The organism is Halomonas sp. YLB-10 (genome assembly GCF_003856855.1).
Lineage (GTDB): Bacteria > Pseudomonadota > Gammaproteobacteria > Pseudomonadales > Halomonadaceae > Halomonas > Halomonas litopenaei.
On record NZ_RRCU01000011.1, the window covers coordinates 1 to 57,671 of the forward strand.

Consider the following 57,671-nt stretch of genomic DNA (forward strand, 5'->3'; position numbering starts at 1 on the left):
GCCGTTGGGGGTGTGGTGGTTTTTGTTTTTTTTGTTTGGCGCTTTTTTGTGTGGGGGTGGGGGTGGGGGGGGTTGTGGGGGGGGGGGGGGGGGGGGGTTTTTTTTTTTTTTTTTTTTTTTGGGGGGGGGGGGGGGGGGGGCCCCCCCCCCCCCCCCCGCCCCCCCCCACGGCCGCTCCTCAGGCCTTCTCCACCAGCATGCGACCGAACATTTCCATGTGCATCGCGTGGCAGAACCAGTTGCAGTAGTACCAGTGCACACCGGCGCGTTCGGCGGTGAAGGTGACGCTGGACGTCTGTTGCGGACCGATCTCCATGGACACGCCATGGTTGACCATGCAGAAGCCGTGGGTCAGGTCTTCGACGGTATCCAGGTTGGTGATCACCACCGTGACCTCGTCACCCTGCTTCACCCTGAATTCGGTGATGCCGTACTGGGGCGCGACAGAGGTCATGTAGACGCGCACCTTGTTGCCGTCGCGGATGACCTTGTTGTCGCTCTCCAGGGTGATGCCGTCGGCCGCGGCCATGGCGCGGGTGGGTGCGAAGAACGGATCCTGGCGATCCCACACCTGGATCGGGTTGAGCTGGTCGGCGCGCATCATGATGGCGTCATGGGGCTCGGCGTAGGTCGGGCCGTCGTGGACCAGCTTCATGGTGTCGCCGGAGATGTCGATCAGCTGATCGTTTTCCGGGTGCAGCGGTCCCACCGGCAGGAAGCGGTCCTTGGAGAACTTGCACAGCACCACCAGCCACTTGCCGTCGGCATCGCGGGTCTCGCACAGGCTGGCGTGGTTGTGGCCCGGCTGATAGTGCACGTCGAGCTTCTGGTGGATGTAGTTGACGTCCTCGCCGTTGTAGGCGCGGATCGCCTCCTCGATGTTCCACTTGGCCACCTGGCTGTCGATGAACAGGGTGGTGTAGGCGAAGCCGCGACCGTCGAAGGTGGTGTGCAGCGGCCCCAGGCCCAGCTCCGGCTCGGCGACCACGCTGTCGCGGGGCTCGATCTCGTCGGCGAACAGCGCCGGCAGCTTGTCGATGGCGATGATCGACACCGTCGGCGACAGCTTGCCGTTGGCGATGAAGTACTTGCCGTCGGGTGAGGTATTCAGGCCATGGGGATTCTTGGGCACCGGAATGTAGCGCGTCAGCGGTGAGCCCTTGCGTCCGTCCAGCACCGGCACCGGGGAGTCGCCCAGGGTCTCGAACTGGCCTTTCTCGACGGCGGCCTCGATGGCTTCGACGTCGTACACCACCACCCAGTCACGCTCGGCACGCATGCTGTCGGCCAGGGTCATGCCCTTCTCGGAGTTGTAGCAGGTCGAGGCAACGAAGCGGCCGGTGTAGTCGGCGTCGGTGTTGTCCAGGTTGCCATCGACGATCACCTGCCAGGCCACTTCCATGGTCTCGGCGTCGATGGCGTTGAGCATGGTGTAGTAGTTCTCGGGATGCTCCAGGTCGCGACCGTCGTTGACCTGGGGGATCGGGAACTCGGCGTTGGCGAAGACGTACTTGGTGAAGGGCACCTTCTGCAGACGCAGGCCGTGGATGGCCTGGACGTTGGGAATAGTGGTGACCTTGTCGGTCTTCATGATGTCGAGGCGGATCCGCGCCACCCGGGTATTGGCCTTGTCGTTGATGAACAGGTACTTGCCGTCATAACGACCGTCGGTGAGCGAGGCGTGGGGGTGGTGGGCGTCACCGTTGTGGAAACGCGCGGACTCGCCGAGGATATGCCGGGACTCGTTGGTGATGCCCCAGCCGGTGGCGCTCTCGGTGTTGAACACCGGAATGCGCATCAACTCGCGCATGGAGGGGATGCCCAGCACCCTCACTTCGCCGGAGTGGCCGCCGCTCCAGAAGCCGTAGTATTCGTCGAGTTCACCGGGGGCCACCATGGCATCGCCTTCACTGGCGCGGGCACTGCGGCTGCCGAGCAGGGCGCTGGTGCCAACACCGCCGACCACTCCGCTGGCAAGGCCGGCGCCGGCGACGCCGGTCACCGCACTGTTGCGTAGAAAGTGGCGTCGGGCCAGATTCTGGATACTGCGGGAATCGTCACTCACTTCAGTTCTCCTCAAGGCAGGGTATACGCCGCGGGTCGCCGTCCTGGCTTGATCCGCGGGGTTCTGCGTCACCCACGTCGCCGTGCGTCCTCGCCGCATTCCGTTCCAGGCGCTTTCTGCGCTTGACCCGGGGCGGACAGCGACGGTCGTCGTCGTAGGTGATCTGGCAGTCCAGGCAGTAGTGGCACTCCGAGGCCTCGATGCGACCGTCGGGATGGATGGCCACCAGCTCGCAGTCGTTGGCGCAGATCTGGCAGGGGGTGCCGCACTGGCCACGGTGCCGCCTTAGCCAGTCGTAAAGGCGCAGGCGACCGGCGATGGCCAGGCTCGCACCCAGCGGGCAGACGTAGCGGCAGTAGGCCTTGTGCATGAAGGCCGAGCTTGCGATCAGTGCCACGGCGTAGAGCACATAGCCCCAGTCGCGCAGGAAGTGCAGGGTGATGGCGGTCTTGAACGGCTCGACCTCGGCCAGCCGCTCCGCCTGTCCCAGGTCGTAGAAGGACACCCCGACCAGGCCAAACAGGATCAGGTACTTCACCACCCACAGCCGCCGGTGCACGGCGAAGGGCAGCGTCAGTTGCGGCACCTTCAGGTGACGGGCGAGCTGGTTGACCAGGTCCTGCAGCGCGCCGAAGGGACACAGCCAGCCGCAGAAGATGCTGCGGCCCCACAGCACCAGAGTGACCGCCACGAAGACCCACAGCACGAACATCAGCGGATCGATCAGGAAGGCCGACCAGCTGAAGCCATGGATGACGGAATGGATCAGCGCCAGCACATTGACCACCGAGAGCTGGGCCAGCGAGACCCAGCCGATATAGACCAGGGTGTAGAGCAGGAAGGCCTTGCGCAGCGGGCGCAGCAGGCGCGGACGACGCGCCAGGGCGTCCTGGAACGCCAGGATCAGTGACAGCGTCACCAGTCCAGCACCAAGCCCGATCAGCTCTAGCCGACTCTGCTGCCACATCTCGAGCCACAGCGGGGCGGGCTCCACCGGCTCGGGACGCTCGATAAAGGCCTCGGGCAGCGCCTGGTCGAGATGAAAGCGGGTGAACTCCTGGGTCAGCGGCCCCGAGGCCCGGCGCACCAGCAGGTTTAGCCGCCAGGGCGTGCCCGGGTCGAAGTGGGCGTCCTCGTGGATCACGAAGATGTCGCGTTCGCTGAGTGCGGGGGCTCCGTCGATGGCCAGGCGCGGCAGGCGGCGCTGGTCGCTGTCGTGGAAGCTGATCGAGGCGTTGCCCTGGACCAGCTCGATACGATCGAAGATGCCGCCGCGCACGTAGCCCGACCCCTTGTAGGAAAAGCTGCCGTCGGCGAGCAGGGCAACGGCGTGTTCGCCGGGGGCGAGGCTCGCCATCAACTGGTCGTAGCCGCGCTCGCCGAGCAGATTGCGGCCAACGCTCGGCGCATTGAGGTAGCCCAGGTAAAGATCGATGAAGGTGGCGTCGCGGGGCGAACGCTGGCCGCTCAGGTAGTGCTCCGCAGGGGTGCCGACGAAGGCGTCATCGACCTCTCCCTGGCGCAGGGTCAGGTGGCCCAGTGCCCCCTGGTCGAGCAGGCCCTGCCAGTCGGCGGGCGCGTAGATCTCGTCGCGCACGCGGGCGATTGGCGCTGCCGCGGGGTCCTCGATCAGCCCCAGGGCGGCGGCGACCAGGCGTCCTGCCCGCATGATGGTGTCGTTGACCACGATGACGGTCACGGTGGCGCCGGAGATGGCATCGACGTCCTCTCCCACCTCCAGGCGCGACGTCACCGAGGTACCCAGGTGCTGGCCGGCGAAGTCGTCCAGGCGCTCTGACGGGATACCGACCAGCATGATCGGCTCGGAATGATTGAGTACCTTGGCCAGGCGCAGGCTGGCGGAAGGATCGATGGCGATCAGCAGGTTGACCGGCTTGCCCGAGTAGGCGGGGATCGGCGCGACCTCGGCGCTCTCGAAGGCGTAGCCGACCAGTTCGTCGCCACGGTAGAGCGCATTGACCGGCCACGGCAGGTCGGTCACCGGCTCGACCCTGTCGGTGCCGGGAAAGGCCTGCTGAAACAGCGCGAGGTCACCCTTGGCGCTGCCAAGGTCACCGGGATACTGATCGAATTCCAGCGCCAGGGCGGGCAGGCTCAAGCACATCGCCAACAGCACGACAAGCAGGCGCAGGGGAGAAGACCAGTGGCGGGGAAAATGGCGGGGGGCTTGGGTCATGGCATGACCTCGAGGCGCAAAGCGCCCCGAGGACGCTTCGCGCACCAGGGTGGGATCAGGGCGTCAGCGACGAGAAGTAGGCGGCGATGTCGGCGATATCCTGATCCGACAGGGCCGCCGCCTGGGGCGCCATGATGGCGGACATGCCACCACCGCGCTGACCCTCGCGGTAGGCCTTGAGCGCGCTTTCCAGGTACGGAGCGTTCTGACCCGCCAGGTTGGGATAGATCGGTCCGGTGGCCTTGCCGTCAGTGCCATGGCAGGCGGCGCAGGCGCCGATCTTGGTTTCACCGGCGGCGGCGTCGCCGGCGGCCTGGGCGTTGAGACTGAACAGACAGGCGGCGCCAAGCGCGGCCAGGGGGATCCATTTCATGATGAGCGCTCCTCGGTCTTGGGGCGTGATACCTGACGCAAGCGGCGTGCGGCTTGGGTCAGGCATCACGGTTTGTGCGGGATGTCCCTTGGGACTCTCGAGTATTGGAGCGCTCAGCGACAATACCCTATGACGTTGGTCAACTTTAGGCGGGGAGAGGTACGTCTTCCGTACTATGCTTGATCGGGATCACTGGGATGGCAGGGGCATCATTGCGGTTGGCTCGCGTTTGCACTACCTCGGGCGAGAACACGCCACAGGGGCAAGCGCCGTGATGCCGCTGCCGTGATTTGATGCAGATCATGTCTGGCTTCGTCTTGCCGGGACGGGCGGATTCGACGTGCGACAATGCCGACAGATGCCGCCGTCGGGCGGTCGTGTCACGAGGGGCCTTGTCGATGTCATCCGATGTTTTGCCGTTTCAGCGTGCGCTGGTCGAGAAGTACGACCGTCCAGGGCCGCGCTACACCTCCTATCCCACCGCGCCGCACTTCCACGACGGTTTCGGTGTCGCCGACTATCGCCAGGCGGTCGAGCGCAGCCAGCAGGGGGAGCCGAAGCCGCTGTCGGTCTACGTCCATGTGCCCTTCTGCGAAAGCCTCTGCTACTACTGTGCCTGCTCCAAGATCATTACCCACAATCGCGAGCGTGCCGCTGAGTACCTGGCGCTGCTCAAGCGCGAGATCGCCCTGCAGGCGGCGCTGTTCGACGAGACCCGGGAGCTCAACCAGCTGCACCTGGGTGGGGGCACCCCGACCTTTCTGTCCAATGACCAGCTCAAGGGGCTGATCGACGCCCTGGCGCGCCACTTCCGGTTCGCCCCGGAGCAGCGCCGGGAATTCTCGCTGGAGGTGGATCCGCGTACGGTGACCCCCGCCCAGATCCATGAACTGCGCGAGATGGGCTTCAATCGTCTGAGCTTCGGCGTCCAGGACTTCGATCCGCTGGTGCAGAAGGCGGTCAACCGCGTGCAGAGCGAGGCCCAGGTGGCAGCCCTGGTGGACGCCGCCCGGGACGCCGGCTTCGCCTCGGTGTCGGTGGACCTGATCTATGGGCTGCCGCTGCAGACCCGCGACAGCTTCGACGCCACCCTGGCCAAGGTGGTGGCGCTGAGACCCGACCGCATCGCCGCCTACAGCTACGCCCACCTGCCGTCGCTGTTCAAGGCCCAGCGGCTGATCCGCGACGAGGACATGCCGCCGCCCGGGCGCAAGCTCGAGTTGCTCGAGCTGACCATCGAGCGGCTGACCCAGGCGGGCTACGTCTATATCGGCATGGACCACTTCGCCCTGCCCGAGGACGAACTCAGCAGAGCCCGTCACGACGGTACCCTGCAGCGCAATTTCCAGGGCTACTCGACCCACGCTCAGTGCGACATGATCGGGCTCGGGGTCACCTCCATCGGCAAGGTCGGCGACGCCTACAGCCAGAACGTCAAGACCACCGCCGAGCACGCCGAGCACCTCGAGGCCGGGCGGCTGCCGGTGTTGCGGGGCTATCGGTTGAGCGACGAAGACCAGCTGCGTGCCGAACTGATCACCTCGCTGATGTGTCACGGCGAGGTGCGCTTCGCCGAGTTCGAAGCCCGTCACGCTATCGACTTTCGCACGCATTTCGCCAGCGCCCTCGACCAGCTCGACGAGATGCAGGCCGACGGCTTGATCGAGATCAAGCAGCAAGCGCTCAGGGTACTGCCGGCAGGACGCCTGATGATGCGCAACGTGGCCATGGCCTTCGATGCCTACCTGGTCCCCGGCAGCGGGCGCTTCTCGCGCACCGTCTAGCCGGCTCTATCGCGGCTGCCCCGGGGCGAGACGCCCGGGGTAGGCCGCGCTACCTTTCATGCGCCAAAGCCGAATTAACGATCGGGTCTTCCATGGCCCGATTTTTCGTTTATATTGTGCCGCCGGTCGAAAATTTTACTATATCTGGTAGGGTGCCCGAGCTTATCCGGAGCGCGCATCCGCCCCTTTACGACCCCGTTTATTTGCCGGTAACTTCATCGGAGACAAGCTTTCATGACCACATCCGCCAAGGCCGCCGCCCTGTCGCAGGAGGTTCCCATGCAGGGCCCCTCGTATGACATCTGGGACGCCAAGTATCGCTTGAAGGACCGCCACGGCCAGCCCGTCGACGCCGACCTTCAGGCCACCTGGGACCGCGTGGCCAAGGCGCTGGCCGCCGTCGAGGGCGACGCCGCCGACAAGTGGCTGCCGAAGTTTCGCTGGGCGCTGGAAAACGGCGCCGTGCCGGCAGGCCGGATCACCTCCAACGCCGGAGCCGAGGGCTACAAGCCCGCGGTCAGCCTGATCAACTGCACGGTATCGCGGACCATTCGCGACTCCATGCACGACATCCTCGACAGCGTGGTGGATGCGGGCATGACCCTCAAGGCCGGCTGCGGCATCGGCTACGAGTTCTCCACCCTGCGCCACAAGGGCGCCTTCGTGTTCGGCGCCGGTGCCGGCACCAACGGCCCCCTGGCGTTCATGGATATCTACGACAAGATGTGCTTTACGGTGGCCTCCGCCGGCGGCCGTCGTGGCGCCCAGATGGGCACCTTCGACGTCGGTCATCCCGACGTGCGCGACTTTATCGAGGCCAAGCGCGAGGCCGGTCGCCTGCGCCAGTTCAACCTGAGCCTGCTGATCACCGACGAGTTCATGGAAGCGGTGAAGCAGGACGCCGACTGGCCGCTGGCCTTCCCGCTGCACGAGGGCGAGAAGGGCGACGTCGATGACAGCGAGCTGATCTACCGCGACTGGCCGGTGATCGAGGACGGCTACACCCAGGACGCCGAAGGTCGCGTGGCCTGCCGCGTGGTCGAGGTGATCAAGGCCCGCGAGCTGTGGGACACCATCATGCGTTCCACCTACGACTACGCCGAACCCGGGTTCATCCTGATCGACCAGGTCAATCGCATGAACAACAACTGGTTCTGCGAAGAGATCCGCGCCACCAACCCCTGCGGCGAGCAGCCGCTGCCGCCGGAGGGCGCCTGCCTGCTGGGGTCGGTCAACCTGACCCGCTTCGTGATCGATCCGTTCGGCGACAAGCCGCGCTTCGACTGGGACAAGTACCGTGAGGTGGTGGCGATCTTCACCCGCATGCTCGACAACGTGGTCGAGATCAGCGGCCTGCCGCTGTCCGGCCAGCGCCGCGAGATCGAGGCCAAGCGCCGCCACGGCATGGGCTTCCTCGGCCTCGGCTCGACCATGACCATGCTCAAGATGCCCTATGGCTCGGCCGAGTCGCTGGGCTTCACCGAGGAGGTCAGCCGAGTGCTGGCCGTGGAGGGCTGGAAGCAGGCGCTGGAGCTGTCCCGCGAGAAGGGCATGGCCCCGATCCTCGAGCAGGAGTTCGAGCTGACGCCGAAGATGCTTCGCGAGCGTCCCGAGCTCGGCCGCGACGGCTATGAGGTCGGCGACAAGGTGCCCGGGCGCATCCTGCACGCGCGCTACAGCCGCTATATGCAGAAGATCGCCGAGGTCGAGCCGCAGCTGGTGGCGGAGCTGGCAGAGCACGGCGCGCGCTTCACCCACCACTCGTCGATCGCCCCCACCGGGACGATCAGCCTGTCGCTGGGCAACAACGCCTCCAATGGTATCGAGCCGTCGTTCTCCCATCGCTACTTCCGTAACGTGATCCAGGCCGGCAAGAAGACCAAGGAGCAGGTCGAGGTGGTGTCCTTCGAGCTTGCCGCTTACCGTCACTTCATGCACGCCGACGCGGTGGAAAGCGACCTGCCCGAGTACTTCATCACCGCCGACGCGGTGACCCCCAAGCAGCACGTGGCGGTGCAGGCCGCGGCCCAGGCCTGGGTCGACTCGGCGATCTCCAAGACCGTCAACGTGCCCACCGACTTTGCCTTCGAGGCGTTCAAGGACCTGTACCTGGACGCCTACCAGAGCCGCCTCAAGGGCTGCACTACCTTCCGCTTCAACCCGGAGGCCTTCCAGGGCGTGCTGGTGCGCGAGGATGACCTCAAGAACACCACCTATATCTTCGAGCTGGAGAACGGCGAGACCCTCGAACTCAAGGGCGACGAGACGGTGATCTACGACGGCGAGGAACACAACGCCGCCAACCTCTACGACGGCTTGAAGGAGGGGACCTATGGCAAGTGGTAATCGGACCAGCGGCGAGCCGCAACATCATGCCTGGGTCGTGAGCGTGTCACGCCCGCATCATCTTTCTGGAGGAGCCCGCTGATGGCTGTCGAAATCAATTCCAAGATCGTGGGCTACCGCGTCAAGAGCGAGGAGGCCGCCCCCGCGCCGGCCCCGCTGCCCGAGGAAAACCCGCTGACCATGCGCATCCCCTCGCGCCCCGAGGGAACGCTGGAGGCAGTATCCGAGAAGATCTCCTACGTCGGCGCCGAAGGCCGCAAGAAGGTCTACCTGCTGGTGTCCTTCATGCCGGTGGAAGGCGTGCTCAACGGCCAGCGGGTGATTATCGAGCGCCCGGTGGAGTTCTTCTTCCCCTCCGGCCAGCTGTCCAGCGAACACCAGTGGATCACCGCCACCATGCGCAGCCTGTCGCTGGCCGCCCGCGGCGGCTACGTCACCCAGGCGGTGGCGGATCTGCGCAAGGTGGCCTGGGACAAGGGCCTGGTGCGCTGCGGCATGAACCGCTGGAACAAGCCGATGTTCCACGACTCCGAGGTCGCCGCCATCGCCTGGTCGATCCAGCAGATCCTCTATCGTCGCGGCTTCCTCGACATCGACGGCAACCAGATTCCGGTGGAGGAGCTGGTCAGCCGCTACGCCCGGCGCCAGGCCTCCGGCCACGGCTGGTACCCCGCCGAGGTCGAGGACGAGACCCCGAGCGGCGCGGTCGAGCCGCTGGATGGCAAGCCTGCCGAGTCCGCCGCCGAAGGCGCCAGCCCCGCCGTGGTCGGCAACTGCCCCGAGTGTCGCGGCGAGCTGATCATGATGGACGGCTGCCCCACCTGCTACGCCGGCTGCGGCTGGTCGAAGTGTGGCTAGTCGACGTTTGGTTGGAAAGCACGACTAGAATACGTGGCTAGAAAGCACGGCTGGCGCGCGAACAACCCAGCGTCACAACGATGGGCCCTTCGGGGCCCATCGTTGTGTCTGGAGGGGTGGTTTTCGTTCAGCCAGCGTCGTGACAGCAGGCGCTATGACGCCCCAGGCGGCTGAGCCTGGCCGGAGCGGGTGGTGTTGTAGACGGGGTGGCCGCAGGGGCAGTGGTGGTTGATGAACCGGCTGCGGAAAAAACGGATGTCGAACTCCCGGACGTAGCTGGTCTTGTGGGCGGCCAGCACGATGTCAAAGGCGTAGTCGCGGTGGGCCTCGCCCCGACTCTGGGCGTCCAGGTAGGGCGTGTAGTCGGTGGTGATATGCAACTGGAGATGGGCTTCGCACAGATGCCCGGTGAAGTAGGGCAACACACGTATCTGGCTTTCCTCCTTGGGCGCCGAGGGTTCGGGCATGCCAGTCACGTTGCCGATGATCACCTTGCGAGAATCCAGCACGAACATGCAGAGGCCGCTGCCGGTGCCAAGCAGGCTGCCAAGGTAGAGGGTTTCGGCATGGTCACCCTCTATCAGCTTGCGCATGGCGTGGACGGTGAAGCGATAGCTCTGCCAGTGGCACCACTGTGCTGCTCGTTGCAGTCGGTGATAGACACTAGCCCCGACGCTGCGACGCGCAAACCCGGCCAGGCGCTGGCGCAGACGGGATTGGCCCAGATAGAAGGCATAGTACCAGGCCACCAGTTTCGTAAACGCCAGGCAGATGATCGCAATAGTGAGGGTAACCAGCGACGTCTGAAGGAAGGGCTCGCCGAAGGGCTCGCCTTGGGTGTCTGGGTAGGCGTAAGGAGAAGCGGAGGGGGCAGAGAAAGCGTGCAGGAGGTAAAGCACAGCGAAGACCGGGAGGGCGGCCCCAAAGCCGGCGATGGCGCTGCGCAAGGTCAGCTGTTGTCCGTTGGCACGAATGACGTAGCGTCGCCAGGAAGGGATCGAATGGCATAGCAGAAAGCCGGCCACCAGCAGGACGAAAGGTGGCAGCAGCTTGATGCCGCTCATTCCGGCTTGCTGTCCCTGCGATCGAGGCTGCGGCGAAGGGCTCTGACGTTGCTCTTGACCTTGCGCGACCGCACCAGCTCGGCGCTGTCCACGGAGACGGCGCCGCGATGCGATATCTTCATGCTACGCAGGTGGCCACCCTCTTTGGCCTTGAGGTAGCCTTCGAAGCTGGTTTCGATGGACATCGTTGCTCCTTTTCCGCTTGTGAACTCAATGCTCTGCGGAACCTGGGTGAAGCCAAGGGGCCGAACCCGATGATGTCAGCAGTGTAGCAGAGTTCCCATTTCGACCCCGGCATTCGGCTGTGTCAGAGCGTTCAACGAGCGCTACACCAGAGGGCTTGATGGGCGTCATGAACCGAGGGCGACGGTATCGCTAGCATGACCCGGCGGCGTCGTGCCGCTTGACCAGGAACCCGTCATGTCGCTGTCGCCGCTCGGCTCGCTGTCGTTGCCTTCTCTTGCCCTTCCTGCCCTGCCCACCCTTCCTTCGTTGCCGTCGTCGTTGACGTCTGGCGCCTTGACCCGGGTGCCCCATCGTCTGCATCTGTCACTGATGCGCCGTCTCGGCCCGCTGCCCCTGCCGCTGTTGCGCACGAGTCTCGAGCCCTGGCTCAACCGCACCCTGGCCGAGCCACTGGCCGACGGTGAGTTCGACGTGCTTGAAGGGCGCCGGGTGTGTCTGTCCATCGATGATCTGGCGCTGGCGGTCACCCTGACCCTCACGCACGGTCGCCTGCAGGTCACCGACGCGCCCTGGGAGGTGAAGGTGGCGGGGGGCTGGCGCGAGTTCGCCTGCCTGGCCAGCCGCGAGGAAGACCCGGACAGCCTGTTCTTCCAGCGCCGGCTGTGCCTGGAGGGCGATACCGAACTGGGGCTGACGGTGAAGAACCTGCTGGATGGGCAGGAAATGGAACTGCTGCATCCCTACCTGCTCGAGGCGCTGGGCCAGCTGCAGCGCTGGCTGCCTCGCCAGGCCTAGGCGCCTGGTTACCGCCTGCTGGCTGGCGGGTTGAGCCATCTAGCGATGGAGGCCGGCGAACCGGCCTCCTGAGTGAGGTGGTGTGAGAGGGAAGGGGCTTTCAGTCTTCCAGTACCGGCGCCAGATCCATCCCCGCCTGGCCGTGCCAATAGCCATTGCACAGCTCGGCGTCCACCAGCGCCAGCGGCGAGGGCGCCGAGTAGCGTCCTTGGCGGGCCAGGTCGAAGTCCGCCACCACCTCATCCATCCCCTCTGAACGCGGACTTAGCCGGGCCGTGGTGACGCCCATTGTGGCCATCTCGGCAAGCTCGTGGCGCAGGTCCTGACAGGCCCCGGACAGGGTCTGGATACCGTTCAGGGTGAACAGTCGACGGCTGTCGTCCTGGGTGGTCAGCGACAGCCCTTCCGGATAGTCCTGGCAGACGAACTGGCAGCGATCCTTGGGGTGCTGATGGTGACGCGCGGTAAAGCAGCGCGACGACCAGGCCAGCGGCAGGTGGCCGTAGGCCAGCACCTCGCAGTCCAGCGCCAGCCCCGCCTCGCGGGCGTCAGACAGCAGCCGGGCCAGGTCGGCGCCGGGCAACTCCACCGGGGCGACGAAGCGGAACATGCCGGCGCGCTTGAGGATCTCCAGGGTCGGCACATTGTAGAGGTTGAGCGCCGGGCCGCCGACGAAGGGCAGGCCCGCCTCGGACAGCCGGTGCACCGCGCTCATGTCGTTGGCCTCGACCAGGAAGTCGCCGTTGTCGCACAGCCTGGTCAGGTCGCGCAGGTCGGCGTTGGACTCGATCAGGGTCTGCGAGCCGAGGATCACCTGCTTGCCGGCGGCGGCGAGCTGGTGGCCGATCTCCAGCCAGTCGGCGAGCTTCATGTCGCGCCGCCGGGAGCACACGGTTTCGCCCAGGGTGACGCTGGTCAGCGGCCAGTGGCAGGCCTGTTCATAAAAGGCGAAGTAGCGCTCGCGGGTCCAGTAGAAGGACACCGGGCCAAGGCTCAATTCCAGTGAAGCAGCGGTCATCTCGCCTCCTGTCATTTCCAGTCGCGCTCGTAGGCGCCGAGAGTATGGGTGGAGCCTTCGGCCAGCGGCGCCAGGGCGGCGCTCCAGTCGGCCTGGGGGCGATAGTCGTCGCCGGCCCGGTCCAGATGGTCCAGCGCCTGGCGCCACACGCGGGTGACGCTGGCCACATAGGCCGGACTGCGCTGACGACCCTCGATCTTGATCGCCTTGATGCCCAGCGCCGCCAGCTGGGGCAGCAGGTCCAGGGTGCTGAGGCTGGTCGGCGCCTCGATGGCGTGGCCGACGTCGCCCTCGACGTTGAAGCGTCCCTTGCACAGGGTCGGGTAGCCGGCCTGTTCGTCGGCGCGGTAGCGATCGATCAAGACGCCGTTCAGGCGCGATTCGCGTCCGCTGGCGGTCTCTTCCCAGCGCACGTGGGCCGCCGGCGAGCACACGCCGTGGGTGTTGGGTGATTCGCCGGTCAGGTAGGACGACAGATAGCAGCGGCCCTCGGCCATGATGCACAGGCTGCCGAAGGCGAACACCTCGAGCTCCACCGGGCTGTGGCGGGCCAGGTCGCGCACCTGGTGGATCGACAGCACCCTGGGCAGCACCGCGCGACGGATGCCGAACTCGCGGTGGTAGAAGGCCAGCGCCTCATGGCTGGTGGCGGAGCCCTGCACCGACAGGTGGCGGGGGGTGTCCGGGTGGCGCTCGGCGGCGTAGGCCAAAAGGCCCGGGTCGGCCAGGATCAGGGCGTCGACCTGAAGCGAAGCCGCCTGGTCCACCGCCGCGCGCCACTGGGCCAGGCTCGACTGCTGCGGGTAGGTATTGATCGCGCAGAACACCCGGCAGCCCCGGGCGTGGGCGTAGTCGATACCCTCGCGGGCGCGCTTGTCGGTGAAGTTCAGCCCGGCGAACTGGCGGGCGTTGGTGGCATTCTGAAAGCCGAAGTAGACCGCGTTGGCGCCCTCGTCCACGGCGCGCTTCAAAGCGGGCAGGCTACCCGCGGGACAGACCAGTTCCATGTCGATCTCCGAGCGAAGAGAGGCGCCATGCTAGCCCCGCCCGGACACCGCCGGCTTGATGCGTATCAGTGTCCGCCAATGAAGTGGGGGATGGAGCGAAGGGATGACGCGCTGCACCGGGGCCGGGTGTGGACAACCTGGCGATGGTGGGAATCCGACTTGCGGGTCAGGCGTGCAGATAAAGGTGGCGATGAGCTTGTGAGTCGTTCTGTGGATAACCCTGTGTGGCACCTTGTGAAAAGCGGTGGGCAGGCGGTGCAGGGGCTGTGGGCAGCGGTGTATAAGTCGCCTGTCAGTGGTGGATCAGCGGCTCGCTCGCTGTGGTAAACGAAAACGGGCCCCGCAGGGCCCGTGGCATTCTTGCCGGAGCCTACTGACCGCCGGAGGGGAAGTGGAACTCCGCCTGGGTGGTCTCGAAGGGCGAGGGCCAGCGCTGTGACACCGCCTTGCGACGGGTGTAGAAGCGCACCGCGTCAGGGCCGTAGGCGTGCAGGTCGCCGAACAGCGAACGCTTCCAGCCGCCGAAGCTGTGGCTGGCCACCGGCACCGGCAGCGGCACGTTGATACCCACCATGCCGACCTCGATGGCGTCGGTGAAGCGGCGCGCCGCCTCGCCGTCACGGGTGAACAGGCAGGTACCGTTGCCGTACTCGTGGGCGTTGGTCAGGGCGATGGCCTCATCGAGGCTGTCGACACGCACCACGCACAGCACCGGGCCGAAGATCTCCTCGCGGTAGATGGTCATCTCCGGGGTGACCCGGTCGAACAGGCAGCCGCCGACGAAGAAGCCGTTCTCGTGGCCCGGGACCACCAGCTCGCGGCCGTCGGCCACCAGGGTGGCCCCTTCCTGCACGCCCTTCTCGATATAGCCGAGCACCTTGTCGCGATGCTGGGCGGTGACCAGGGCGCCCATGTCCAGGCCCTTGTCGGTGCCGGGGCCGATCTTCAGCGCGGCGATCTTGGGGCCCATGGCCTCGATCAGACGGTCGGCGGTGTCATCGCCGACGCATACCGCCACCGAGATCGCCATGCAGCGCTCGCCGGCGCTGCCGTAGGCGGCCCCCATCAGGGTGTTGGCGGCGTTGTCGATATCGGCGTCGGCCAGCACCACGGCGTGGTTCTTGGCGCCACCGAGGGCCTGCACCCGCTTGCCGCTCTCGGCGCCACGTCGGTAGATGGTTTCGGCGATGGGGGTCGAGCCGACGAAGGACACGGCCTTGATCTCGGGGGCGTCGAGCAGCGCCTCGACGGTCTCGCGGCCGCCCTGGACCACGTTCATGATGCCCTGGGGCAGGCCGGCTTCCTCGAGCAGGCGGGCGACCGCCAGGGCGGCGGACGGGTCCTTCTCGGAGGGCTTGAGCACGAAGGCGTTGCCGCAGGCGATGGCCATCGGGTACATCCACAGCGGTACCATCGCCGGGAAGTTGAACGGGGTGATGCCGGCCACCACGCCCAGCGGCTGGAAGTTGGAGAAGGCGTCGATGGACGGCCCCACGTTGTGGGAGTACTCGCCCTTGAGCAGCTCCGGCACGCCGCAGGCGTACTCGACGTTCTCGATGCCGCGCTTGAGCTCGCCCATGGCGTCCTCGAGAGTCTTGCCGTGCTCTTCGCTGATCAGTCGCACCAGACGATCGGCGTCACGCTCCAGCAACGCCTTGAAGCGGTACATCACCTGGGCGCGCTTGGCCGGCGGGGTATCGCGCCAGGCCGGGAAGGCCGCCTGGGCGGCGTCGATGGCGGCCTTGACGGTGTCGGCGTCGCCGTCGGCGACCTGGCGAATGGTCTCGCCGGTGGCCGGGTTGGTGACCGGCAGATGGCGGCTGGCCTCGAGATCCTGACCATTGATCCAGTGATTGACGTTGTCCATCGAGGGTCCTCAAGTGTCGAAAGGGCGGACGGGCATGGCCCGTCCGCGCTGTGGATAACGCTGTGAACAGTGGGTGTAAAGGTTGTCCACAGGCTGTCGGTTTCAGGTGGATAAGCCGGGCGCTCGGTACCGGCAAGCGGCCCCAGGCGAGCGGACTTAGTCGAGCGGCCCCAGTCAAGCGGACTTAGTCGAGCCGGTCGAGGGTCTCGGCGACGGCGTCGAACAGGCGCTCGAGCTCGGCCTCGGTGGTGGCGAATGGAGGGCCGAACTGCAGGGTGTCGCCGCCGAAGCGCACATAGAAGCCGGCCTCCCACAGCGCCAGGTGAGCGTCGCGCGGGCGGATGGCCGGATCGCCGTCGCGCGGGGCCAGCTGGATCGCCCCGGCCAGGCCGAAGTTGCGGATGTCGACCACATGGGAGCGGCCCTTCAAGGCGTGCAGGCGATCCTCGAAGGCCGGGGCGATGGCCCTGACCTGGGCCGGGAAGTCCTCGCGCTCGAGCAGGTCCAGCGCGGCCAGGGCGGCGGCGCAGGCCACCGGATGTCCGCTGTAGGTGTAGCCGTGGGGAAATTCGATGGCGTGCCCCGGGCCGCCGGCGTGCATGAAGGTGTCATGGATCTCGCCAGAGGCGATCACCGCACCCATCGGCACGCAGCCGTTGGTGATCTGCTTGGCCACCGTCATCAGATCCGGGGTGACGCCGAAGGCCTCGGCGCCGGTGCGCGCACCGCTGCGACCGAAGGCGGTGATTACCTCGTCGAAGATCAACAGGATGTCGTGGGCCGAGCAGATCTCGCGCAGCCGCTCGAGGTAGCCCTTGGGCGGCACGATGACCCCGGCGGAGCCGGACATTGGCTCGACGATCACCGCCGCGATGTTGGAGGCGTCGTGCAGCGCGATCTGCTCGAGCAGCGCATCGGCAAGCTCGGCCCCGGTCTCGGCCTGGCCCCGGGTGAAGGCCTGGTTCGGCTGCAGGGTGTGGGGCAGGTGGCTCGAGTCCAGCAACTGACCGAAGTGCTTGCGGTTGCCGCCGATGCCGCCAAGGCTGGTGCCGCCGATGTTGACCCCGTGGTAGCCCTTGGCCCGGCCGATCATGCGGGTCTTTTCCGGGCGACCCTTGAGTCGCCAGTAGGCCTTGGCCATCTTCAGCGCGGTATCGGCGGACTCGGAGCCGGAATCGGTGAAGAACACATGGTCGAGTCCCGTCGGGGTCAGGCTCGCGACCTTCTCGGCCAGCTTGAAGGCCAGCGGATGGGACACCTGAAAGCTCGGCGCGAAGTCGAGACTGCCAAGCTGGTGGGCCACCGCCTCGCGGATCTCTTCACGGTTGTGCCCGGCGCCACTGGTCCACAGACCCGACAGCGAATCGAACACCCGGCGGCCGCGGTCGTCGATGAAGTAGCGGCCCTCGGCGCCCTGGATCATCCGCGGATGCTGGTGGAAGTCCTGGTGGGCGGTGAACGGCATCCAGTAGTGATGGTTGAGCCCGGCCCCCGCAGGTCGCTCGGCGTGGGCGTCGGGATGGGTATCGAGGGTGTCGAAGGTCAGCATGGCGATTCTCCAGTCAGGGCCGCAGGGCGGACATGGACTCAGCATGGACCGGAAGTCAGGTTAATAAAATCATGCTCTGCTTTCGTTCAGGTTGGGTTTTGCTGACGCGATTGCTGGCTCGGCACCATGGTCTCCATGACAGGGACCAGGTGCATTGTCAGTCGAGGCCCTCCAGCCTTGGCTGGGGCGACGGTGCCTGCGGGTCCTGGCGGTGCGGAGCTGCTGTCCTGGCGCGTCTAGACAAGGTCATGCTCCAGCGTGGCGGTAAAGTCTTTATCGCACTCGAGGACCGCGCCTTCTTGTGGTGCCCAGTTGATGAAGCGCCTTCTTATGGCGCCCGATGCCGCGCCGACAGACGGATATCCCTCACTAAAGTCGCATTTCGCAGTCGTCATGCTCTGGCTATCTTGGGTACACGAATACTTTGTATGATGTAATACCTTAAGTGCAAAAGCCGAAGTAGTCGTCACAAGAGCAGCAACCACAAGAGCAGCAGTCCCCACAGGAACGGCCACACCGCGTTGCGTCGGCCGTCCCCGCAAGCCAACAACAAGCACTGCCCTGACGGTGGCAAGGAGTGGATGAGATGCGCAAGTCGATGAGCATGACCCTGGGTGGCCTGGCGCTGGTCGCCAGTGCCTCGGTCGCGGCGGACTATCCGGAGCGCGACGTTCGCATGATCGTGCCCTGGGGCGCCGGCGGCGGTACCGACGGTATCGTGCGCAAGATCTCCAACCTGGCCGAGGAGCCGCTGGGGGGCACCGTCTACGTCGAGAACATCGAAGGCGGCATGAGCGCCAACGGCCTGGTGCAGGCGCTGGGCGCGCGCCCCGATGGCTACACCCTGATCGCGCTGACCTACGACAGCGTCGTCACCATCCCGTGGCAGGGAATGCTGGCCGGCTATGATATCGACAAGCTGGATCTGATCGCGCGGATCACCAGTGAGCCGGACGCCGTCGTGGTGCCGGAGGATTCGCGCTTCGATAGCCTCGAGGCATTGATCGAAGCCGCCAGGGCCGCGCCCGGGGAGATCCGCGCCGGTATTCAGAACATGGGCTCGCGGACCCACCTGACGCTGCTGCAACTGCAGGACCAGGCCGAGGTGGAGTTCAAGATCGTCTCCTATCCCGGTGGTGCGGCGCCCCAGAAGGAGGCCCTGCTCAACGGCGAGGTGGACCTGGCGCTGACCAGCCTCGGTGACTTCGAATCGCTGATCTCGGCGGGTGACGCCCGTGGCCTGGTGGAGTTCACCGACGTCCAGAGCGAGAGCTTCCCCGACGTGCCCCCGGCAACCGAGCTGGGCTACGACATCCAGATGGGCAGTTTCGTGATCCTGGCGGCGCCTGCCAATACGCCGGACGACGCCGTGACGGCCCTCGAGGCGGCCTATCAGCAGGCCTACGACAGCGAGGAATTCCAGACCTGGCTGGTCGACGTCGGTGTCACCCCCAACTGGCTGGGCACCGATGAGGTCGAGGACTGGGCCGAACAGACCCAGGGTGAGCTGTTCGCACGCATGGACGAGCTGAAGGAAGCCGGCCTGATCGGCCAGTAAGCCCGCGCCGCCACCGCGGTGGCGGCTCTTTTCCGGAGGACTCCCGATGAAATCGCTCTCCCGCCTGGGGACCTGGCTGACGGGGCCGACAGGTGTCGTCGTCTGCCTGTTGGCCCTGACCCTGATCTATCTGCTCGAGGCGTTCAAGATCGCCCCGCCCATCAAGAACGGGGCCCTGACCGCCTCCTTCTTCCCGGTGGCGCTCGCCGTGGTCATGCTGCTGGCGCTGGGTGGCGTGATCCTCGCCGATCGACGCGAGGCGGCCAGTGGCGAGGCTGGTGGCGAGGCCGGCGCCGGGGAAAGCGACGAGGGAGGCGACGACCATGGAGATGCAAAGGTGGCGGCGTGGCGAGGGCCGGTGGCGGTCACCCTGCTCACCGCCGTCTATATCGCCCTGTTTGCCCACCTTGGCTACTTCATCGCCACCTTCCTCTACGCCTTCAGCATGACGCTGGCTTTCGCCACCGGGCGGCCCTCGCCGCAGGCGCTTGGGTTCAAGGCGCTGGTGGCCGGCGTGATCACCCTGCTGGGATACGGGCTCTTCGAGCTGGTGTTCCAGGTTCGCCTGCCGACGCCCTGGATCTGACCCATGGACTATCTGATCGAACTCTCCAAGGGCCTTGCCGTGCTGATGCAGCCCGACATCCTGCCCTACCTGATCGGCGGCTACCTGATCGGCACCTTCTTTGGCGCCGTGCCGGGGCTCACCTCGATGCTGGCCATCGCCCTGCTGCTGCCGTTGACCTACAGCCTCGACATCACCGCGGCGCTGGTCGCCTGCGCCGCCATCTTCATGGCCGGCATGTGCAGTGGCAGCATCACCGCCACCACCATCAATATTCCCGGTGCCCCGGCCTCGATGATGACCGCCATAGAGGGCTACCCCATGCAGCAGCGGGGCGAGGGCGCCAAGGCGCTGGGCCATGCCGCCCTGGCGTCGATGATCGGCGGCGCCCTGGGTGCCATCATGCTGATGGTGATGGCGCCGCTGGCCACCGAGGCGGCGCTGCTGATTCGCACACCGGGCAAGTTCTCGCTGATCGCCTTCGCCCTGATCGTGATCGTCATCTCCCAACGTGGGGCCATCTCCAAGGGCCTGGTCGCCACCACCCTGGGGGTGATGGTGGCCACCGTCGGTATCGACGTGATGCAGCCGGTCACCCGCTTCACCTTCGGCACCGGCGTGCTGATGCAGGGCATCGACATCATGCCGCTGGTCATCGGCGCCTTCGCCGTCAGTGAGCTGCTGGTGCAGTCGCAGAACCGCGCCTCGCGCACCGTCGAGGTCGACGCCATCAAGGCCAGCGTCATTCGCCGCCGGGACTTTATTCCACCCTGGCACGAGGTGCGTGAAATCGGCGTCTATCGCTACGTCAAGACCGCCATCATCGGCTACAGCGTCGGCGTGCTGCCGGGCGCCGGAGGCTCCATGGCGGCCTTTGTCGCCTACGCCGAGTCCATGCGCAGCTCACGCCACCCGGAGAAGTACGGCAAGGGTTCGGTGGAAGGCATCGCGGCGGCGGAGGGCGCCAACAACGCCATGTGCAGCGGCGCCTTCGTGCCGATGCTGTCGTTCGGTATTCCCGGTGATCCCACCACCGCCATCGTGCTGGGCGTGCTGGTGATCAACGGTCTGCAGCCCGGGCCGCAGTTCCTCGACAGTCAGCTTGCGCTGGTGGCACCGATGTTCATGGCGCTGCTGGTGGCGGCCCTGGTGATGGTGCCGCTGACGCTCTACGTGCTGGGGCCCTGGTTCGTGCGGATCGTCTCGATCCGCCGCGATGTGCTCTACGCCAGCATCGCGGTGATCGCGCTGGTCGGCTGTTACGTGGCTACCTACTCGATCTTCCAGATGGGACTGGCGCTGGTGTTCGGGGTGCTCCCCTTCCTGCTGCGGCGCCAGGGCTATCCGGTGGCCTGCCTGCTGCTCGGCTTCGTGCTCGGCCCGAGCCTGGAGGAATACTGCCGACGCTCGCTGTCGCTGTCCGACGGCAACCCGCTGATCTTCCTCACCAGTCCCGACAGCCTGTTCTTCCTGGCGCTGACCGGGGTGTTCTACTACTTCATGGTGGTGAGAAAGCCCGAGGCGCGACAGCACGCCTGAGCCTCTGGTTGGTGAAAGACCGCCGCAAGACACGACAAGGCCGCGCCCTCGGGCGCGGCCTTGTCGTGGTGGGCTGAGTGGAACGCGACGGTCAGACGTGCTTGTCAGGCGACGCTACTGGTGTTGCTGAGCGGACGCGAGGGACCGAAGTTTTCATGACGGCGGCGCAGCGCAGACACGTCGAACAAGATAGCCAGCTGCGGCTCAGGCGACGCTACTGCTGTTGCTGAGCGGACGCGAGGGACCGAAGTGCTCGTAGTGACGGCGCTGCTCGGGGATACCCAGTTCTGCCAGATGGCTGTCGATGGCGCTCATGAAGGGCGGCGGGCCGACGAAGTAGCACTGAGCGTCGCCGCCGGGCAGCAGGCGGGCCAGCAGCTCACGCTCGAGGCGGCCCTTGATGTCGCCGCCGTCGCCTTCCTCGTAGGCGCAGACCCGGGTCAGCAGTTGCGGATAGTCTCGGGCAAGGGCCTCGACCTCGCCACGGAAGGCGTGGTGGTCGATGTTCCGGGCAGCGTGGACGTAGCAGACCCGGCGTCCCTGGGCCAGGGCCTGGCGCGCCAGCGGCAGCATCGGTGTCTGGCCGACACCGCCGCTGATCAGCATCACCGGCGCGTCGCCATCGTCCAGGGTCAGCTCACCGGCGGGGGGCAGCAGTTCCAGGGTGTCGCCGACGCGCATCTGCTGGTGCAGGAAGTTGCTGACCAGACCGCCCGGCTCCTGTTTCACCGAGATACGATAGCTACGGCCGTTGGGGCTGCCGGACAGGCTGTAGTGGCGATGCACGATTGCCTCGTCCACCGCCAGACGCAGGCCGATGTACTGGCCGGGCTCGGCGTCGGCCACCGGCTGGCCGTCGACCGGCTCCAGGGTGAAGGAGCGAATCACCTCGCACTCGCGCTGGATCTGGGCGACACGGAACTCGCGCAGTCCACGCCAGCCGCCGGGGCGATCGGCGAAGGCCTGGTAGCGCTCGGCTTCGGCAGCGATCAACAGCGCGGCCAGGTCGTTGTACAGGGCCGCCCAGGCGTCGGCGATCTCCGGCGTCACCACCTCGCCCAGCACCTCGCCGATGGCGGCCATCAGGCATTCGCCGACGATGGGGTACTGCTCGGGCTGGATGCCCAGCGAGACGTGCTTGCTGATCACCGTCTGCATCGAGTCGATGACCTCCTGGGGCTGGCGGCGCAGGCCGACATAGGCCAGCACCCCTCGCGCCAGCGCCTTCGGCTGGCCACCGTCGGCCTGGTGGGCCTGGTTGAACACCGCCTTGACCTCCGGGTAGCGCTCGAACATCAGCGGATAGAAACGGGCGGTGATGGCGTCGAGGTGTTCGGCGACCAGAGGGGCGGTGGCATCGATGATGGCGTCTTGGGCAGCGGTGGTCATGGCGTCTCCTGTCAGGGATATGGCGCAGCGCGCTCCCACTGTGGCAAAAAACCTTCACCGCGTCGGAGGCCTGGCTCGTTTGGGCCTACTTTTTCTCTACAGCTTGTGAACAGAGCATCGGTTGATATGCCTCGACACCTGCGGTGCTTCCACGGGGTCGGGGCGTATCGCTCGTCGCCTTTCTGTACCCTGTATGGAGCAAGCGATATGCCGCTTCGCTTGAGGTGCGCCAACTTGCCACAGTGTGGGTGATCCAGAGCGGGTAATGAGCGGGCAGTGTGGATCCACAGGGCGCTTGTCGAGAGCGCTGGTCACGCTACCCGGCTCCTTTTTTTCTGGCCCGGTTCCCGGCCACGTTTCCGACCCGATTCTGTCCCGGTATTCGCCCTGGGCAGTGGTAACTCTTGCGAATGAAATCGAGATTGCATGTCGATCTGACACTGCAAGTGCTATCGTTTTGACACTGTTGATAGTCAAAAGGACATTCGAGGTGGTCAGCTTTCTACGACGCCTGCGTGCCCTGCTGCAGCGCCTGGGCGATGAGCAGGGCCCCGAGCTCGCCGAGGCCTGGCAGGGCTTGCTCGAATCACTGGTGGCCCCCACCGCGGCGGATGCCAGCGCGTTGCTGGTGGCGCAGGGCTCCGGTCTCAGGCCGGTGGCCACCATCGGCCTGCCCGAGGGCGTGGCCGGCAGGACCTTCGCCTTGAGCGAGCATCCTCGCCTCGCCGCCATCGCCGAGGCGCCGGGGGTCTGCCGCTTTGCCGCGGACTCGCCCCTTCCTGATCCCTACGACGGGCTGCTGGATGACGGTCTTAGCCCTGTCCATGACTGCCTGGGGGTGGCGTTGCGCGACGGTGATGAGCTGATCGGCATGGTCACCCTGGACGCCCTGACCCCGGGGGCGCTGGCCGAGCTGGATGACCAGGGCCTGCTGGCGGCGGCCGAGTTGCTGGGCACCTGCCTGCGGCTGTCCCGGCGCCTGGACGGCGCCCGCCTGCAGCTCGCCCTGCAGCGCGATGACCACGGCCAGTTGCCACGTCGGCTGACTGGCTGGCGCAGTGGCGCCATGCGCAAGCTGATGGCCTCGGTGGAGCTGGTCGCCGCCACCGACATGAGCGTGCTGGTGCTGGGCGAGACCGGCGTCGGCAAGGAACGCATCGCCCATGCCCTCCATCACGGCTCGCGACGTGCCGATGGGCCACTGGTGGTGGTGAACTGCGCCGCGCTGCCGGCCTCGTTGATCGAGAGCGCCCTGTTCGGCCATCGGCGTGGGGCGTTCTCCGGGGCAACCAGCGACCATCGCGGGCACTTCCAGATGGCCGACGGCGGCACCCTGGTGCTGGACGAGGTGGGGGAGCTGCCGCTGGAGCTGCAGCCGAAGCTGTTGCGGGTGCTGCAGGAAGGCGAGGTCCAGCCGCTGGGCAGCGATCGGCTCCAGCATGTCGACGTTCGGGTGGTCGCGGTGACCAACCGGGATCTTGCCCTGGAGGTCGCCCAGGGACGCTTTCGCGAGGATCTCTATCACCGGCTCAGCGCCTTTCCGCTGGAGGTACCCCCGCTGCGCCAGCGTCCCGAGGACCTGGCGCTGCTGGTCGGACACTTCCTGGAGCAGAACCGGGTGCGTCTCGGCGTCGGCAACCTGCGCCTGAGCGAGGCCGCGCGGGTGTCGCTGGCGGCCTGGCACTGGCCCGGCAATGTACGTGAGCTGGAGTCGCTGCTGGCACGTGCCTCGCTGTTGGCATTGGCCTCGGTGGACGTGCTCGGGACGCCCGATGCTCGCCGCCGTAGCGTACGCATCGAGGTCGAGCACCTGGGGCTGGCGCCGGCGACAGCCCGGGTCACTGGCGCGCCCGCAGCGCAAGGCGACACGTCTCGAAGCGCCGTGTCGCCGGCCGATCGTCCAGCGGGCGAGGTGCTGGATCGAGAGCCCTCGCTGCGGGAGGCCACCGAGGCCTTTCAGCGCGAGCGCATCCGGCAGGCCCTGGACACTGAAGGCAACTGGGCAGGGGCGGCTCGCCGGCTGGGGCTGGACCCCGGCAATCTGCATCGCCTGGCGCGGCGGCTGGGGCTAAAGGCCTGATTCTGTCCTGGTCATCGCCAAGGGCGTGCGAGGCTGTCGCGGGGTTGGGGCTGGGGTGGGAGATGCAGGGCTTGCCAGGGTGAGTCAGGTTTGCGGCATCGGCAGTGCCTTTGATGTGCATCATGGTGATGTTGTCCAAAGCGGGCCAGACTTCACAAGACCAAGTGAATTACTCAGGTACTCGCCATGTCATCCGTCGCCGCTCGTCTGCCTCTTGCGCGCCTCGCCTTTCGTCCCTTCTTCCTGCTGGCGGCGGCCTTCAGCGTGGTGGCCCTGCTGGTGTGGCTCGCTTTCTGGCACGGCATCTTCGTGCTGTCGCCCCGGGCGGGCATGCTGTGGTGGCACCAGCACGAGATGCTGTTCGGTGTGGTGGGGGCGGTGGTGTCGGGGTTCTTGCTGACCGCGGTGCAGACCTGGACCGGCCTCAGGGGGCTGCATGGCGCCCCGCTGCTGGGGCTCGTCGCACTGTGGCTGGCGGCCAGGCTGGGGCTGGCCTTTCCCGTCTTGCCCCAGGCGCTGGTGATGGCGCTGGACGTGGGCTTTCTGCTGATCGTCTGCGCCGTGATGGCGGTGATGGTGATCCGGGCGAAGCGCTGGCGCAACCTGATCTTCGTGCCGGTGCTGGCGATCCTCGCCGGTGCCAACCTGGGCAGCCATCTGGGCGTGCTCCAGGGTGACCCTGAGCTGGTGCGCCAGTCGTCCTACCTGGCGGTGCTGCTGGTAACGCTGATCATGGGGGTGCTGGGCGGTCGGGTGATCCCGATGTTCACCGCCAACCGGCTGGGCCTGAAGCGCCGCCCGGCGCTGCCCTGGCTCGAGGGGCTGGCGCTCGGCAGCCTGGCGCTGGCGGTGGTGCTGCAGCTTGCACGCACCCTGGGTGGCGGTCTGCCCGACAGCGTACTGGCGCTGGCGCTGCTGGTGGCGGCGCTGGCCCACCCGCTGCGCCTGATACGCTGGCAAGGCCGCGCCACCGGACGTGAACCCCTGCTGTGGAGCCTTCACCTGAGCTACGCCTTCGTGCCGCTGGGGCTTTTGCTGTGGGCCCTGGGGCTGTGGGGCGTCGGCCGGGCTGAGCTGGGTGTCCACGCCATCACCGTGGGTGCCATGGGCACCATGATGCTGTCGATGATGTCGCGGGTGTCGCTGGGCCATACCGGCCGCCCCATGCGCTGTCTGCCGGGCATCGGCGTGGCTCTCGGCCTGCTGGTGGCGGCGGGACTGTCGCGCTCGCTGGTGCTGGCGCTGTGGCCCTCGGTCACCCACTGGGTCTACAGCCTGAGCATCCTCCTGTGGTGTCTCGGCTACGCCATCTTTCTGGCCCACTATGGACCGATTCTCGGCAGTCCGCGTGTCGACGGTCAGGACGGCTAGGCTCAGATGTTACCGCTCTACCTCACCCTCAAGTCCCTGCATGTATCGCTGGCGCTGGTCAGCGGTGCCCTCTTCGCCCTGCGCGCCCTGTGGTCGGTGACCGGCTCTTCCTGGCTAAAGCGCCCCTGGGTGCGTGTGCTGCCCCATCTGCTCGATACCCTGCTGCTGGCGGCGGGGCTGTCGCTGATGGTGCTCACCACCCAGTGGCCTCACCAGACGCCATGGCTGGCGGCCAAGCTGACCGCCCTGCTGGGCTACATCGGCTTCGGCAGTCTGGCGCTTCGACGAGCTGCCAGCGTTCGAACGCGGGCGCTGTCGGCCTGCCTGGCGCTGCTGATCTTCGTCTATATGCTTGGCGCCGCGCACCGACACAGCGTCCTGTCCTGGCTGGTATAGCCTCTTTATTGCAATGCATTGATTTACCTCAATGGCGTTGGTTTTTTCTCCTTTCAGCGGCGATATTGTCGTCATCTTGTCTCGTCAATTTCATCGTTTATCGCCGATAGTCCAGGCGACTGTTTAAGTGGTTGATGGGGCGAATCAATCAAGAATTTTGGTGATGCATGTCATATTCCGAGTGTTTAACTCAGGTATAGAAGAGCGCTCCTCAATACAATGGTCAACGGGGCCAGGGAGGTCTGACTCTCCGGCACCATGGGCCAAACAATGAGGAGACGTGGTCATGGCCGAGGGTCTGACAAAATCCGCAGCACGCAACATCTTCTACGGGGGCTCACTGTTCTTTTTCCTGATCTTTGTAGCGCTGACTGCTCACAGTCACTGGTACATCGTGACGGAGTCCACCAGCGCACTTCCGCTGACCGATTCGGTACGCGAAGGCAAGCATGTGTGGGAAAAGAACATGTGTATCAACTGTCACAGCATCATGGGCGAGGGGGCCTATTTTGCGCCTGAACTGTCCAATGTCTGGACCCGCTATCACGGGCGCGAAAACCCCGAGGCGGCAAGGGCGGGACTGGCGGCCTGGATGCGCGCTCAGCCGCTGGCCGTACCAGGGCGGCGCAAGATGCCGCAGTTCGATCTGAGCGACGAGGAAATGACCTCGCTGATCGATTTCCTCGAGTGGACCGACGCTATCGATGATCAGAACTGGCCGCCCCACGTATCGGGATAGGTCGGTGGGTTCGCGTGACATATCGACAAGATCGCAATGGCGTACGCGTCGCGTGAGGGGAAACCGTGGAGGAACATGAAAAATGAAATATGAAACACAGAAGGTGGCCTACGCCTTCTTCCTGGTGGCGATGGGGCTTTTTGCCCTTCAGCTGGTGTTTGGCATCATGGCGGCGCTGGTCTACGTCTTTCCAGACTTCCTGGCGCAGTTGATGCCGTTCAACATTATCCGCGTCAGCCATACCAACCTGCTGATCGTGTGGCTATTGATCGGCTTCATGGGCTGCACCTACTACCTGATGCCGGAAGAGGCCGAACGGGAGATTCATAGCCCGATGCTGGCCTACCTGCAGCTGGGCATCTTTGTGGTGGCCGGGGTCGCCGCCCTGGTGTGCTATCAGCTTGGCATCCACGAGGGACGTGAATTCCTCGAGCAGCCCTTCTTCGTCAAGGTGCTGATCACGGTGTCCTTCCTGATCTTCCTCTACAACACCAGCATGACCCTGCTCAAGGGCCGCAAGACCACCATCAATCTGGTGTTGATGCTGGGCCTGTGGCTGGCGGCGGTATTCTGGCTGTTCGCCTTCTACAACCCCGGCAACCTGGCGGTAGACAAGGTCTACTGGTGGTGGGTCGTGCACCTCTGGGTGGAAGGCGTGTGGGAGCTGATCATGGCGTCGCTGCTCGGCTATCTGCTGATCAAGATGTCCGGCGTCGACCGCGAAGTGATCGAGAAGTGGCTCTACGTCATCGTCGGCCTGTCGTTGTTCTCCGGACTGCTGGGCACCGGCCACCACTACTACTGGATCGGTACGCCGGGCTACTGGCAGGCCATCGGCAGCATCTTCTCTACCCTTGAGGTGATTCCGTTCTTCGCCATGGTGGTGTTCGCCTTCGTGATGTTCTGGAAGGGGTCGCGCAACCACCCCAACAAGGCCGCGATGCTGTGGACCATGGGCTGCCCGACGGTCGCCTTCTTCGGCGCCGGCGTGTGGGGCTTCATGCACACCCTGTCGTTCATCAACTACTACTCCCACGGCACCCAGGTCACCGCCGCCCATGGCCACCTGGCGTTCTACGGTGCCTACGTGATGCTGATCCTCGGCGTGATCACCTACGCCATGCCGCAGCTGCGTCGGAGCCAGCCGTTCAACCAGGTGCTCAACATGTGGGGCTTCTGGATTCTGACCTCGGCCATGTGCTTCATGACCTTCACCCTGACCTTCGCCGGTGCGGTGCAGACCCATCTGCAGCGGGTGCTGGGGATGAACTACATGGAGGTGCAGGATCAGCTCGGCCTGTTCTACACCATGCGCCTGGGCACCGGCATCGCGGTGACGGTGGGCGCGGTGCTGCTGCTCTACGCGCTGTTCGGTCCGGCCCGTCGGTCGGCCTCTGGCCAGCCGGCGATGTCCGCCAGCTGAACCCGATCGAGGCCGCCGTCAGGCGGCCTCGATGGTCTCGAGGACCCTGTTCATGACCCAAGCAACCCTGTCTCGGTGCGCGTTGCACCAGGACCTTGTGCGTGACGACATCCCCTTCTACCAGCCGACCGGCCAGGAGGTCGCGCTGTTCGAGCACGCCTACCGCCAGCGTCTGCCGCTGCTGCTGAAGGGGCCGACGGGCTGCGGCAAGACCCGTTTCGTGCGCCATATGGCGGCACGTCTCGGGCTGCCGTTGCACACCGTGGCCTGCCACGACGACCTGACCGCCTCCGATCTGACCGGACGCTATCTGTTGAAGGGCGGTGACACCGCCTGGTCCGACGGCCCCCTGACCCGGGCCGTGCGCGAAGGCGGCATCTGCTACCTCGACGAGGTGGTGGAGGCGCGCAAGGACGTGACCGTGGTGCTGCACCCGCTGACCGACGATCGTCGTCTGCTGCCGCTGGAACGTACCGGCGAGCGACTCGAAGCGCCGGACGACTTCATGCTGGTGGTGTCCTACAACCCTGGCTATCAGCACATTCTCAAGACCTTGAAGCCGAGCACCCGCCAGCGCTTCGTGGCGATCTCGCTGGACTTCCCCGATGCCGACACAGAGGTCGACATCGTCGCCCATGAAAGCGGCCTTTCGCGTGGGCGCTGCGAGGCCCTGGTCAACCTGGCGGCACGCCTGCGGGCAATGAAGGGCCAGGACCTGGAAGAGGGGGTGTCCACTCGCCTGTTGATCTACTGCGCCAGCCTGATCCAGGCCGGCATGCCGGTGCTCGACGCCGCCCGGGCGGCCCTGCTCGAGCCACTCAGTGACGATCCCGACGTGCTCAAGGGCATCGAGGACGTCGTCACCGCCACCTTCGGATAGCCACCACCATGCTGGAGTTTCTCGAGGTCGAGGAGTTCGTCGGCCGTCACTGGCACCGCTGGGCGTCACGCGCCGCCAGCTACCCGGAGTATCCCGAGGCGGCGGTGACCCTCGATGAGGTGTCGCGCTCGCTGGGGGTGCTGTTTCGCGCCAGCGGCGGCGACCCCGGCGTCACCCTGGACGCGATCGGCAAGCGCGCCTCGCGCCATCGCCTGTCACTGCGTCAGCGCCTGGGCTTCGACGAGGAGGCGCTGGAGGTCTCGCGGCGTGACGACGAGCACCTGCTGCTGCCGCAGCGACTGGCGCTGTTGCCTGAGGTTGAGCTCAATCGCGATCTATATCGCTGGCTGGCCATGTCGCTGGCCGAGCGCCGTCCCGTGGCGCATCGTGACGATCCACTCGAACAGGATCTGGTGCGCCTGGCCGAGGCCCGGCGCTCAACCGAGGTGACGCTTGCGCGCTATCCCGGCTTTGTCCGGCGCCATGCCCGGCTGTGCCAGGCGCTGCTCGCCGTGCGTCCTCGGCGTCGCGGCCTGCCTCCGCAAGAAGCTGCGGTCGAGACACTGGTCCGGCGCCTGCTGGGCGATAACCGATCCTTCGATAGCGAGGCCCAGACGCAAGACAGTCCCGAAGGCGACGCACGCCAGTGGTGGTCCTGGCTGCAGGCGGCGGATGGCCAAGGGCGCCCGTCGGTGCGCGCGCCACGGGGGTATCGGCCCTTTCTGCCGGTGCCGCTATGGGGCGAGGCGTCGACGCTCGAGTGCGTCTCGAGGTCGACCGATGAGGATGACGAGGACGAAGACGAAGAGACGGCTCCGCCCCAGGCCGCCGAGGTGGAAGGTGCCCGGCGCAAGGCCGAGCGTCGCTACCAGGATCAGGCCGAGCGAGACGACCCGCTGATGCTCAATGCCTCGGAAAAGATGCTGTCCTGGGCGGAGATGGTCAACGTCAACCGCCACCTGGATGACGAGGAGGAAGACGCCGCGCGCGAGGCGGCCGACCAGATCGACGAGATCACCTTGAGCCGCAACCGGCGACGCGCCGCCTCACGCCTGAAGATGTCGCTGGACCTGGCGCCCGACGCCGCCTGTGGCGAGTCGCTGGCCGCCGGTTCCAGCGCCGAGCACCTCTATCCTGAGTGGAACTACCGCAAGGGCCGGCTGTTGCTGGCTCACTGCCGGGTGATCGCCGAACCTGCCATCGAGGAGGGCGAGCCCTGGCAGGGCGACGAGGCGGCCACTCGCCGGGTACGCCGGGTGCGCCGCCAGTTCGAGGCCCTGCGGCCTCGGCGAGAGTGGCTGCGGGGCCAGGCGGACGGTGACGAGCTGGACCTGGACGCCCTGGTCCGCAGTCGCTGCGACCTGGCCGCCGGCGGTCAGGCCAGCGACCGCCTGTTCGTCGACGCCAGGCCCCAGGGGCGTGATCTGGCGGTGTCCATCCTGATCGACGTGTCGCTGTCCACCGATGCCTGGCTGGAAAGTCGCCGCGTGCTCGACGTGGCCCAGGAAGCGCTGATGGTACTGGGCCACGGCATCACCGGCTGCGGCGACGACGTCAGCATCCACAGCTTTACCTCCCAGCGCCGGCATCGGGTCTGGGTCAGGCAGTTGAAGGCCTTCGACGAGGCCATGGGCGAGCGGGTGGAGCGACGCATTTCGGCGCTGACGCCGGGGCATTACACCCGCATGGGACCGGCCATTCGCCACCTGGCCAGAGAGCTGGGCCAACACCCCAGAAGACATCGGTTGCTGCTGGTGCTGACCGACGGCAAGCCCAACGACACCGACTACTACGAGGGGCGCTACGCCATCGAGGACACCCGCCACGCGGTGCGCGAGGCGGCGCGAGAGGACGTGCGGGTATTCGGGGTGACCATCGATCGCGAGGCCAGTCGCTATCTTGGCCGCATCTTCGGTCGAGGGGGCTACGCTATCGTGCCGCGCCCGGAGCATCTCGCCCTGGCGCTGCCGGGCATCTACCGACAGCTGGTGGCCCAATGAACGTCATGTCTTCGTCACAGACTCGCTGGCGCCAGCGGCTGGCGCTCGCCACCGCCGGCCTTGCGGCGCTGATACTGTTCACGCCGCTGGCCTGGCTGATCCATCACCGTGACTGGGGCATCGTGCTGATGGCGCTGGTGCCCCTTGCGGTCTGGCTTACCCTGCGGCTCTGGCGCCGGCTCGAACGCTGGGCGCTGCGGGGCTGAGTGGTCGGTCGCTCGCCGTTGGCCGTCAGTCGCGAGCCGTTCAGCGCACCAGGTCGTTGATGCCGGTGATCTCGTAGCAGAAACGGGCGCTGCCGGTGCGGTAGGTATCGACGCGATAGACGCGCTGGCCAAGGGCCACGGCGGGGGATGAGAAGTTCAGCGCACTCTCGGTGCAGTCGCCGTAGCCCCAGCGGATCTGGTAGTGATCATCGCCCGCTCGATCCAGCACGAAGGGGTAGGTCACCAGTTCCTCTTCCGCGCGGTCGCGGGCGAAGCCGTAGACCTGAGTCGAGGTCAGGTCGCCTCGGTCGTTGACCACCGCCACCAGGCGAATGGTCTCGCCGGGGTCTTCCTCGAAGGTCATGTCGATTTCCACGGCCTTGTTCATCTGGGCTCCTGTGCCTGTCGTTCGTTGTGTCGTTCGAAGTGTCGTTCAGTGTGTCTATCGCTGCGTCGATCAGTGGTGTTGTTCGTTTTGGTGCTGTGGATCGAGACCGGGATGGTGGTCGCACCGGAGGTCGCACCAGGAGCCTCGATCCAGCGAGGCAGCAGTCCAGCAGCCGCCAGCCCAAGCCCCATCGCCCCGACCAGTACCAAGAGTCCCCCTCGCCAGGAGGTAGGGGCAATACGCAGGTTGAGGTAGATGGAGAGAATCTGTTGCGCCTTGACCAGACTGGCAACGAGCACCAGCGCCAGGGCCCAGAGCGCCAGCGGGCCGCGATGCAGCGCGCCGCTGGCCATGGCGATGAGGGTCATGGCCATCAACAGGGCCCAGGTGCGCCACAGGCGTCTGCGCTGAGTATCCGTGTCATGCATTGTCGTCACCGCACCAGATAGAGCAGGGGATACAGCAGTACCCAGATCAGATCGACCATGTGCCAGAAGGCGCAGACGGTCTCCACGGTGTCCGCTCGCGGGCGCCAGATCGCGACGCCCAGCAGGCACAGGCCAAAGATGACGTGGGCGGCGTGAAAGCCGGTCAGGCCGATGTAGAAGGTGAAGAAGTTGCCGCTGTCCGGCAGTGGGCCGGTGAAGAACTCGAGGTGATACTCGACGGCCTTGATCAGACAGAAGGCCATGCCCAGCGCTGCGGCCAGGCCCAGCCACTGGCGTATCCGGCGCACGCGCAGGGCGTGGGGAGGACACTGGGACTGCGTGACCGCCATCGCCGCGGCAAGGCCACTGGTGAGCAGCACCAGGGTATTGAGGCCGCCAAGCAGCGGCTCGAGATGGCGTTGCCCGGCGAGAAAACCCTCGGGGTCGAGTACCCGCTGCCAGGCAAAGACGCCAAAGAAGGCGGCAAACACCAGCAGCTCACTGATGATCAGCACCCAGATCAGCGGGTTGCCCGGCAGGCCCGACAGCGGCCCCCAGCCAGGGTTGGGCAAGCCAGAGCCTGGAACGCCAGAACCCGGCATGCCAGAGCCCTGAAAACCAGAGTCCTGAGTACCAGAACCCGGCATGCCAGAGGCGCCGTGATCGAGGTTCACCGGTCGGTGTCCGTAAAGCGCACGCGGCAGCCACCCAGCAGCGGGGACAGGGGGCGCGGGACGGGCAGGTGGTGCAACAGCCGGCGGATACCCAGGGCGCAGCGTCCCACCATCCAGATGAGCGCCAGGGTGAAGCCCAGATAGCCGTAGGCCCAGCCGGTGAGCCCCGGCAGGTTGATGTGCCCGATCAGCCCCCACAGGCCAAGGCCGATCGCCCCGGCCAGCACGCCGTACCAGAAGGTCGCCAGCTGAAAGCGCAGGTGGCTCACCAGCACCGCATCGGTGGGTCTTCTGATGGCCAGCCAAAGATGAGCGACAAGCGCACTGACGGGGGCGGTCACCACCGCCATGACGCTGCCCAGCATCAGGGCGTAGAGCAGCAGCACCTTGCGCTGCCCGGAAGGCGTCGTGACGACGGTGGTCTGTTGTGATTGCGACTGGCGAGTTTCCAGCGAAGCAGGGTGCATGGCGTTCTCCCGCGGCCTACAGGCCGATGCGATGGGCTCGATCGGTGAAGAAGATGCCACTGGGCGACTCGGCCTCCAGGGTCGCCAGGCGCTCGAAGGTGGCGGTGTCGTAGACCACCACCTGGTCGGAGTCCCGCGCCGAGATCCAGACCTCCTCGCCGCGCGGGCTGAACTCCATGTGCAGTACCGCCTGGCCGGGGGTCAGGGTGCGGATGATCTCGCCGCTTTCACTGTCGATGACCTGGACCACATCGTTGTCGGGGTGGGCGAAGTTGACCCACAGCTGGCGCTGGTCCGGCCGGCTCATCACGAACACCGGCTGCCCGTGCACCGCAATCCGTCGCTCCAGGCGCCAGTCGTCGAGGTTCGCCATCAGCACCTCGTGGCGACCCACCGCCGGCCACCAGGCGTGGTCGTTGGCGATGGTCCAGCCCTCCAGGTGGGGCATCTTGTACACCGGCAGCTTGTCGTCGCCCTGACGATAGCCGGACAGGACCGGCTCGACCCCGTTCTCCGGGTGCCACAGATCCAGGCGCGCCAGGTGGTCCTCGCCGAACAGGCCGGCCACGTAGAAGCGCCCGATGGGATCGATCAGGGCGTCGTAGGGTTTCTCGCCGATATCGGAAAAGCGGGTGATGGCGGGAAGCTCGCTGGCACCTTGTTCGTCCGCGATGAGCGTCGAGGCGTCGAGCACCTGGATCTCGTTGGCGTCCCACAGGCTGTAGACGAAGCGGTTGCCCGGGGCGTCGACCAGGCCGACCACCTTGGACAGCGCCTGACTGCCGTCATCTTGGGTGTAGCGCGCCGGTACCTCGGCCAACAGCTCAAGGCTGTCGGCGTCGAACAGCTTCACGCCGCCCGGCTCGTAGTTGGCCACCGCGATGATGCGGCCGTCCTGGGAGATGGCCCCGCCGATGCTGTTGCCGGACTGCAGCACTCTCTTGTCGATGGTGGCGCACACCAGATCCACCTTGGTCAGACCGCCGTCGCGGCCGAACACGTAGGCGAAGCGCTCGTCGCTGGAGAACTTCACCGAAGCGTGGGACAGATCGCCCAGTCCCTCGACACGAGTGATCACGCGATGCTGGCGGCGGTCGACCAGGGCCAGGCGTCCATCGGCGCGTTCAACCACGACCCCGAGTCCGCCGGTGGCGAGGTTGGCGCAGCTGGCCTCCGGCGTGCCGGCGTCGGTGCTGTGGGCAACGGCGGCTGAGCCGTGCGGGCTCTGACCCCAGGCGATCAGGCCGCAGGCCAGTGCCAGGCCAAGCATGAAGCCCGGGGCGTGAAAGCGCCGAAGACCCTTGGCGGCGGGGGGATGGGGCAATGCAGAACGGTGCCTCATGGGAGCTCCTGAGCGTCGGTGTGCTTGAGCGTCTCGGCGATCCAGCGGGCCTCTTCGGCGCTCAGCAGATCGCGCCAGGGCGGCATGGCGGTGCCGGGCAGGCCTTCGAGGATGATGGTGGTCAGGGTGTCGACGTCGTAGACCGCCAGGCGCTCCTGGGTGAGAGCAGGGCCGAGCCCCCCCTTGAGGGTCATGCCGTGACAGGAACCGCAGTCCTGAAGGAGCAGGTTGCCGAGCGCCTCCGGGTCGACTGCTGCGCCGTTCGAATCTGTCGCTGAAGCGCTGGTCGTTTGCGTCGCCGAGGCGCTGGTCTTGTGTGTCGCCGAGGCGCTGGGCGCAGGCGCCGCCGATGTATCGGCAGCCCATGCTCCCATCAGCAGAAGGCAGGCGAGGGCGGCACGCCATCGTGGCAAAAGCACTGAGCACGTATGGCACCTGAAAGGGTGCTGGGAAATAGGTGTTGCCATCGACAAGTGTCCCCCGGCGAAGGTCCCTGTAGGACCCGACAGTGTCCTTGATTCATCGAAAATATTTATTGATATGGGTCGTCGTTTTATCCCGAAGGTATTGGTGTTTCTTGAAGTGGCAAGCAGTAGTCGAGTTTCGTCCTGCTGTCGATAGCGGCTGGAGCCATTGGATGATGCGCGTCAACGTCTTGATCAAAAAGTACTGAAATGCTCCTTTCGAGGTAGCTCCGAAAGTCTTATTTGGTCATTAAGCTTAAGAAATTAAAGGGGAAAAATTTCTGGTGGTGAGCGGAGGAGTGATTGTTGATAGGGGTCAAGAGTCGGCAAGAGACCCAGTGAAATCGTCGGGAATGCGCGCTTCCATGGTAGGCAGGGCAAACGCGAAGAGAGCGGGCGTCTTCGCGGCCTTCATCTGGAAGGAAGATGTGTCGCTTATCCAGGGAAGGGATTGCCGTACCAAGGGAAATAACTCGCTCAAGAGAAAGCGGAAAACCTGGCGACATTTTCATCTTGTGGCACGACATTGGCGACAGGATGAAAGACACGTGGATCATGACTCGAGGTGAAAAGATGACCAGAAGCGTCACGACTCTCAAGCCCCTTGCCGCAGCGATAGCCATCGTGATTGCAGGCCTGGGAAGCGCCCATGGCGCCGAGAAGAACCTGTCTCCGGAAGAGGCGGCCTACCAGAGCAATCCGTCCGGCGTCGACCCGGCGGCGGTGATGATGCCCGATGAAGAGGGCGCCCCTGCGATGACGCGGGAAGAGTTCGATCACGCCAAGGAGATCTACTTCGAACGCTGTGCCGGCTGTCATGGCGTGCTGCGCAAGGGGGCCACCGGCAAGCCGCTGACCACCGACATCACCCGTGAACGCGGCATGGACTATCTCAAGACCTTCATCACCTACGGCTCACCGGCGGGCATGCCCAACTGGGGTACCTCCGGCCAGCTGACCGATGACGAGATCGAGATGATGGCGAACTACGTCATGCATGAGCCACCGGTACCCCCGGAGTTCGGCCTTGCCGACATGAAGGACAGCTGGACCGTATTCGTGGCGCCGGAAGATCGCCCCACCGAGCAGATGAACGACCTGAACCTGGAGAACCTGTTCTCGGTGACCCTGCGTGACGCCGGCCAGATCGCTCTGATCGACGGCGACAGCAAGGAGATCGTCAAGATCATCGATACCGGTTACGCGGTGCACATCTCGCGGATGTCCGCTTCCGGGCGCTACCTGTTCGTCATCGGCCGCGACGCCAAGGTCGACATGATCGACCTGTGGATGGAAGAGCCGACCACCGTGGCCGAGATCAAGGTGGGTCTCGAGGCGCGTTCGGTGGAGACCTCCAAGTTCGAGGGCTACGAGGACACCTACGCGGTCGCCGGCACCTACTGGCCGCCGCAGTTCGTGATCATGGACGGCGAGACCCTGGAGCCGAAGAAGATCGTCAGCACCCGCGGCATGACGGTGGGCACCCAGGAGTACCATCCGGAGCCCCGTGTGGCGGCCATCGTGGCGTCCCATCAGCACCCGGAGTTCATCGTCAACGTCAAGGAAACCGGCAAGGTCCGTCTGGTCAACTACGAGAACCTGGACGCCCTGTCCAGCGTCGAGATCGACACCTCCCGCTTCCTGCACGACGGTGGCTGGGACAGCAGCGGTCGCTACTTCATGACCGCCGCCAACCAGTCCAACCAGATCGTCGTCATCGATGCCAAGGAGCGTGAGCTCGAGGCGATCATCGACGTGGGCAAGACCCCGCACCCGGGACGTGGCGCCAACTTCGTCGACCCCGAGTTCGGGCCGGTGTGGGCCACCAGCCATCTGGGCGACAACACCATCTCGCTGATCGGTACCGACCCGGAAGGTCATCCGGACCAGGCCTGGACGGTGGTGCGCACCCTGGAAGGTCAGGGTGGCGGCTCGCTGTTCATCAAGACCCACCCCGAGTCCGAGCACCTCTACGTGGACACCGCGCTGAATCCCGACGAGGCCATCAGCCAGAGCGTTGCCGTGTATGACGTCAACGACCTGGAAGAGGGTTTCCAGGTGCTGCCGATCGCCGACTGGGCGGATCTTGGCGAAGGACCCAAGCGGGTGGTGCAGCCGGAGTACAACCGTGCCGGCGACGAGGTCTGGTTCTCGGTGTGGAACACCGCCGATCAGTCTTCCGCGCTGGTGGTGGTCGACGACGAGACGCTGCAGCTGGAAGCGGTGATCAAGGACGAGCGACTGGTCACGCCGACCGGCAAGTTCAACGTCTACAACACCCAGCACGACGTCTACTGACGTCCTCGCGGGCCGCTCGCACGGGCGGCCCGCCCCAATTTTTCGCTTTTCGGGAGATGGCCATGGCAACCGACAAGGTGGTCGACGACCTGGACCGCATCGACCGGCGTCTGATCGATCGCTATCAGCGATCGCTACCGTTGGTCGAGCGTCCCTTTGCGGCCATGGCCGAAGAGCTAGGACTGGATGAACAGGCGTTGATCGAGCGCCTGCAGCGTCTGTGTGACCTGGGCGTGGTGGGCCGTGTCGGCGCGGTGTTCGATCACCGCCAGGCCGGCGCCAGCGAGCTGGTGGCGGTGGCCGTGCCGGACCATCGCCGGGAGGCGGTGGCACAGATCATCAACGCCTGCCCCGGGGTCAACCACAACTACTGGCGCGAGCACCGCTACAACCTGTGGTTCGTGGTGACGGCGCCGGACAGCACCAGCCTGGAACTGCGCCTGACGCGGCTGGAGGCCGAACTGGCCACCCCGTTGCTGCGCCTGCCCATGGTCCAGAGCTATCACATCGACCTGGCCTTCGCCCTGCCCTGGGCGGAGCTGGAGGAAGCATGATCGAGGCCGTCACGTCCACCGCCGGGCGCCGTCCGGCGAGCCCGCTGCAGGCTCAGGATCGCCGTCTGATCAGACTCAGGGCCTGTCTGGAAGAAGGGCTGCCGCTGGTGTCTGAGCCGTTCAAGGTGCTGGCCGAGCAGACCGGCCTGAGCGTCGAGGAGGTCCGTACCTGGATCGGGCACTGGCAGCACAGCGGTTTCATCAAACGCTTCGGCCTGGTGGTCCGCCATCGCCGCCTGGGCCTCGCCGCCAACGCCATGGTGGTGTGGAACCTGCCCGAAGATCGCGTCGACGAGGTAGGCCGGCGTCTGGCCGCTGAGCCCGAGGTCACCCTGTGCTACCAGCGGGTGCGTCGCCTCGGCTGGCCCTACAACCTGTTCTGCATGATCCACGGCGTCCGGCGAGTGCGTGTCGAGGCCCAGATCCGTGCGCTGATCCAGCGCCATGGCCTCGAAGACGTCGACCACCAGGTGCTGTTCAGCCGCCAGGCCTATCGCCAGCGCGGCGGACGCTACACGCCCGAGGAACCATGACACCCCCGGAGGAGCCATGAGCTCAGAAACACCGTCCCGGGGTTTTCCCGGCGACCCCGACCGCCATCCACACGACGCTGCCACCGCTCGCCATGACGCGGTGGCTGCGCTGTCTGAGGTAGAGCGTCGGATCATCAACCGCCTGCAATTGGGTGTGCCCTTGACCCCGGACCCCTACGGCGACCTGGCCTTGGAGCTGGGGCTCGGGGTGCGCGAGTTGCTCGACGTCCTGTCGTCGCTGCTCGATCGAGGGATCCTCAGTCGCTTTGGCCCGATGTTCCAGGCCGAGCGTCTCGGCGGTGCCCTGACGCTGGCCGCCCTGGCGGTGCCGGAAGCCGACTTCGAGCGCGTCGCCGAGGTCGTCAACGCCTTCCCCGAGGTGGCCCACAACTATCGCCGCGAGCACCACTACAACATGTGGTTCGTCATCGCCTGTGATCGCCCCGACCGCGTCGCCTCGGTGATCGAGGCCATCACCGAGGCCACCGGGCTCGAGGTGATCAACCTGCCCAAGGAGGAGGAGTTCCATGTCCATCTCCACCTGCCCGTCTAGGGACCGCGACGACATCTCTGTGCTGGACGACGGCGACCGCGCCCTGATCGAAGCCACCCAGGCGGGCCTGCCTTTGGTGGCCGACCCCTGGGCGGCGGTGGGCGCGGCCATCGGCATGAGCGGCGAGGAGGTGCTGGCGCGCTTTCAGCGACTGCGCCTGACCGGCGTCGTGCGCCGCATCGCCGCGGTACCCAACCACTATCGCCTGGGCTACCTGGCCAACGGCATGACCGTGTGGGACGTCGATGATCAGCGCATCGATGAACTCGGCCGGCAGCTGGCCGACTGGCCGGGCGTCAGTCACTGCTACCGGCGGCCCCGCCGCTTGCCGGACTGGCCCTACAACCTGTTCGTGATGCTGCACGGCCACCACCGCGACGAGGTCGAGGCCCAGTCCGAGCGGCTGCGTGAATGGCTGGGCGACGCCTGCCGCGACCACCGTATTCTCTACAGCAGCCGCATCCTCAAGAAGACCGGGCTACGGCTCGCCACCGCCAAGGGAGCCTCGCCATGTTCCGAGTGACCCGCTACATCGACAGCCTGCTCGAGCCGACGCCACTGGCGCCTGCCCGCACCCCGCCAGGCCCGGTGGTGATCTGGAATCTGATTCGCCGCTGCAACCTGACCTGTCGGCACTGCTACACGGTGTCGGCCGACGTCGACTTCGCCGGTGAGCTGTCCACCGAGGAGGCGCTGAGGGTGCTCGAGGACCTCAAGGCCTTCCGGGTGCCGGCGCTGATCCTGTCCGGTGGCGAGCCGCTGATGCGCCCCGACATCTTCGAACTGTCGCACCGGGCCAAGGAACTCGGGCTGTACACCGGGCTTTCCACCAACGGCACCCTGATCACCGAGGACAACATCGACGCCATCGCCGATGCCGGTTACGACTACGTCGGCATCAGCATCGACGGCCTCGAGGAGACCCATGACCAGATCCGCCAGCGTCGTGGCGCCTTTCGCGAGTCCATGGCCGCAGTCCGGCTGTGCAAGGAGCGGGGCATCAAGGTAGGGCTGCGGTTCACCCTGACCCGGGACAACTACGCCCAGTTCGACGACATCCTGGCGCTGACCGCCGAGCACGACGTCGACAAGTTCTACCTGTCACACCTCAACTATGGCGGACGCGGTCATCGTCACCGTAAGCACGACGCCTGGCACGAGATGACCCGCGACGCCATGACCCGACTGTTCGACCGCTGTCGCGCCGAGCTCGAGGCGGGTATCCGGCGCGAGTACGTCACCGGCAACAACGACGCCGACGGCCCCTTCCTGCTGCACTGGGCCAGGCGCCACTTCCCCGAGCGGGTCGCCGATCTCGAGGCGCGTCTGCTCGCCTGGGGCGGCAACGCCAGCGGCGAGTACATCGCCAATATCGACAACCTGGGCAATGTCCACCCGGACTCCTTCTGGTGGGACCACCACTTCGGCAACGTACGTGAGCGGCCCTTCTCGGAGATCTGGTGCGAGGCCGACGACGACCTGATGCGAGGGTTTCGCAGTCGTCCGCGGCCGCTCAAGGGACGCTGCGGCGCCTGTCGCTACCTGCCGATCTGCAACGGCAATACCCGGGTGCGCGCCTTCAAGACCCTGGGCGATCCCTGGGCCGAGGACCCGGGCTGCTACCTCGACGATGACGAGATCGGCCTGACCGATGCCGTCTCGCCCAAGATGATTCTGACGACCGGTTGAACGGGAGATCACCATGTCCTTGCAAGCCCTCTACGACCAGCTCGGCGAAGCGCCGCTCGCCTCCGGCGAGGTGGCCATCGTCGGCGCCGGCCCCGGTGACCCCGGCCTTCTGACCCTGCGCGCGCTGTACCTGCTCAGCCAGGCGGACTGCCTGGTCTATGATCGCCTGGTGTCGCCGGAGGTGCTCGCGCTGGCACCCAAGGCGGCCCAGCGTTTCTACGTGGGCAAGGCGGCGCGCTGCCACGCCCTGACCCAGGAGGAAACCAACCAGTTGCTGGTGCGCCTGGCGGTGACCGGCAAGCGGGTGGTGCGCCTCAAGGGCGGCGACCCCTTCATCTTCGGGCGCGGCGGCGAAGAGGCCGAGATGCTGGTGGACAACCAGGTGCCCTTTCGCGTGGTGCCGGGAATCACCTCGGCCCAGGGCTGCAGCGCCTACGCCGGCTTTCCGCTGACCCATCGCGACCACGCCCAGGGGGTGACCTTCGTCACCGGCCACGCCCGCGCCGACGGCAGCCTCGATCTAGACTGGCGCTCGCTGGCCAGTCGCCGCCACACCCTGGTGTTCTACATGGGGCTGACCAACGCCGAGCTGATTCGCCGCGAACTGCTCGCCAACGGCCTGCCCGCCGACCAGCCGGTGGCGCTGATCGAACGCGGCACCACCCGGGAACAGCGCCGGGTGATCACCCGTCTGGGCCAGTTACCGGAGACCATCCAGGCCGAGGGGCTCAAGCCGCCGACGCTGATCGTGGTGGGCGAGGTGGTGTCCCTGGCCGGGCGGCTCGATATGGACGCCATGACGGAGGCGGTGGCATGAGCACGGCAAGACTGCTGGGCGCGGCCCTGATCGGGCTGATGCCAGTCCTGATGCCAGCCCTGATGCCAGCGCTGGCTGGGGCTCAGGAGGAGGCGATAACGGCAAATTCGGCGCCGCCGCAGCTCTACCAGGATCACTGCGCCAGCTGCCACGGCGCCGATCGTCTGGGCGCCATGGGGCCGGCGCTGCTGCCCCAGAACCTCGGGCGCATCAAGCCCGAAGAGGTTCGTCGGGTGATCGCCGATGGCCGCCCCGCGACCCAGATGCCAGGCTTCGCCGGCACGCTGACCGGGCCCGAGGTCGATGCCCTGAGCGACTGGGTGCTGAGTGACCCGCCGGTGACCCCCGACTGGACGCTAGACGATATCCGCGCAAGCCAGGTGGTGTCGCATCCCCCCGGCAGCCTTGGCGACACGCCCGAGTTCGTCGCCGATCCGCAGAATCTGTTCGTGGTGGTAGAGACCGGCGATCACCACGCCAGCGTGCTCGACGGCGACACCTTCGAGCGCCTGGCGCGCTTCCCTACCCGCTTTGCCCTGCATGGTGGGCCCAAGTACAGCCCGGATGGCCGCTACGTCTATTTCGGCTCCCGCGACGGCTGGATCACCAAGTTCGATCTCTATCACTTCGCCGTGGTGGCCGAGGTCCGCGCCGGCATCAACATGCGCAATATCGCGGTGTCCGCCGATGGCCGCTACGTGATGGCCGCCAACACCCTGCCCGGCAACCTGGTGCTGTTCGACGCCCACCGGCTCGATCCCATGCGGGTCTATCCCGCCGCCGACGCCGAAGGCAACGGCTCCCGGGTCAGCGCCGTCTACGCCGCGCCGCCGCGCTCGAGCTTTATCGCCGCGCTCAAGGACGTCAAGGAGCTGTGGGAGATCCCCTGGCCGGTGACGCCTGAAGCGGTGGTGGCCACGGGGCATATGGACGAGCCGCTGGATCCCGCGCGCAAGGCTCTGGAGGCCAGGGGCGAGAGCTTCGAGGTCCGGCGTCTGCCGGTGCCGGACTACCTCGACGACTTCTTCTTCGACCCCGAGTACCGCCGCGTCATCGGCGCCTCCCGCGGTGGCGATGGGGCCATGGTCATCGACCTGGACAGCGGCGACAAGCTGGCCGACCTGCCGTTGTCGGGCATGCCCCATCTGGGTTCCGGCATCACCTGGGAGACCGGCGGACGTCGGGTGATGGCGATTCCCCACCTGGCCAAGCCGGAAGTCTCGATCATCGACATGGACGACTATTCGCTGATCAAGACGCTGCATACCGACGGACCGGGCTTCTTCATGCGCAGCCACGAAAACTCCCGCTACGCCTGGGCCGACGTGTTCTTCGGGCCGAACCGTGATCGTGTCCACGTGATCGACAAGGACAGCCTCGAGATCGTGCGCACCCTGATCCCGGAGCCGGGAAAGACGTCAGCCCACGTGGAATTCGACCGTGACGGCGAGACCCTGCTGCTGAGCCTGTGGGAGCGCGACGGCGCGGTGATCGCCTACGACGCCGATAGCCTCGAGGAGATCACCCGGGTGCCGATGGACAAGCCGTCAGGCAAGTACAACGTGTGGAACAAGACCCACTATGAAGAAGGCACCTCGCACTAGGGCTTGTCTGAAAAGTGCCTGCGCTCGGTAATACGGCGTTAAAAATCGGATCAAATTGCTCATTTACACCCCGTAAACTGCGCTTTCTCACCGATTTTTGCCTTGTCTAACCTTCGCTCGTCGACTTTTCGGACAGCGCCTAGAGGCCTATGTGAAAAGTGCCTGCGATCGGCGGCTTTTCGGACAACGCCCAAGGACGTGGCGCTGTCCTGATACAAGGCGTGCTCGTGGTGGAGGTCAGTGCGTCTTGCCCGGAGGGGGCGTGCCAGCGGGCACGCTCCTCCCGGGCCTCTTTTCGATGGGGGCTGCCATCGATCTTCAATCCATCGTTTAAAACAAACGTCGACACCAGCATTGACCACGCCGGCCGAGGCTCGGATAGTGAATGGGCGTACAACGCTCATCCATTACTGGAGTTGAATCCATGCGACACAATAACAAGACGTTGCTGACCCTCTCCCTCGCCGCGCTATCCACAGCGGCGCTGGGCGTGACGAGCAGTGCTTCGGCCGCCACCCTGGACGAAGTCACCTCCCGCGGCGAACTCCAATGCGGTGTCAACGTCGGCCTGTCCGGTTTTTCCTCGCCGGACGAGAACGGCAACTGGCAGGGACTCGATGTGGAAACCTGTCGCGCCATCTCGGCGGCGATCTTCGGCGACGCCGACAAGGTGGTGTTCACCCCGCTGACCGCCAAGGAGCGCTTCACCGCGCTGCAGTCCGGCGAGATCGACGTGCTCTCGCGCAACACTACCTGGACCGCCACCCGGGACAACTCCCTGGGCCTCAATTTCACGACGACCACCTTCTACGATGGTCAGGGCTTCATGGTGGCCAAGGATCTCGGCATCGAAAGCCTCGAGGATCTGAACGGCGCCTCCATCTGTATCCAGTCCGGCACCACCCACGAGCTCAACCTGGCGGACTACTTCCCGGCCAAGGGCATCGACATCAACACCGTGACCTTCGATACCCCGGACCAGACCGCCTCGGGCTTCGCCAGTGGGCGCTGTGACGTGCTCACCTCGGACACCTCCCAGCTCAGCGCCCTGCGCCTGCAGCTGCCGGAACCGGACAGCGTCGAGATCCTCACCGAGCTGATCTCCAAGGAGCCGCTGGGCCCGGTGGTCGCTCAGGGTGACGACCAGTGGTTCGACATCGTCAAGTGGACGGTCTTCGCCATGGTCAATGCCGAGGAACTGGGCATCACCAGCGACAACGCCGAGCAGATGAAGAATGATCCGCCCAATCCCCAGGTGGCGCGCCTTTTGGGTGTCGACGGCACCTACGGCGAGCAGCTCGGTCTGACCAACGACTGGGCCTACAACATCGTCTCCCAGGTGGGCAACTACGGTGAGGTATTCGCCGATACCGTAGGCGAGAACTCACCGCTGGGCATCAGCCGTGGCATGAACGCCCTGTGGAACGAAGGCGGCATCCTCTACGCCCCGCCGATCCGCTGATACTGTCCGCTGCGACCCCGGCCATGGCCGGGGTCGTCCGACCCATGACGGATAGAGCGACGACGTCGCGCGCCGGCCCACTTGCCGTTCGCGGGTGAATACCCACGGCCGCGAGACGGGCCGGAGGCAAGCGTCGTCCAGCAAGAGGCTCGCCCATGTCCACGCCCCCTATCGAACGGACGCCGCTATGGCGGCGTCCTGCCTTTCGTGCGCTGATCATCCAGGCGCTGCTGCTGGCAGGCCTCGCCGCGCTGATCGCGATGATGATCGGCAATGCCCTGACCAATCTCGAGGCCAGGGGCATCACCACCGGTTTCGACTTCCTCGGTGAGCGCGCCGGGTTCTCGATCCCCCAGACCCTGATCGACTACTCCGGCGACAGCAGCTACGCCCGCACCTTCGTGGTGGGGCTGCTCAATACCCTGCTGGTGTCCGGGCTCGGCATTCTGGCCGCCACCCTGATCGGCTTCGCCGTGGGTATCGCCCGGCTGTCGCCCAACTGGCTGCTGGCTCGCCTGGCGGCGGCCTTCGTCGAGACCTTCCGCAATATTCCGCTGCTGGTGCAGATCCTGTTCTGGTACTTCGCCGTGCTCCAGGCCCTGCCCAGTCCGCGCCAGAGCATGTCGCTGCTCGAGGCGTTCTTTCTCAATGTGCGCGGGCTGATCGTGCCGGCGCCGGTGCCCGAGCCAGGCTTCGGCCTGACCCAGCTGGCGCTGGTGGCAGCGATTCTGGCGGTGGTGGCCCTTGGTATCTACGCCAGACGGCTGCAGCAGCGTACCGGCAAGGCGCTGCCGGTGTACTGGCTCGGCAGCGCCCTGATCATCGGCCTGCCGTTGCTGGTGTTCGTGGCCAGCGGCAGCCCGCTTGCCTGGGACGTGCCGTCGCTCAAGGGCTTCAACTTCTCCGGCGGTATCACCGTGATCCCGGAGCTGATGGCACTGTGGCTGGCGCTGTCGATCTACACCGCCTCCTTTATCGCCGAGATCGTGCGTTCAGGGATCCAGTCGGTGCCCAAGGGACAGATCGAGGCGTCCCGGGCGATCGGCCTGCCGGGCAACATCACTTTGCGCAAGGTGGTCATCCCCCAGGCGATGCGAGTGATCGTGCCGCAGCTCACCAGTCAGTACCTGAACCTGATCAAGAACTCGTCGCTGGCGACCGCCATCGGCTATCCCGACCTAGTGGCGGTGTTCGCCGGTACCAGCCTCAACCAGACCGGCCAGGCGATAGAGATCATCGCCATGACCATGGCGGTCTACCTGACCATCAGTCTGGTGGTGTCGGCGTTGATGAACGTCTACAACGCCCGGACCCTGCTCAAGGAGCGCTGAGATGAATACGCCAACCATGCGCTCTGCCATGAGCCGCTTGCCTGTCTTCGTTGGAGGACTGCTGCCATGACCGAGCGTCCCACACCTCCTTCCCAGTCCCCGGTGCACCCCCCGAGTGAGCCCGAGGTGGCGCCGGCTGCCGCGTCCACCGAGCATTCGATGATCGCCGCCCGGCCGGCGCCGGTGGCGCGCCATGGTGTCACCGGCTGGCTCCGCAGCCGGCTGTTCTCGACCCCGCTCAATTCGGTGGTCTCGCTGATCACCCTGGCGGTGCTGGTATGGGCGCTGTCCCCGCTGGTGCAGTGGGCGCTGATCGACGCCGACTGGATCGGCACCACCCGCGAAGCCTGCACCGGCGAGGGCGCCTGCTGGGTGTTCATCAGCGCCCGCTTCGAGACCATCGTCTACGGCTTCTACCCCGAGACCGAGCGCTACCGCGTCGATATCACCCTGGCGCTGCTGGTGGCCACCATCGCTTGGCTGATGATTCCCCGACTGCCGGCCAAGCGCTGGGTGGTGATCTTCGCCCTGGTCGGCTTTCCGGTGATCGCCTGGCTGTTGCTGCTGGGAGGCCACTTCGGCCTGCCGGCGGTGCCCACCCGTGAGTGGGGCGGGCTGATGCTGACCCTGACCGTGGCCATCGTCGGTATCGTCGGCTCGCTGCCGCTGGGGGTGATCCTGGCGCTGGGCCGGCGCTCGCAGATGCCACTGGTGCGCAGCCTGTCGGTGGTGTTCATCGAGTTCTGGCGCGGCGTGCCCTTGATCACGGTGCTGTTCATGGCCTCGGTGATGCTGCCGCTGTTCGTGCCCAGCGAGGTCGAGTTCGACAAGCTGCTGCGCGCACTGATCGGCATCATGTTCTTCTGGAGCGCCTATATGGCCGAGGTGGTGCGTGGCGGCCTGCAGGCGATCCCCAGAGGCCAGGAAGAGGCCGCCAAGGCGCTGGGCCTGGGCTACTGGCGGCGGATGGGCCTGATCATCCTGCCCCAGGCGCTCAAGCTGGTGATCCCGGGCATCGTCAACACCTTCATCGCGCTGTTCAAGGACACCTCACTGGTGCTGATCATCGGCCTGTTCGACCTGCTGGCGATCATCCGTGCCGGGCTCACCGACACCAACTGGCTGGGCTTCGCCACCGAGGGCTACGTGTTCGCCGCGCTGATGTTCTGGATCTTCTGCTTCGGCATGTCACGTTACAGCCAATATATCGAACGGCGTCTACATACCGGCCATTGACGGCCCACAACAACAAATTTGATCGGGAGGCAGCCATGTCTGCTCAAGCGGCGACCACGGCGGATTCGAACACGCCGATGATCGAGATCGACGGCCTCAACAAGTGGTACGGGGACTTCCACGTGCTGCGCGACATCGACCTGACCGTGCAGCCAGGGGAGCGCATCGTGGTGTGCGGGCCCTCGGGGTCCGGCAAATCCACCCTGATCCGCTGCATCAATCACCTGGAGGAACACCAGCAGGGCCGCATCACCGTGGGCGGGGTGCACATGACCCAGGACGTCAAGCGCATCGAACAGATCCGCCGGCACGTCGGCATGGTGTTCCAGCACTTCAATCTGTTCCCTCACCTGTCGGTGCTCGACAACTGCTGCATCGCCCAGACCTGGGTACAGAAGAAACCCCGGCGCGAGGCCGAGGCCACCGCCATGGAGTTTCTCGAGCGGGTGCAGATCGCCGACCAGGCCCACAAGTACCCGGGCCAGCTGTCCGGCGGCCAGCAGCAGCGCGTGGCCATCGCGCGCGCGCTGTGTCTGCGCCCGGAGGTGATGCTGTTCGACGAGCCCACCTCGGCGCTGGACCCGGAGATGATCAAGGAGGTGCTGGACGTGATGATCGAGCTGGCCCGGGAAGGCATGACCATGCTCTGCGTGACCCACGAGATGGGCTTCGCCAAGACCGTGGCCGACCGGGTGATCTTCATGGATCAGGGCCAGATCATCGAGCAGGCGCCGCCCCAGGAGTTCTTCAACAACCCGCGCTCGGAGCGTACCCAGCTGTTCCTGAGTCAGATCCTGGGGCACTGAGGCGCCCTGGCCGCGCGCTTGCTCGCGCAGAGCGCGGCAAGGCGGACGGGGGCGACAGCAGCGGGGCACATAAGCTGGAGGACTGGTAGCGCGGGGTGGCTCCCATGGCGTCGCTGCGAGAAAGACTGCGCCGATAAAGGCGCGGAGTGTCGAGAGCGATGGCGGCGACCACCGCCGTGGCATTCCTTGAAGGAATACAACCAGCGATAATTTTCGTTTGTCGCCGCCTCCCCGCTCTGGTCTTATCGGTGGCATCACCGCCTGCCAACCGATAGGAGCCCGGATGTCTTCCGACTTTGTGACCGCCGACGAGATTCGTGACCGCTTTGCCTCTGCCATGTCGGCCATGTACCAGGCCGAGGTGCCCCAGTACGGCACCCTGCTGTCACTGGTCGAGCAGGTGAATCGGCAGACCCTCGAGGCTGATCCGGCGCTGGCCGAGCGGCTCGAGGCCAGCGGCGAGCACGCTCGCCTGGGCGTCGAGCGTCACGGTGCGATCCGGGTGGGCACGGCCGAGGAACTCGCCACCCTGAGGCGCCTGTTTGCGGTGATGGGGATGTTCCCTGTGGGCTACTACGACCTGTCCGAGGCCGGGGTGCCGGTGCACTCCACCGCCTTTCGCCCGGTCACCGACGAGGCCCTGGCACGCAATCCCTTCCGCCTGTTTACCTCGCTGCTGCGCCTCGAGCTGATCGAGGACGTCGAGCTGCGCACCCTGGCCAGCGAGATCCTGGCCAAGCGCGACATCTTCACTCCGGGGGTGCGTGAACTGATCGCCACCTTCGAGCAGCAGGGTGGCCTCACCGAGGAACAGGCCGAGCGCTTCGTCGCCGAAGCCCTGGAGACCTTCCGCTGGCACCAGGACGCCACCGTGGACCGCGCCACCTACGAGCGGCTGCACTCGGCCCACCGTTTGATCGCCGATGTGGTGTGCTTCCGTGGCCCGCACATCAACCATCTGACCCCGCGTACCCTGGACATCGACGAGGCCCAGCGCCGGATGCCCGAGCATGGCATGACGCCCAAGGCGGTGATCGAGGGCCCGCCCCGGCGCGCCTGTCCGATCCTGCTGCGTCAGACCAGCTTCAAGGCGCTGGAAGAGACCACCCGTTTCGTCGGTGACGCCGAGGGTAGCCATACCGCCCGCTTCGGCGAGATCGAGCAGCGTGGTGTAGCCCTGACCCCCAAGGGCCGGGCGCTCTATGACCGCTTGCTGGGCGAGGCCCGCAAGGCGCCCCAGGGGCTGGACAACGCCGCCCATCAGGCTCGCCTGGCCGAGGTCTTCGCCGACTTCCCTGATGACGAGACCACCCTGCGCCGCGAGGGCCTGGCCTACTTCGTCTACCGTGCGGTAGACGAGTTCGACGGTGACACCTCTGTGGAGGTACAGATCGCCGCCGGCAAGGTGGTGGCCGAACCGCTGACCTACGAGGACTTTCTGCCGGTGTCGGCGGCGGGCATCTTCCAGTCCAACCTGGGCGGTGAGGAGAGTGCGGTGGGGCAGGGCAACGCCAACCGTGACGCCTTCGAGGCGGCGCTGGGGGCCTCGGTGCGCGATGAACTCGAGCTCTACGCCCGCCGCGAGCGCGAATCCCTGGCGGCGCTTGGCCTGAAACGCTGATCCTGATGATTGGCCTGAGCCTCTTCTCTGTATCAGCCGCTGAATGTGCCCATCGCTGATCCTGTCGTCACGGCTCTTGCCTTCACGGAAAGTACCCGCGCCGATCGATCTTCCGCCCGGAAGATCGATCGGCGTTGGCGTTGGCGTTGCGGGTAGCGAGGCGATGTTGGCGGGCAGGTCGTCAGCGAGTGCGAGCCGTGGCACACAAAGGTAAGCTTCTGGCTTTTCTTGTCTCAGGAGTTTGTCGCCATGGAGTGGCTCGCCGCTATCTCGCCGCTGTCCCCCGTCGTCAGTCTCGGCCTGATCCTGCTGTCCGGTGTCACCTCGATGATCAGCGCGTCGCTGGGCGTGGGCGGCGGCACCCTGTTGATCATGACCATGGCCCAGGTGATGCCGGCGGCGGCGCTGATTCCGGTGCATGGCATGGTCCAGCTGGGCTCCAACGGCGGACGCCTGGCCATGAGCTGGCGGCACGTCCACTGGCCGCTGCTGGCGACCTTTGTCCCCGGTGCCCTGGTCGGCGCCCTGGTGGCCGGCTGGCTGCTGATCCGCCTGCCCAGCGGGGTGCTGGAACTGTCGATTGCCGCCTTTGTGCTCTATACCCTGTGGGGGCCGGGGCTGCCCAAGCGCGCCCTGGGCCGCCTGGGCACCCTGATCGCCGGCGCCGTCACCACCCTGTTGTCCAGCTTTGTCGGCGCCAGTGGGCCCATGGTGGCGGCCTTCGTCAAGCAGCACGGCAACTCCCGCCAGGGCACGGTGGCCACCTTCGCCGCCTGCATGACCTTCCAGCACCTGACCAAGGCCTTCGTCTTCGGCGTCGCCGGTTTCCTGTTCGCCGACTGGCTGTGGTTGATCCTGCTGATGATCGGCGTCGGGGTGCTGGGCACCTGGCTTGGACTGCGCCTGTTGCATCACGTGTCGGAGCGGCGTTTCGACACCGGATTCCGGGTGGTGTTGACCGCGCTGTCGCTGCGTCTGGTGTGGCTGGGCATGACGCGGCTGCTGACCTGAACGTCTGGGCAGGCACGGCCGCCATGGGCGAGGGTCAAGACGAAAGATGTGGGCGAAGTAGTGCATAGGGGGTAGTTGCCCCCCGCTCCAGAGCGGCTGAATTGGCATAGAGTGATAGGTAGTCGTCACTGCTGGTCGACTGCCACCCTCGAGTCCTTCAATGCCTCTATTTGCCCGCCGTGAACTCCCGATCCAATGGCTTATCGCTGCCTCCATCGTCGGCATGACGCTGATGATGGCCGGTCTGCTGCTGTGGCAGTCGTGGGATCAGGCTCGGGACTCGCTGGTCGAGGCGCTGCAGCGATCCAGCCAGCAGCTGTCGGCGACGGTGGAGGTCAAGACCCGCTCGCTGATCGAACCTTCCAGGGCGATGCTCGGTGTGCTGAGCAGAGAAACGAGCATCGAGAACTTCGACAGTGCCCGAAGCGATCATCTACTGCCCATGCTGGCGGCGGTGGTCGACGCCCAGGAGGTGCTGGGAGGCGCCTACATCGGCTCCGACAACGGCGACTTTCTGATGGTTCGCGCCATCGAGCGACTGTCGCCCGGGGCAGTATCCGACTCATTGAATCTGGCCGGTGGCACTTACCTGGCGCTGATCCTGCACGGCGACAGGCGGCAAGGCATGGCTGGCTACTGGCAGGTACTCGACGATGAGGCGAGGGAGCTACGTCGCATCGCCATCGAGAGCCACGGCCTGGACCCGCGCGATCGACCCTGGTTTCGTCAGGCGCTGGACGAGCACGGCCCGCAGCTATCGGCGCCCTATACCTTCTTCACCAACGGTGAGCAGGGCGTCACCCTGTCCCAGCGATCCCGTGATGGACGCGCCGTGCTTGGCATCGACATGACCTCCGCGGATCTCGGTAAGGAAATCCATGCGTTTGCCACCACCCAGGGGTCACTGCTGGCCATCACTACCCCCGAGGGCGATGTGCTCGCCCACAACGCGGACAAGGATGCGGCGCTGTTGCCGGGGACCTCGCTGGAGGATCTGGGCGAGGCGCCGTTGATCGAGCTCAAGGATCAGGGGGTGCTGGCGACGCCGGTCCGTTACTTCTGTGGTGAGCAGTACTGGTGGGGGCTGGCGCTGCCCTTCGACATGCTCGGCAGTCGACTGGCCTGGCTGCTGGTGGCCATGCCGGAGCGGGAGCTGATGGCGAGCCTGCGTGAATCCCTGTGGCACCGTCTGTTGCTGTCGCTGGGGCTGGTGACGCTGATGGTGCCACTCGGCATCCTGCTGGGTCGCCGACTCGGGCGCCCACTGCGCGAACTGGGTGAGCAGGTACGGACCATCTCCGAGTTCGACCTCGATGCCTATCGCGGGGTCGACTCCCGGGTGCGCGAGGTGGCTCACCTGTCCGGTGCGCTGGACACTCTGGTGCATCGCGTCGGCGAGTTTCGGCGCATCAATCGCATGCTGGGACGCGAGCGCCGACTCGACGTGATGCTCGACGGCATCCTCGATGAGCTGTTGAACGTCACCGGCAGCCACCACGGGGTCATCTATCTGGCCAATGAGGACAGTTCCGGCCGCCTGTCGCCGGTCGCCGAGGCGGGTCAGGGATGGGGCGATGCCTCCTTGCCGGCGACGCTCGAGGTCGACCAGGACTCGGGCCCTCTGCTGGAGGTGCGGCGAGCGCTGGAGGCGCAAGGGTATCTGGTGCAGTCGCTGCGCGACCGCGCCGGCAAGCGTCTCGGGATACTGCTGCTGGCGCACCGGGACGGTGGTCAGGATGATGACCAGTGGCGCACCTTCGTCGCCGAGGTGTCATCGGTGGCGGCGGTGGCCATCGACATGCGCCGCCTGCTCGAGGGCGAGGCGCGTCTGCTGGACGCCATGATTCAGCTGGTCGCCAGGGCCACCGATGCCAAGTCACCCCACACCGGTGGACACTGTACCCGGGTACCGCAGCTGGCGGAGATGCTGATCGATGAGGTGGACCGGGCGCGCCAGGGCCCTTTTGCTGCGGTTCACCTCAGCGAGGAAGAGCGCGCCACCTTCCACCTGGCGGCCTGGCTGCACGACTGCGGCAAGCTGACCACCCCAGACCACATCATGGAGAAGGCCACCAAGCTCGAGACCCGTTACAACCGGATCCACGAGATCCGTACCCGCTTCGAGGTGCTGTGGCGAGACGCCGAACTTGATTACTGGCGCGCCATCGCCCAGGGGGGCGAAGCAACAAAGCTTGACCAGGTACTGCAGCGTCGGCGCCAGGAGCTGCAGGAGGCCTACGCCTGCGTCGCCGAGGCCAACCATGGCCGCGAGGCGATGAGCGAGGCCGACTGCCAGCGCTTGAAGACCATCGGCGAGTGGCGCTGGCTGCGTTACTTCGATGACCGCCTGGGGCTGTCGCGGGCCGAACTGGACAACATGGCCGAAGAACCCCGTCGCGCCTTGCCTTCAGAAGAATGTCTGCTTGCCGATCTGCCCCGTCATCGCATTGCCTGGCAGCGTCCCTGTCCCCCGGTGCATCCCGAGGACCCCGACAATCACTGGGGCTTTTCGATGGAGCCGCCGTCCCTGGCGGAGCATCAGGGGGAGCTCTACAACCTGTGCATCGCCCGGGGCACGCTCAACGACGTCGAACGCTTCCGCATGCAGGAGCACGTGATCCAGACCATCATCATGCTCGAGTCTCTGCCCTGGCCCGCTCACCTGAAGCGAGTGCCGGAGATCGCCGGCAATCACCATGAGCGCATGGACGGACAGGGGTATCCGCGGCGGCTGCGACTCGGCGAGGCCAGCCTGGAAGAGCGGATCATGGCGCTGGCGGATGTGTTCGAGGCGCTGACCGCCTCCGATCGTCCCTACAAGAGTGGCCTGCCGCTGTCCCGCGCACTGGAGATCCTGGCTGACATGGTCAAGGACGGCCACCTGGACCCGGCGGTCTTCGAGTTGCTGCTGGATAGCGGCGTGTGGCGGCGCTACGCCGATACCTTTGTGGCCGACCGACAGATCGACCAGGTCGATATCGATGCCATCCGGGCCCGAGCTCGGCGTTGACCTAACGTGGAGCCTGCCGCTGTGTTCGGGATACGCGTCTGCAGATCTGCACATATAGTGGAGAGAGCGCTACCCCTTTCGGCTTAGGGCGTTTCGTCACGCTTGAAAGTCCCGTTTGCCTCGTCACGAGAGGTCCGACCATGTACCGCCATCGACTCGTCATTCCGGTGCAGTGGCTGATCGGTATCGTTATCGTCGGGGTGATGGTGGTGATGGCGGTGGCGCTGCTGGGGTTCTCCTGGCACCAGTCCCAGCGCACGCTGGGGGCGACCCTGGAAGAGACCTCGGCCCAGCTGGTCGACACCCTGGAGGCGCGTACCCAGGCGCTGGTGAGGCCGGCACGGGTGGCCATCGACATGCTGGCCAACGGGGCCCCGGGCGAGGCCGACGACTGGGACGGCCGGCTGGCAGCGTTGCCGCTGATGAGGGCGGCGCTGGAAGCCCATCGACTGGTCGACGCCGTCTACATCGGCTATGGCAGCGGCGACTTCCTGATGTTTCGCGCGGTGGATCGCATGCTCGAGAGCAAGCGACCCGACCTCGTCAACAACGACGGCCAGGACGCGGCCTACCTGGCGCTGGTGGTGGATGCACGCCCTGGCCAGCCACCGCAGAGTGAATGGCATCTGTTCGATCCATCGCTTGCTCCGCTCGGGCGCGAGCGACTCGACCAGTACTTCTTCGATCCGCGCAGCCGTCCCTGGTTTCAGCAGGCCCCCGAGGGTGACGCCCCTTTCCTGACCGCTCCCTATGTGTTTTTCAACACTGGCGAAATCGGCATCAGCATGGCGCGCCGCAGCGGTGACGCCGTGGTCGGCCTGGATGTCGCCTCGCGGGACCTCGGCGTCGGCCTGGATGACCTGCGGTTGACGCCGCAGACACGCATGGCGGTGGTCACCGCCTCCGGCCAGGCGCTGGCGACCACCCTGGACGCCACACTGGATCCTGGGCTCGGCAACGCCCGCCAATTGTCCTCTTTCGAGGATCTGGCCATGCCGGTGCTGGCGCAATTGTTGAGCACGAACGTCGACCAGCCGCCGCGGCGGTTGTCCCATGACGGTCGCCAGTGGTGGGGGCTGGTGCTGCCCTTTGTCACCCTGGGGGGCGAGGCCACGCGGCTGATGGCAGCGGTCCCGGAAGACGAGCTGACCTCCGATGTGCGCCAGATGATGCTGGAGAGTTCGTTGCTGGCGGGGGCCGTGACACTGGCCTTGTTGCCGCTGGGGGTGCTGCTGGGACGACGACTGGGGCGTCCATTGCGGGAGTTGTCCGGACAGGTCGAGGCGCTCGGGCGCTACGATTTTTCCGCCTGCGACGGTGTCGGCTCGCGGGTGACCGAGGTGCGCGGGCTCAGCGTGGCACTGCGCCGGCTGGCGCGTGGTATCGAGGGCTTTGGACGCATCACCCGGGTGCTCAACAGCGAGCCACGCCTGGATCGCATGCTGACCAGCATTCTCGAGGATCTGCTGCGCGGCACCGGCAGTCGCGCCGGGGCCATCTACCTGGCCGATGAACAGGACGAGGGACGCTTCGCTCGGATCGCCAGGGAGGGGGAGGCGAGGGACCCCGATGCGGACCCACGGAGTCGGGAGCTGCGACTGCAGGAAGGCTCCGAGGCCGAGCTCGAGGCGCTGATCGAGCGCTTTGAGGCGGCCGGCTATCTGTTGCAGCCGCTGCGTAACCGGGAGGGAGCGACGCTGGGTCTGCTGGCGTTGGCGCGGCGCTCGCTGGACGATGACGACGCTCACTGGCGTGCCTTCGTCGCCGAAGTGTCGGCGGCGGCAGCGGTGGCCATCGACCTGAGGCGACTGCTGCGCGGTGAGGCGCGTCTACTGGAGGGCATCGTCCAGCTGGTGGCCCATGCCATCGACGCCAAGTCGCCGCATACCGGAAGCCACTGCTCGCGAGTGCCGGTACTGGCAGAGATGATCGTCGAGGGCATCGATCGCAGCGAGCACGGGGTATACGCCGAGACTCACTTCGACGCGACCCGCCGCAGCGCCTTCCATCTGGCGGCCTGGCTGCATGACTGCGGCAAGCTGGCGATTCCCGACGAGGTGATGGAAAAGGCCACCAAGCTCGAGGCCCGCTACGACCGTATCCATGAGATTCGCACCCGCTTCGAGGTGCTGTGGCGCGATGCCGACGTGGCCTACTGGCAGGGGCGCGCCCACGGTGGCGATCCGGTGACGCTGGAGCGACGGCGCCATGCGCGACAGCAGGAGTTGATCGCAGCCTTCGAATGCGTGGCCGAGGCCAATCGGGGGGGCGAGGCCATCAGCGATGAGCTGCTGGAGCGCCTGACCGTCATCGCCGAGTGGCGCTGGTGGCGGCGCTTCGATGATCGGCTCGGGGTGTCGCGAGATGAGCTCAAGCGCATGTCCCGCGAACCCCTGCGCAGGCTGCCCGCGGAGGAGCGCCTGCTGGCCGACCTGCCACGTCACGAGATTCCCTGGCACCGCTCTCGCCCGGCGGTGGCGCCGGACGACCCCGACAATGTCTGGCGTTTCGACATGCGGCCCAGTGAACTGGCCGGCCATCAGGGCGAGCTTTTCAATCTCAGGGTGTCCCGCGGCACCCTCAACGAGGTCGAGCGATTCCGCATCCAGGAGCACGTGGTCCAGACCATCATGATGCTCGAGGCGCTGCCCTGGCCCGCGCACCTGCGTCGGGTCCCGGCCATCGCCGGCAATCATCACGAGCGCATGGACGGTACCGGTTATCCACGCCGACTGGCGATGAAGGACGCCAGCCTCGAGGAGCGGGTCATGGTGATGGCGGACGTGTTCGAGGCCTTGACCGCCGCGGACCGCCCCTACAAGTCGGCCATGACCCTTTCCCGGGCACTGGCGACGCTGGCCGACATGGTGCGGGAGGGCCATCTGGACCCCGAGATCTTCCGGCTGATGCTGGAGCAGCGGATCTACAGCGACTACGCCGAACGCTTCTTGACGCCGGCCCAGCGTGATAGCGTTGATACCGAGGCGCTGCTGGCCCGTGCGGGAGTTTGACCTGACGCAAGCGCGCAGGAGTAGGCCCGCTCCGGCTTTTGCCCAAGTGGACGACGACAAAGGCGCCTGCATGAACGGCTGGTTCGCCCGAAATGGTCTATATAATGCCGAGAATGATGGTGAACGCTCGCCAATTTGGCCTGTACAGGCCGGTCAAGTGGGTCATAATGCCGTCAGTGCAGTCTGGAAATCGCAGGGGTTTGGATAAATGGTGACCACAAGGAATTCCGGGTGGCGTTCGCTGACGATGCTGGTCGCGCTGGTGGTGACCTGTCTGATGGTGGTGCAGTCCGCCCAGGCAGGCAATCCGCGCTACGCAGGCATCGTGGTGGACGCCGAGAGTCATGAGATCCTGTACGCGGAAAACGCCGATGAGCGCCGCTATCCGGCCTCACTGACCAAGATGATGACCCTTTATATGCTGTTCGAGGCTCTGGACGGTCGTACCATGAGTCTGGGCCAGCCGCTGCCGGTCTCTTCCCATGCGGCCTCGATGCCGGCGACCAAGCTGTGGCTCAAGCCCGGTGACAGCATCCCGGTGGAGAAGGCCATCCAGGCGTTGGTCGTGCGCTCCGCCAATGACGTGGCGGTGGTGGTGGCCGAGTCCCTGGGCGGTTCCGAGTCTCACTTCGCCGACATGATGACCCGCAAGGCGCGCAGCCTGGGCATGAATAACACCACCTTCCGCAACGCTTCGGGCCTGCCCAACTCCGGCCAGGTCACCACGGCGCGGGACATGGTCATCCTGGCGCGCCGTCTGATGCTGGACTTCCCCCAGTATTACCCCTACTTCTCTCTTACCGAGTTCACCTGGCGTGGCACTCGTCACACCGGTCACAACCGTCTGCTGACCAAGTACCCGGGCACCGATGGTCTCAAGACCGGCTTCATTCGCGCCTCCGGTTTCAATGTGGCGACCTCGGCCACGCGCAATGGACGGCGCATGGTGGCGGTGGTCATGGGCGGCTACACCGCCGCTTCCAGGGATGAGCAGATGATGAGCCTGCTCGACCGTGGCTTCCTGCGGGCTTCGCTGGTCGACGGTCGTGGTTTCCTTGCCAATACCGACGTCTCCGGTGGCGAACTGATGGCGCCTCGCCAGCGTGGGTTGATCTCT

General features: G+C 66.0%; 48 protein-coding genes (1 of these 48 running past the window's edge). 32 read left to right on the forward strand and 16 right to left on the reverse strand.

Annotation, left to right across the window (positions count from 1 at the left end):
- Positions 1-178: 178 nt before the first annotated feature.
- From nosZ to EBB56_RS20420, 3 genes are read right to left on the reverse strand one after another with little or no spacing between them, the layout of a single operon-like run.
- Complete coding sequence (gene nosZ, locus EBB56_RS20410; protein ID WP_260425403.1) at positions 179-2,065, reverse strand: TAT-dependent nitrous-oxide reductase; 1,887 nt, start codon at positions 2,063-2,065, stop codon at positions 179-181.
- A gap of 1 nt (position 2,066) precedes the next feature.
- Complete coding sequence (locus EBB56_RS20415) at positions 2,067-4,262, reverse strand: NosR/NirI family protein (RefSeq protein WP_124805201.1); 2,196 nt, start codon at positions 4,260-4,262, stop codon at positions 2,067-2,069.
- Positions 4,263-4,317: 55 nt separating this feature from the next.
- A complete protein-coding gene (locus tag EBB56_RS20420) occupies positions 4,318-4,635 on the reverse strand; it encodes a cytochrome c (RefSeq protein WP_045993538.1) in 318 nt (105 codons plus the stop codon).
- Between the two features lie 398 nt (positions 4,636-5,033).
- Here EBB56_RS20420 and hemN point away from each other — a divergent pair, with 398 nt between their 5' ends.
- From hemN to EBB56_RS20435, 3 genes are all read left to right on the forward strand, one after another.
- Positions 5,034-6,419, forward strand: coding sequence for an oxygen-independent coproporphyrinogen III oxidase (gene hemN, locus EBB56_RS20425; protein WP_124805202.1), 1,386 nt, complete (start codon positions 5,034-5,036; stop codon positions 6,417-6,419).
- Positions 6,420-6,653: 234 nt separating this feature from the next.
- Positions 6,654-8,765, forward strand: a complete 2,112-nt coding sequence (locus EBB56_RS20430; protein ID WP_045993536.1) for an adenosylcobalamin-dependent ribonucleoside-diphosphate reductase — start codon at positions 6,654-6,656, stop codon at positions 8,763-8,765.
- A gap of 81 nt (positions 8,766-8,846) precedes the next feature.
- Positions 8,847-9,623 (forward strand): hypothetical protein, encoded by a 777-nt coding sequence (locus EBB56_RS20435; protein WP_045993535.1) that lies wholly within the window; start codon positions 8,847-8,849, stop codon positions 9,621-9,623.
- Positions 9,624-9,775: 152 nt separating this feature from the next.
- Here the strand turns inward: EBB56_RS20435 and EBB56_RS20440 are convergent, their stop codons facing one another.
- Together EBB56_RS20440 and EBB56_RS20445 are read right to left on the reverse strand one after the other, a co-directional pair.
- The gene (locus EBB56_RS20440; RefSeq protein WP_045993534.1) at positions 9,776-10,687 is read right to left on the reverse strand and encodes a hypothetical protein; all 912 of its coding nucleotides are present in this window, start codon (positions 10,685-10,687) and stop codon (positions 9,776-9,778) included.
- On the reverse strand, positions 10,684-10,872 hold the full coding sequence (locus EBB56_RS20445) for a hypothetical protein (protein ID WP_045993533.1): 189 nt from the start codon (positions 10,870-10,872) through the stop codon (positions 10,684-10,686). The genes EBB56_RS20440 and EBB56_RS20445 overlap by 4 nt, the downstream gene beginning before the upstream one ends.
- A 235-nt stretch (positions 10,873-11,107) precedes the next feature.
- On the opposite strand from EBB56_RS20445, the gene EBB56_RS20450 reads away from it, so the two are divergent.
- The gene (locus EBB56_RS20450; RefSeq protein ID WP_083970484.1) at positions 11,108-11,668 is read left to right on the forward strand and encodes an SCP2 domain-containing protein; all 561 of its coding nucleotides are present in this window, start codon (positions 11,108-11,110) and stop codon (positions 11,666-11,668) included.
- Positions 11,669-11,768: 100 nt separating this feature from the next.
- On the opposite strand, the gene EBB56_RS20455 is transcribed toward EBB56_RS20450, so the two are convergent.
- The 4 genes from EBB56_RS20455 to EBB56_RS20470 form a co-directional block, all read right to left on the reverse strand.
- Positions 11,769-12,686: a U32 family peptidase gene (locus EBB56_RS20455; RefSeq protein ID WP_045993532.1), complete on the reverse strand. Its 918-nt coding sequence runs from the start codon at positions 12,684-12,686 to the stop codon at positions 11,769-11,771.
- 11 nt (positions 12,687-12,697) lie between these two features.
- On the reverse strand, positions 12,698-13,693 hold the full coding sequence (locus EBB56_RS20460; RefSeq protein ID WP_045993531.1) for a peptidase U32 family protein: 996 nt from the start codon (positions 13,691-13,693) through the stop codon (positions 12,698-12,700).
- 370 nt (positions 13,694-14,063) lie between these two features.
- Positions 14,064-15,560 carry a CoA-acylating methylmalonate-semialdehyde dehydrogenase gene (locus EBB56_RS20465; RefSeq protein ID WP_045993530.1) on the reverse strand — a complete coding sequence of 499 codons (1,497 nt, stop codon included), beginning with the start codon at positions 15,558-15,560 and terminating at the stop codon, positions 14,064-14,066.
- 184 nt (positions 15,561-15,744) lie between these two features.
- Entirely contained in the window at positions 15,745-17,025 is a 1,281-nt protein-coding gene (locus tag EBB56_RS20470; protein ID WP_239452573.1) for an aminotransferase class III-fold pyridoxal phosphate-dependent enzyme, read from the reverse strand.
- Between the two features lie 670 nt (positions 17,026-17,695).
- On the opposite strand from EBB56_RS20470, the gene EBB56_RS20475 reads away from it, so the two are divergent.
- Genes EBB56_RS20475 through EBB56_RS20485 form a run of 3 tightly spaced genes read left to right on the forward strand, consistent with a single transcriptional unit; the run spans position 17,696 to position 20,771 of the window.
- A complete protein-coding gene (locus tag EBB56_RS20475; RefSeq protein ID WP_045993528.1) occupies positions 17,696-18,667 on the forward strand; it encodes a tripartite tricarboxylate transporter substrate binding protein in 972 nt (323 codons plus the stop codon).
- Between the two features lie 46 nt (positions 18,668-18,713).
- Positions 18,714-19,253, forward strand: coding sequence for a tripartite tricarboxylate transporter TctB family protein (locus EBB56_RS20480; RefSeq protein ID WP_045993527.1), 540 nt, complete (start codon positions 18,714-18,716; stop codon positions 19,251-19,253).
- Between the two features lie 3 nt (positions 19,254-19,256).
- Positions 19,257-20,771 carry a tripartite tricarboxylate transporter permease gene (locus tag EBB56_RS20485; RefSeq protein ID WP_124805203.1) on the forward strand — a complete coding sequence of 505 codons (1,515 nt, stop codon included), beginning with the start codon at positions 19,257-19,259 and terminating at the stop codon, positions 20,769-20,771.
- A 204-nt stretch (positions 20,772-20,975) separates the two neighbouring features.
- On the opposite strand, the gene hmpA is transcribed toward EBB56_RS20485, so the two are convergent.
- On the reverse strand, positions 20,976-22,160 hold the full coding sequence (gene hmpA, locus EBB56_RS20490) for an NO-inducible flavohemoprotein (protein ID WP_124805204.1): 1,185 nt from the start codon (positions 22,158-22,160) through the stop codon (positions 20,976-20,978).
- A 490-nt stretch (positions 22,161-22,650) separates the two neighbouring features.
- Between hmpA and norR the strand changes: the two genes are divergently transcribed.
- The 8 genes from norR (at position 22,651) to EBB56_RS20530 (ending at position 31,255) form a co-directional block, all read left to right on the forward strand.
- A complete protein-coding gene (gene norR, locus EBB56_RS20495) occupies positions 22,651-24,240 on the forward strand; it encodes a nitric oxide reductase transcriptional regulator NorR (protein WP_221621218.1) in 1,590 nt (529 codons plus the stop codon).
- 186 nt (positions 24,241-24,426) lie between these two features.
- Positions 24,427-25,611: an NnrS family protein gene (locus EBB56_RS20500; RefSeq protein ID WP_124805206.1), complete on the forward strand. Its 1,185-nt coding sequence runs from the start codon at positions 24,427-24,429 to the stop codon at positions 25,609-25,611.
- Between the two features lie 6 nt (positions 25,612-25,617).
- Positions 25,618-26,007 (forward strand): SirB2 family protein, encoded by a 390-nt coding sequence (locus tag EBB56_RS20505; protein WP_124805207.1) that lies wholly within the window; start codon positions 25,618-25,620, stop codon positions 26,005-26,007.
- Between the two features lie 286 nt (positions 26,008-26,293).
- Positions 26,294-26,746, forward strand: coding sequence for a cytochrome c (locus EBB56_RS20510; RefSeq protein WP_045993522.1), 453 nt, complete (start codon positions 26,294-26,296; stop codon positions 26,744-26,746).
- A gap of 82 nt (positions 26,747-26,828) precedes the next feature.
- A complete protein-coding gene (locus EBB56_RS20515; RefSeq protein WP_108132122.1) occupies positions 26,829-28,169 on the forward strand; it encodes a cbb3-type cytochrome c oxidase subunit I in 1,341 nt (446 codons plus the stop codon).
- 52 nt (positions 28,170-28,221) lie between these two features.
- Positions 28,222-29,049, forward strand: coding sequence for a CbbQ/NirQ/NorQ/GpvN family protein (locus tag EBB56_RS20520; RefSeq protein ID WP_124805208.1), 828 nt, complete (start codon positions 28,222-28,224; stop codon positions 29,047-29,049).
- Positions 29,050-29,057: 8 nt separating this feature from the next.
- The gene (locus EBB56_RS20525; RefSeq protein ID WP_124805209.1) at positions 29,058-31,049 is read left to right on the forward strand and encodes a nitric oxide reductase activation protein NorD; all 1,992 of its coding nucleotides are present in this window, start codon (positions 29,058-29,060) and stop codon (positions 31,047-31,049) included.
- Positions 31,050-31,054: 5 nt separating this feature from the next.
- Positions 31,055-31,255, forward strand: coding sequence for a hypothetical protein (locus EBB56_RS20530; RefSeq protein ID WP_108132212.1), 201 nt, complete (start codon positions 31,055-31,057; stop codon positions 31,253-31,255).
- Between the two features lie 40 nt (positions 31,256-31,295).
- Here the strand turns inward: EBB56_RS20530 and EBB56_RS20535 are convergent, their stop codons facing one another.
- From EBB56_RS20535 to EBB56_RS20560, 6 genes are all read right to left on the reverse strand, one after another.
- Positions 31,296-31,643, reverse strand: a complete 348-nt coding sequence (locus tag EBB56_RS20535) for a hypothetical protein (RefSeq protein ID WP_108132124.1) — start codon at positions 31,641-31,643, stop codon at positions 31,296-31,298.
- The gene (locus EBB56_RS20540; protein WP_124805210.1) at positions 31,640-32,071 is read right to left on the reverse strand and encodes a cytochrome C oxidase subunit IV family protein; all 432 of its coding nucleotides are present in this window, start codon (positions 32,069-32,071) and stop codon (positions 31,640-31,642) included. The genes EBB56_RS20535 and EBB56_RS20540 overlap by 4 nt, the downstream gene beginning before the upstream one ends.
- A 5-nt stretch (positions 32,072-32,076) precedes the next feature.
- The gene (locus EBB56_RS20545) at positions 32,077-32,643 is read right to left on the reverse strand and encodes a cytochrome c oxidase subunit 3 (RefSeq protein WP_260425404.1); all 567 of its coding nucleotides are present in this window, start codon (positions 32,641-32,643) and stop codon (positions 32,077-32,079) included.
- Between the two features lie 98 nt (positions 32,644-32,741).
- Positions 32,742-33,212: a hypothetical protein gene (locus EBB56_RS20550; protein WP_124805212.1), complete on the reverse strand. Its 471-nt coding sequence runs from the start codon at positions 33,210-33,212 to the stop codon at positions 32,742-32,744.
- Between the two features lie 16 nt (positions 33,213-33,228).
- Positions 33,229-34,554, reverse strand: coding sequence for a cytochrome D1 domain-containing protein (locus tag EBB56_RS20555; RefSeq protein ID WP_287163955.1), 1,326 nt, complete (start codon positions 34,552-34,554; stop codon positions 33,229-33,231).
- Positions 34,551-35,021 (reverse strand): cytochrome c, encoded by a 471-nt coding sequence (locus EBB56_RS20560; protein WP_311767543.1) that lies wholly within the window; start codon positions 35,019-35,021, stop codon positions 34,551-34,553. The genes EBB56_RS20555 and EBB56_RS20560 overlap by 4 nt, the downstream gene beginning before the upstream one ends.
- Positions 35,022-35,591: 570 nt before the next feature.
- Here EBB56_RS20560 and EBB56_RS20565 point away from each other — a divergent pair.
- The 17 genes from EBB56_RS20565 to EBB56_RS20645 all read left to right on the forward strand — a co-directional run.
- A complete protein-coding gene (locus EBB56_RS20565; protein WP_124805214.1) occupies positions 35,592-37,316 on the forward strand; it encodes a nitrite reductase in 1,725 nt (574 codons plus the stop codon).
- A 62-nt stretch (positions 37,317-37,378) separates the two neighbouring features.
- Positions 37,379-37,870, forward strand: a complete 492-nt coding sequence (locus EBB56_RS20570) for an Lrp/AsnC family transcriptional regulator (RefSeq protein WP_045993516.1) — start codon at positions 37,379-37,381, stop codon at positions 37,868-37,870.
- Positions 37,867-38,403: an Lrp/AsnC family transcriptional regulator gene (locus EBB56_RS20575; protein ID WP_185696490.1), complete on the forward strand. Its 537-nt coding sequence runs from the start codon at positions 37,867-37,869 to the stop codon at positions 38,401-38,403. The genes EBB56_RS20570 and EBB56_RS20575 overlap by 4 nt, the downstream gene beginning before the upstream one ends.
- A gap of 16 nt (positions 38,404-38,419) precedes the next feature.
- Positions 38,420-38,956, forward strand: coding sequence for an Lrp/AsnC family transcriptional regulator (locus EBB56_RS20580; RefSeq protein WP_221621219.1), 537 nt, complete (start codon positions 38,420-38,422; stop codon positions 38,954-38,956).
- Positions 38,931-39,479, forward strand: coding sequence for an AsnC family transcriptional regulator (locus EBB56_RS20585; protein ID WP_124805215.1), 549 nt, complete (start codon positions 38,931-38,933; stop codon positions 39,477-39,479). The genes EBB56_RS20580 and EBB56_RS20585 overlap by 26 nt, the downstream gene beginning before the upstream one ends.
- Positions 39,467-40,645 (forward strand): heme d1 biosynthesis radical SAM protein NirJ, encoded by a 1,179-nt coding sequence (nirJ, locus tag EBB56_RS20590; RefSeq protein ID WP_124805216.1) that lies wholly within the window; start codon positions 39,467-39,469, stop codon positions 40,643-40,645. The genes EBB56_RS20585 and nirJ overlap by 13 nt, the downstream gene beginning before the upstream one ends.
- Before the next feature lie 13 nt (positions 40,646-40,658).
- The gene (cobA, locus tag EBB56_RS20595) at positions 40,659-41,462 is read left to right on the forward strand and encodes a uroporphyrinogen-III C-methyltransferase (protein WP_124805217.1); all 804 of its coding nucleotides are present in this window, start codon (positions 40,659-40,661) and stop codon (positions 41,460-41,462) included.
- The gene (locus tag EBB56_RS20600) at positions 41,459-43,066 is read left to right on the forward strand and encodes a nitrite reductase (RefSeq protein WP_124805218.1); all 1,608 of its coding nucleotides are present in this window, start codon (positions 41,459-41,461) and stop codon (positions 43,064-43,066) included. The genes cobA and EBB56_RS20600 overlap by 4 nt, the downstream gene beginning before the upstream one ends.
- 424 nt (positions 43,067-43,490) lie before the next feature.
- The gene (locus EBB56_RS20605) at positions 43,491-44,528 is read left to right on the forward strand and encodes an amino acid ABC transporter substrate-binding protein (RefSeq protein WP_045993511.1); all 1,038 of its coding nucleotides are present in this window, start codon (positions 43,491-43,493) and stop codon (positions 44,526-44,528) included.
- Positions 44,529-44,683: 155 nt separating this feature from the next.
- The gene (locus EBB56_RS20610; protein ID WP_124805219.1) at positions 44,684-45,859 is read left to right on the forward strand and encodes an amino acid ABC transporter permease; all 1,176 of its coding nucleotides are present in this window, start codon (positions 44,684-44,686) and stop codon (positions 45,857-45,859) included.
- Positions 45,860-46,018: 159 nt separating this feature from the next.
- Positions 46,019-47,095, forward strand: a complete 1,077-nt coding sequence (locus EBB56_RS20615) for an amino acid ABC transporter permease (RefSeq protein ID WP_045993550.1) — start codon at positions 46,019-46,021, stop codon at positions 47,093-47,095.
- Positions 47,096-47,172: 77 nt separating this feature from the next.
- Positions 47,173-47,901: an amino acid ABC transporter ATP-binding protein gene (locus EBB56_RS20620; protein WP_045993549.1), complete on the forward strand. Its 729-nt coding sequence runs from the start codon at positions 47,173-47,175 to the stop codon at positions 47,899-47,901.
- Between the two features lie 283 nt (positions 47,902-48,184).
- The gene (locus EBB56_RS20625) at positions 48,185-49,522 is read left to right on the forward strand and encodes a VOC family protein (protein ID WP_045993509.1); all 1,338 of its coding nucleotides are present in this window, start codon (positions 48,185-48,187) and stop codon (positions 49,520-49,522) included.
- Between the two features lie 249 nt (positions 49,523-49,771).
- Entirely contained in the window at positions 49,772-50,533 is a 762-nt protein-coding gene (locus tag EBB56_RS20630; protein ID WP_045993508.1) for a sulfite exporter TauE/SafE family protein, read from the forward strand.
- A 160-nt stretch (positions 50,534-50,693) separates the two neighbouring features.
- Positions 50,694-53,543, forward strand: coding sequence for an HD domain-containing phosphohydrolase (locus tag EBB56_RS20635; protein WP_045993507.1), 2,850 nt, complete (start codon positions 50,694-50,696; stop codon positions 53,541-53,543).
- 140 nt (positions 53,544-53,683) lie between these two features.
- Positions 53,684-56,554 carry an HD domain-containing phosphohydrolase gene (locus EBB56_RS22240; RefSeq protein WP_045993506.1) on the forward strand — a complete coding sequence of 957 codons (2,871 nt, stop codon included), beginning with the start codon at positions 53,684-53,686 and terminating at the stop codon, positions 56,552-56,554.
- 208 nt (positions 56,555-56,762) lie between these two features.
- On the forward strand, positions 56,763-57,671 hold the 5' portion of the coding sequence (locus EBB56_RS20645; protein WP_045993505.1) for a D-alanyl-D-alanine carboxypeptidase. Its footprint extends 636 nt past the window's final position; 909 of the gene's 1,545 nt are visible here — the first part of the coding sequence; its start codon is at positions 56,763-56,765; its stop codon lies off the right edge, out of view.

Excerpts from the sequence above, each read along its gene's own strand:
- EBB56_RS20415 (WP_124805201.1), bottom strand. The coding sequence starts at position 4,262 with ATGACCCAAGCCCCCCGCCATTTTCCCCGCCACTGGTCTTCTCCCCTG.
- EBB56_RS20420 (WP_045993538.1), bottom strand. The coding sequence starts at position 4,635 with ATGAAATGGATCCCCCTGGCCGCGCTTGGCGCCGCCTGTCTGTTCAGT.
- hemN (WP_124805202.1), top strand. The coding sequence starts at position 5,034 with ATGTCATCCGATGTTTTGCCGTTTCAGCGTGCGCTGGTCGAGAAGTAC.
- EBB56_RS20430 (WP_045993536.1), top strand. The coding sequence starts at position 6,654 with ATGACCACATCCGCCAAGGCCGCCGCCCTGTCGCAGGAGGTTCCCATG.
- EBB56_RS20435 (WP_045993535.1), top strand. The coding sequence starts at position 8,847 with ATGGCTGTCGAAATCAATTCCAAGATCGTGGGCTACCGCGTCAAGAGC.
- EBB56_RS20440 (WP_045993534.1), bottom strand. The coding sequence starts at position 10,687 with ATGAGCGGCATCAAGCTGCTGCCACCTTTCGTCCTGCTGGTGGCCGGC.
- EBB56_RS20445 (WP_045993533.1), bottom strand. The coding sequence starts at position 10,872 with ATGTCCATCGAAACCAGCTTCGAAGGCTACCTCAAGGCCAAAGAGGGT.
- EBB56_RS20450 (WP_083970484.1), top strand. The coding sequence starts at position 11,108 with ATGTCGCTGTCGCCGCTCGGCTCGCTGTCGTTGCCTTCTCTTGCCCTT.
- EBB56_RS20455 (WP_045993532.1), bottom strand. The coding sequence starts at position 12,686 with ATGACCGCTGCTTCACTGGAATTGAGCCTTGGCCCGGTGTCCTTCTAC.
- EBB56_RS20460 (WP_045993531.1), bottom strand. The coding sequence starts at position 13,693 with ATGGAACTGGTCTGTCCCGCGGGTAGCCTGCCCGCTTTGAAGCGCGCC.
- EBB56_RS20465 (WP_045993530.1), bottom strand. The coding sequence starts at position 15,560 with ATGGACAACGTCAATCACTGGATCAATGGTCAGGATCTCGAGGCCAGC.
- EBB56_RS20470 (WP_239452573.1), bottom strand. The coding sequence starts at position 17,025 with ATGCCGTTCACCGCCCACCAGGACTTCCACCAGCATCCGCGGATGATC.
- EBB56_RS20475 (WP_045993528.1), top strand. The coding sequence starts at position 17,696 with ATGCGCAAGTCGATGAGCATGACCCTGGGTGGCCTGGCGCTGGTCGCC.
- EBB56_RS20480 (WP_045993527.1), top strand. The coding sequence starts at position 18,714 with ATGAAATCGCTCTCCCGCCTGGGGACCTGGCTGACGGGGCCGACAGGT.
- EBB56_RS20485 (WP_124805203.1), top strand. The coding sequence starts at position 19,257 with ATGGACTATCTGATCGAACTCTCCAAGGGCCTTGCCGTGCTGATGCAG.
- hmpA (WP_124805204.1), bottom strand. The coding sequence starts at position 22,160 with ATGACCACCGCTGCCCAAGACGCCATCATCGATGCCACCGCCCCTCTG.
- EBB56_RS20500 (WP_124805206.1), top strand. The coding sequence starts at position 24,427 with ATGTCATCCGTCGCCGCTCGTCTGCCTCTTGCGCGCCTCGCCTTTCGT.
- EBB56_RS20505 (WP_124805207.1), top strand. The coding sequence starts at position 25,618 with ATGTTACCGCTCTACCTCACCCTCAAGTCCCTGCATGTATCGCTGGCG.
- EBB56_RS20510 (WP_045993522.1), top strand. The coding sequence starts at position 26,294 with ATGGCCGAGGGTCTGACAAAATCCGCAGCACGCAACATCTTCTACGGG.
- EBB56_RS20515 (WP_108132122.1), top strand. The coding sequence starts at position 26,829 with ATGAAATATGAAACACAGAAGGTGGCCTACGCCTTCTTCCTGGTGGCG.
- EBB56_RS20520 (WP_124805208.1), top strand. The coding sequence starts at position 28,222 with ATGACCCAAGCAACCCTGTCTCGGTGCGCGTTGCACCAGGACCTTGTG.
- EBB56_RS20525 (WP_124805209.1), top strand. The coding sequence starts at position 29,058 with ATGCTGGAGTTTCTCGAGGTCGAGGAGTTCGTCGGCCGTCACTGGCAC.
- EBB56_RS20530 (WP_108132212.1), top strand. The coding sequence starts at position 31,055 with ATGTCTTCGTCACAGACTCGCTGGCGCCAGCGGCTGGCGCTCGCCACC.
- EBB56_RS20535 (WP_108132124.1), bottom strand. The coding sequence starts at position 31,643 with ATGAACAAGGCCGTGGAAATCGACATGACCTTCGAGGAAGACCCCGGC.
- EBB56_RS20540 (WP_124805210.1), bottom strand. The coding sequence starts at position 32,071 with ATGCATGACACGGATACTCAGCGCAGACGCCTGTGGCGCACCTGGGCC.
- EBB56_RS20550 (WP_124805212.1), bottom strand. The coding sequence starts at position 33,212 with ATGCACCCTGCTTCGCTGGAAACTCGCCAGTCGCAATCACAACAGACC.
- EBB56_RS20555 (WP_287163955.1), bottom strand. The coding sequence starts at position 34,554 with ATGAGGCACCGTTCTGCATTGCCCCATCCCCCCGCCGCCAAGGGTCTT.
- EBB56_RS20560 (WP_311767543.1), bottom strand. The coding sequence starts at position 35,021 with ATGGCAACACCTATTTCCCAGCACCCTTTCAGGTGCCATACGTGCTCA.
- EBB56_RS20565 (WP_124805214.1), top strand. The coding sequence starts at position 35,592 with ATGACCAGAAGCGTCACGACTCTCAAGCCCCTTGCCGCAGCGATAGCC.
- EBB56_RS20570 (WP_045993516.1), top strand. The coding sequence starts at position 37,379 with ATGGCAACCGACAAGGTGGTCGACGACCTGGACCGCATCGACCGGCGT.
- EBB56_RS20575 (WP_185696490.1), top strand. The coding sequence starts at position 37,867 with ATGATCGAGGCCGTCACGTCCACCGCCGGGCGCCGTCCGGCGAGCCCG.
- EBB56_RS20580 (WP_221621219.1), top strand. The coding sequence starts at position 38,420 with ATGAGCTCAGAAACACCGTCCCGGGGTTTTCCCGGCGACCCCGACCGC.
- EBB56_RS20585 (WP_124805215.1), top strand. The coding sequence starts at position 38,931 with ATGTCCATCTCCACCTGCCCGTCTAGGGACCGCGACGACATCTCTGTG.
- nirJ (WP_124805216.1), top strand. The coding sequence starts at position 39,467 with ATGTTCCGAGTGACCCGCTACATCGACAGCCTGCTCGAGCCGACGCCA.
- cobA (WP_124805217.1), top strand. The coding sequence starts at position 40,659 with ATGTCCTTGCAAGCCCTCTACGACCAGCTCGGCGAAGCGCCGCTCGCC.
- EBB56_RS20600 (WP_124805218.1), top strand. The coding sequence starts at position 41,459 with ATGAGCACGGCAAGACTGCTGGGCGCGGCCCTGATCGGGCTGATGCCA.
- EBB56_RS20605 (WP_045993511.1), top strand. The coding sequence starts at position 43,491 with ATGCGACACAATAACAAGACGTTGCTGACCCTCTCCCTCGCCGCGCTA.
- EBB56_RS20610 (WP_124805219.1), top strand. The coding sequence starts at position 44,684 with ATGTCCACGCCCCCTATCGAACGGACGCCGCTATGGCGGCGTCCTGCC.
- EBB56_RS20615 (WP_045993550.1), top strand. The coding sequence starts at position 46,019 with ATGATCGCCGCCCGGCCGGCGCCGGTGGCGCGCCATGGTGTCACCGGC.
- EBB56_RS20620 (WP_045993549.1), top strand. The coding sequence starts at position 47,173 with ATGATCGAGATCGACGGCCTCAACAAGTGGTACGGGGACTTCCACGTG.
- EBB56_RS20625 (WP_045993509.1), top strand. The coding sequence starts at position 48,185 with ATGTCTTCCGACTTTGTGACCGCCGACGAGATTCGTGACCGCTTTGCC.
- EBB56_RS20630 (WP_045993508.1), top strand. The coding sequence starts at position 49,772 with ATGGAGTGGCTCGCCGCTATCTCGCCGCTGTCCCCCGTCGTCAGTCTC.
- EBB56_RS20635 (WP_045993507.1), top strand. The coding sequence starts at position 50,694 with ATGCCTCTATTTGCCCGCCGTGAACTCCCGATCCAATGGCTTATCGCT.
- EBB56_RS22240 (WP_045993506.1), top strand. The coding sequence starts at position 53,684 with ATGTACCGCCATCGACTCGTCATTCCGGTGCAGTGGCTGATCGGTATC.